Source organism: Pseudoxanthomonas koreensis, assembly GCF_041890415.1.
GTDB lineage: Bacteria > Pseudomonadota > Gammaproteobacteria > Xanthomonadales > Xanthomonadaceae > Pseudoxanthomonas > Pseudoxanthomonas koreensis_A.
The window spans coordinates 449,901-506,729 of the sequence record NZ_CP169056.1; the positions used below are offsets into that span (position 1 = coordinate 449,901).

Consider the following 56,829-nt stretch of genomic DNA (forward strand, 5'->3'; position numbering starts at 1 on the left):
CGCCAGGCCGCACTGGAGGACCGCGAGCAGATCATCGCCGCGCTGGAAGGCGCCGACATGGTGTTCATCACCGCCGGCATGGGCGGCGGCACCGGCACCGGCGCGGCGCCGGTGGTGGCGCAGCTGGCCAAGGAGATGGGCATCCTGACCGTGGCCGTGGTCACCAAGCCGTTCCCGTTCGAGGGCCGCCGGCGCATGCAGGTGGCGCTGAAGGGCATCGAGGAACTGAGCCAGCACTGCGACTCGCTGATCACCATTCCCAACGAGAAGCTGATCACCGTGCTGGGCCGCAACGCGACCATGATCCAGGCCTTCCGTGCCGCCAATGACGTGCTCCAGGGCGCGGTGCAGGGCATCGCCGACCTGATCGTGCGGCCGGGCCTGATCAACGTCGACTTCGCCGACGTGCGCACGGTCATGTCCGAGATGGGCCTGGCCATGATGGGCACCGGCACCGCCCGCGGCGACGACCGCGCCTCGGCCGCCGCCGAGTCGGCGATCCAGAACCCGCTGCTGGATGACGTGAACCTGGCCGGCGCCAACGGCATCCTGGTCAACATCACTGCCGGCCCGGACTTCACCATGGCCGAGTTCGACGAGATCGGCCGCACCGTGGAGGGCTTTGCCTCGGAGGACGCGACCGTGGTGGTCGGCACCGTGCTCGATCCGGAAATGCAGGACGAGGTGCGGGTGACGGTGGTGGCCACCGGCCTGAACCGGGCCACCGTGCGCCAGCCGGTGCGCGGCGACCTGGCCGGCAACGGCCGCAGCGAGTTCGGGCTGCGCGAGCCGGCACGCGCGCCGGTGCGCCTGGTGCGCGACGGCACCACCGGCCTGCCGATCGACGAAGGCTTCAACAACGATCCGGTGTCCGGCGCGGTCAATGGCATGGGCCTGCGTCGCAGCGGCGCAGCCGGTGCAGCGGCGGCCACGGCATCCAGTCCGGCAACCACCCAGGTGGCGGCCGAACTGCCCAACGACTATCTGGATATCCCGGCGTTCCTGCGCCGGCAGGCGGACTGACGGGCTGGCCCGTGACGGTGCCGTGCCGCGCAGGCGGTGCAGCGCGTCCGGGCCGTCCGGAGCACCACGCCGCGGCTTGGCCGATGCCGGTCGCCGCGGCCGCACTACCCGGGGATGCGCCCGCCATGGCGCGTCGTGGTCCCGGTGTCCGCTGTCCATTTGCTGCCGGGCCGCAAGGCCCGGCAGGTTTTCCGCCCGGCGCGGGACAGTCCGCGCGATACCGCCGCCAGCGCTGCACGTGGACCATCGCCGGCAAGCACGGCTCCTGCAACGCGTGCATGGCGACCGCCCGAAAGCCGCACAGGCAAAGCGTTTGCGCGATATCGCTGGGGCATGATTCAGGCACCCCCGTGGTATTCTTGAATCCTTCACGCGACCGCACCGCGTCGCGTCGCACGGTAACCCCATGACCCGGCAGCGCACCCTCAAGAACACCATCCGTGCCACCGGCGTGGGCCTGCACAGCGGCAACAAGGTCTACATGGTGTTGCGTCCGGCACCGGCCGACCATGGCATCGCGTTCCGCCGCACCGACCTGGAGCCGGTGGTGGAAGTGCCCGCCGCAGCCGACCTGGTGACCGAAACCACCTTGTGCACCGGCCTGAGCAATGGCCCGGCCAAGATCCAGACCATCGAACACCTGATGTCGGCCGCCGCCGGCCTGGGCATCGACAACATGATCGTCGAGCTGTCCGCCGCCGAACTGCCGATCATGGACGGCTCGGCCGGTCCGTTCGTGTTCCTGCTGCAGTCGGCCGGCATCGTCGAGCAGGAGGCGCCCAAGCGCTTCATCCGCATCCTCAAGGAGGTGGAGGTGCGCGACGGCGACAAGGTCGCGCGCTTCACCCCGTACGACGGCTACCGGCTGGACTTCACCATCCAGTTCCAGCACCCGATGATCCCGGCCCGGCAGTCGCATCACACCCTGGAGTTCTCCACCGCCGCCTACATCAAGGAGATCTCCCGCGCCCGCACCTTCGGCTTCATGCGCGACCTTGAATACATGCGCGACCTGAACCTGGGCCTGGGCGGCTCGATGGACAACGCCATCGTCCTGGACGAGTTCCGTGTCCTCAACGACGACGGCCTGCGCTACGCCGACGAATTCGTGCGCCACAAGATCCTCGACGCCATCGGCGACCTGTACCTGGTCGGCGGCCCCATCCTCGGCGCCTACGAGGGCTACAAGTCCGGCCACGCGCTCAACAACAAGCTCGCCCGGGCGCTGCTGGCCGATGCCGCCGCCTGGGAAAAGGTGAGCTTTGCCGATGCCGCCGCGCCCGCGCCGCTGGCCTACGGCACCACCGCGCTGGCCTGAGGCATCGCCGGCCCCGGCCCGGCCCGCGCTCCGGCGGTCCCGTATTGCCCGCCCCGTGTCCAACCCGGGAGGGCCACGACCGGCCCCGTGCCCGGCCCCGCGTTCGGCGGGATCCGATGTCCCGGGACAAAATCCGGATCTGTGAGCGGCGACGTCCGCACGGTCGGATTATAACGAATAATTAACTTCCAGCTAACGACGTGATGGCGTTGTGAGGCTAGGATTCACCGCGGGCGACCTGAGGGGGGCGCCCGGGACCGGACGGGTTGTCCGGGTCGGAATCGCCGGGAGCACCCGGCTCCGGCGTCGGCCGATCCCCGGGACGGGGTTCGCGCAAGGAAGCCAGTGCGTCGGCCACGGCTTGCCGGGCAGTCGCAGAGACAGTGGACGTTGTCGTGGTTGTCGCCTGGTGCGGGCGCAACGGCGAAGTGGTGGTCTTGACCACCACTGCAGTGGGTTCCAGCCCGATGGAGCGGGCCGCACCGAGCAGTTCGGCTTCTGCCAGGCGCAACCGCGCCCGCCAGACCGGGGAATCGGTGAGGAAGACGAGTTGTCCGCCATTGACGTTGGCCAACCTGCAGTGGGGGGCCAGTCCGGGCGGCAACAGGGGGCGCAGTTGCTGATCCAGTGCATCGAGCCAGAGGGCTCGGCGCAAGGGGGCGCCGGCGTCGTCCGCAAGCGCGGCTTCGACCGCGGGACGCGGCGTGGCGGGGCGGCGGGCGTTGGGCTTCGAATCGGACATACCTAAAGCATGAGCTACAAATTCATCATAAGAAACCCGCGGGGCGCGCAGGCTGCCGGATGGCAGGGCGGCCTGCAGCAGTGGGCGGCGCAGCGGCCGTGGACGGCACTGGTTGCGGTCCTGACGGTCGGCGTGGGCCTGGGCATCGGCGCCGGCACCGGAATCGGCGCGGCGGCCGCCCAGCGCATGGAATCGCAACTGGCGCAGCAGCAGCGTGAGCTGCAGCAGGTGCGCCAGCAGTCGCAGCAGGAGATCAACGCCCTGGCTGCGCGCCTGGGCGAGCTGCAGGCCCAGGCCAACCGGCTCAATGCCCTGGGCGAGCGCCTGACCCAGGCCGGACAACTGGAGGACGGCGAGTTCGACTTCCAGGGCGCCCCCGGCCAGGGTGGTGGCGAGCTCGCCGGCGACATGCCGCTGGGCGAGCTGGTCGAAGGGCTGGACGAGATCGAACTCAAGTTCGCCCAATCCGGGCAGCAGCTGTCGGTGATGGAGGCGCTGCTGTTCGATCGCCAGCTGGAGATCAACGCGATGCCGTCGCGTGCGCCGGTGCGGCGCAGCTACATCACGTCCAGCTTCGGCGGCCGCGCAGACCCGTTCGGTCGCGGCCGGCAGTTCCACAAGGGTATCGATTTCCACGCCCGGGTCGGCGATCCGGTGATGTCGGTGGCCGACGGCGTGGTCAGCTTCGCCGGCAATCGCAGCGGTTATGGCCACACCATCGAGGTCGACCACGGCAACGGCTATGTCACCCGATATGCGCACAACTCGCGGCTGACCGTGCGCTCCGGCGACCTGGTCCGCGCCGGGCAGCAGGTGGCCAGGGCCGGTTCCAGCGGCCGCTCGACCGGTGCACACGTGCATTTCGAGGTCTGGGAGAACGGGCGCGTGGTCAACCCGCGCAAGTTCCTGGGCAACGGCCAGGCTCCGGTGGCACGCAGCGGCCGCGGCTGAAGCCCGCCCGCGTACCGCGCGCAAGCCCGCCCCCGCAAGGAGGCGGGCTTTCTGCTTTCCGGGCCAGGCATCGGGGTGGCGTGATCGGCCATGGCATGGCTGCGCGTGGCCTTGAGAACGCGTTGGAATGTCCCAAGCTACAATGGCAGATTGCCGCGGACCGGGAGCATTGCGCCCTGTTCCGCTTCCGGAGGCGCGCTGTGGCGGCCCCGGCGTTCATTCCCAACCGGCCCCATCGATGATCAACAAACTGCTTACCCGTGTCTTCGGCAGCCGCAACGAACGGCTCCTGCGCCAACTGGAGCGCATCGTCGCCAGGGTCAATGCCCTGGAACCGGAAATGCAGCAGCTTTCCGATGAGGCGCTCAAGGCCAAGACCGGTGAGTTCCAGCAGCGCATCGCCGCTGGCGAGCCGCTGGACAAGGTGCTGCCGGAAGCCTTCGCCGTGTGCCGCGAGGCCAGCCAGCGGGTGCTGGGCATGCGTCATTACGACGTGCAGCTGATCGGCGGCATGGTCCTGCACCTGGGCAAGATCGCCGAGATGCGCACCGGCGAGGGCAAGACCCTGGTCGGGACCCTGCCGGTCTACCTCAATGCGCTGCAAGGCAAGGGCGTGCACGTGGTCACCGTCAACGACTACCTGGCGCGCCGCGACTCGGCGTGGATGGGCAAGGTGTACACCTGGCTGGGCCTGAGCGTGGGCGTGGTCTACCCGGGCATGGCGCATGCGGACAAGAAGGCCGCCTATGCCGCCGACATCACCTACGGCACCAACAACGAATTCGGCTTCGACTACCTGCGCGACAACATGGCGCTGAGCAAGGCCGACCGTTACCAGCGCGGCCTGCACTACGCCATCGTCGACGAAGTCGACTCGATCCTGATCGACGAGGCTCGCACCCCGCTGATCATCTCCGGCCCCGCAGATGACTCGCCGGAGCTGTACATGCGGGTCAACCGCATCGTGCCGCAGCTGCGCCGCCAGGCCGAGGAAGAGGGCGAGGGCGACTACTGGGTCGACGAGAAGGGCAAGCAGGTGCACCTGTCCGAGGCCGGCATGGAGCACGCCGAGGAGCTGTTGCACGGCGCCGGCATCCTGGGCCGCGACGAGAGCCTGTACGGCGCCAACAACCTGGCCGTCGTGCACCACCTCAACGCCGCGCTGCGCGCGCACGCGCTGTTCCAGCGCGACGTGGACTACATCGTGCGCGATGGCGAGGTGGTGATCGTGGACGAGTTCACCGGCCGCACCCTGGCCGGGCGGCGCTGGTCCGACGGCCTGCACCAGGCGGTGGAGGCCAAGGAGGGCGTGCAGATCCAGCGCGAGAACCAGACCCTGGCTTCGATCACCTTCCAGAACCTGTTCCGCATGTACGGCAAGCTGGCCGGCATGACCGGCACGGCCGACACCGAGGCCTACGAGTTCCAGAGCATCTACGGCCTGGAAGTGGCAGTCATCCCCACCCACAAGCCGGTCCAGCGCCTGGACCATCCCGACCAGGTGTTCCTCAACCGCGAGGCCAAGTTCCGCGCGGTGCAGGCCGACATCCAGGACTGCCACGCGCGTGGCCAGCCGGTGCTGGTGGGCACCACCTCGATCGAGACCTCGGAGATGCTGTCCGACTTCCTCAACAACGCCGGGGTGGCGCACGAGGTGCTCAACGCCAAGCAGCACGAGCGCGAGGCCCAGATCGTGGCCAACGCCGGGCGCCCCGGCGCGGTGACGATCGCCACCAACATGGCCGGCCGCGGCACCGACATCGTCCTGGGCGGCTCGCTGGATACCGAACTGGCCGCGCTGGGCGAGGACGCAAGCGAGGCCGACAAGGCCAGGGCCAAGGCCGAATGGCAGGTGCGCCACGACCAGGTCAAGGCCGCCGGCGGCCTGCACATCATCGGCACCGAGCGCCACGAGAGCCGCCGCATCGACAACCAGCTGCGCGGCCGCTCCGGCCGCCAGGGCGACCCGGGCTCGTCGCGCTTCTACCTGTCGCTGGAAGACAACCTGATGCGCATCTTCGCCTCCGACTGGGTGCAGAAGGCGATGCGCATGATGGGCATGAAGGACGACGACGTCATCGAGGACAAGCTGGTCAGCCGCCAGATCGAGAAGGCGCAGCGCAAGGTCGAGGCGCACAACTTCGACATCCGCAAGAACCTGCTGGAGTTCGACGACGTCAACAACGACCAGCGCAAGGTGATCTACGCCCAGCGCGACGAACTGCTGGAGGCCGATTCGATCCACGACAACATCGAAGGCATCCGCGGCGACGTGGTCAACGAGATGGTGACCCGCTTCGTGCCGCCGGAATCGGTGGACGAGCAGTGGGACCTGGCGGGGCTGGAAGCCACGCTCGAGGGCGAGTACGGCGTGCGCGTGGACCTGCAGCGGCTGGCCAGCGAGAGCGAGGAGCTGGATGCCGAGCAGATCGAACGCCACGTGCAGGACGCGGTGGCCGAGCTGTTCCAGAACAAGGAACAGCAGCTCGGGTCCGAGACCGCGCGCGCGCTGGAGAAGCACATCATGCTCAACGTGCTCGACCAGGGCTGGAAGGAGCATCTGGCGAACATGGACTACCTGCGCCAGGGCATCCACCTGCGCGGCTACGCGCAGAAGCAGCCCAAGCAGGAGTACAAGAAGGAGGCGTTCGAGCTGTTCGCCGCGCTGCTTGAGAACGTCAAGCGCCAGGTGGTGACCCTGCTGGCCCGCGTGCGCATCCGCACCGAGGAGGAGATCGCGGCGCTGGAGGCGCAGGAGCGCGCCCAGGCCGAGGCGCGGCTGCGCCAGGCCCAGTTCCAGCATGCGTCCACCGGCGGCTACGGCACCGAGGACGAGGTGGAACAGATGCAGGGCCGGGTGGGTGCGGCGATGACCGCCGGCCAGGTGGTGCGCGATGCGCCCAAGGTCGGTCGCAACGACGCGTGTCCGTGCGGCAGTGGCAAGAAGTACAAGCACTGCCACGGCCAGCTGGGCTGATGCCGTCGCGTCCCCCGGGCCGGATCGCATGACCTCCGCGCGGCGCTCGATCCACGTGGTGGCGGGGGTCATCGTCGACCTGCGCGGCCGGGTGTTGCTGGCCCGGCGCGGCGAGGGCAGCGACCTGCCCGGGCTGTGGGAATTCCCGGGCGGCAAGCGCGAGCCGGGCGAAACCCCGGAAGACGCGCTGGTGCGCGAGCTGCGGGAAGAACTGGGCATCGAGGCCGAGGTCGGCCCGGTGCTGATCGAAGTCCCGCAGGAGTACCCGGGCAAGCGCCTGCGCCTGGAGGTGCGCCGGGTCCCGCGCTGGAAGGGCACGCCACGCGGGCGCGAGGGCCAGGCCCTGACCTGGGTCGCGCCGGAGCAGTTGTCGCGCTATTCCATGCCCTCGGCCGACCTGCCGGTGATCGGCGCGTTGCGCCAGCCCGACCGCTACCTGGTCACGCCCGAGCCGGGACCGGACCTGGAGGCCTGGTGGTCCGGCCTGGACGCCGCCCTGGCCGACGGGATCAGCCGGGTGCAGGTGCGCGCGCCGGGCCTGGCGCAGGCTGCCCACGACGGCTGGCGTGCACTGGCGAGCGAGGCGGTCAGCCGCTGCCGCGCGGCCGGCGCCCAGGTCCTGCTCAACCGCGACATCGCCCTGGCCAGTGAACTGGGCGTGGGCGTGCACCTGGGCAGCGAGCAACTGGCCGCACAGGTCGAGCGGCCGCTGCCGGCCGCACTGCCGGTGGGTGCCTCGTGCCACACCCTGGCCGAGCTGGAGGCCGCACAGGCGCTGGGTTGCGACTTCGCCGTGCTCGGGCCGCTGCACCCCACCGCCAGCCATCCCGGCGCGCCCGCGCTGGGATGGGAGGGATTCGCGCGCCTGCGCGAGCGTGTCGGGCTGCCGATCTACGCGATCGGCGGGCTCGGCCCGGAGGATGTGGAACAGGCCCGCCGCCAGGGCGCGCAGGGGATCGCCGCGATCCGCGCGCTGTGGCCGACGGTGGGCGCCGATACCGGCACCCCGGCCTAGAAGATGGTCCGCCGCCGCGCGCGGCGTGGTCCGGGGCGCGCCTACGCGGCGGCAGCGAGATCCAGGTAACGCCGGTGCAGGGCGGCCACGGCCGCGTCCAGCAGATCGGCGGGGCCGTCGTTGCGCAGCACGTCGTCGGCGATGGCCAGGCGCGCCTGGCGGGTGGCCTGGGCAGCAAGCATGCGCGTGGCCAGCGCCGCGTCCACGCCGTCGCGCCGCATCAGCCGCGCGTGTTGCAGGTCTTCCGGTGCATCCACCACCAGGATCCGGTCCACCCACGGATAGCCGGCGCGTCCGCCGGCTTCGGCCAGCAGCGGGATGGCGGCGATCGCGTATGGCCCGGGCGCGGCCCGGCACCGGGCTTCCAGGACGGCGCGGATCGCCGGGTGGGTGATCGCCTCCAGCGCGCGCCGGGCATCCGGGTCGGCGAAGACCTGCTCGCGCAGCTGGCGCCGGTCCAGGCTGCCGTCGGGCTGCAGCACCCCGGGACCGAACTGCCGGGCGATGGCGGCCAGGGCCGGCTGGCCGGGGGCCACCACCTCGCGTGCGGCGATGTCGGCATCGGCCACCACGATGCCCAGCGCCTCGAAGCGCCGGGTCACCTCGCTCTTGCCCGAGGCCACGCCGCCAGTGAGGCCGATGATGAAGCCGCTCATGTGCGCCTGCCGCCGGGAGATGCCACCAGTCTAGCGGCGCGGCGGGCGGGCGCCGCCACCGCGCGGCCGCCGTCGTCCACGCAGCGTGATCGATACCGCCCTGCGCGCCGGTATCATCGCCTGCATGCCTACGACCCGGTGTTCGCCATGAAGGACTCCCTGCGCATCGCCCTGGCCCAGTTCGACTTCCCGGTCGGCGCGGTGGAGGACAACGCCGCGCGCATCATCGAGATGATCGGCGAGGCCAGCGACGAATATGGCGCCGACATCGTGGTGTTCCCCGAGCTGGCCATCAGTGGCTACCCGCCGGAGGACCTGCTGCTGCGGCCGGCGTTCCTGGCCCGCTGCGAGGCGGCGCTGCAGCGCATCGCCGCCAGCGTGCCCGCCGACATCGTGGCCATCGTCGGCTGGCCCGAGGCCACCGGCGGCGCGCTGTACAACGCGGCCAGCGTGCTGCGCGATGGCGCCATCGTCTGCACCCGGCGCAAGCACGAGTTGCCCAACTACGCGGTGTTCGACGAGCGCCGCTATTTCGACGTCGATCCGCACGCGGAGCCGTGCGTGTTCGATGTCCACGGCGTCCCGGTCGGGCTGCTGGTGTGCGAGGACCTGTGGTTCACCGAGCCGCTGGCCGACGCGGTGGGCGCCGGCGCGCAACTGGTGCTGGTGCCCAATGCCTCGCCGTTCGAGCGCGGCAAGCACGGCCAGCGCGACGCGCTGCTGGCGCGAGCCTCGCGCGAGTCGGGCGCCGCGCTGGTCTACCTGAACATGGTCGGCGGCCAGGACGCGCTGGTGTTCGATGGCGCCTCGGTGGTGGCCGATGCCAACGGCACCGTGCACCCGACCGCGGCCGCGTTCACCGACCAGTGGCTGGTGCTGGAGTACGACACCGCCGCGCGCAGCTTCATGCCGCTGCAGTGGATGGATGATGGCGACGAAAGCGTGGACGCCCTGGCGTGGCGCGCGGTCACCCGCGGCATCGCCGACTACTGCGCCAAGAACGGCTTCAGCAAGGTCTGGCTGGGCCTGTCGGGCGGCATGGACTCGGCGCTGGCGCTGGCGCTGGCGGTCGACGCCCTGGGCGCGGACAACGTCACCGCCGTGCGGCTGCCTTCGCGCTACACCAGCGGCCTGTCCAACGACCTGGCCGCCGAGCAGTGCGCGGCGCTGGGCGTGCGCCTGGAGACGATATCGATCGAGCCGGCATTCGAGGGCCTGCTGCAGGCGCTGGCGCCGATGTTCGAGGGCCATCCGGCGGATGCGACCGAGGAGAACCTGCAGTCGCGCGCGCGCGGGGCGATCATGATGGCGCTGTCCAACAAGTTTGGCGGGTTGCTGCTGACCACCGGCAACAAGAGCGAGTACGCGGTCGGCTACGCCACCATCTATGGCGACATGTGCGGCGGCTACGCGCCGCTGAAGGACCTCTACAAGACCGAGGTGTACGGCCTGGCCAAGTGGCGCAACACGGTGGGTGGCGCGCCGGTGATCCCGCCGGCGGTGATCGCGCGCCCACCCTCGGCCGAGCTGCGCGAAGACCAGACCGACCAGGATTCGCTGCCGGCCTACGATGTGCTCGACGGCATCCTCTACCGCTACGTGGACCAGGAACAATCGCGCGACGAGATCGTCGCTGCCGGTTACGCGGCCGAGGTGGTGGACCGGGTGCTGCGCCTGGTGCGCACCAGCGAGTGGAAACGGCACCAGGCCGCCCCGGGCCCGAAGGTTTCGCGGCGTGCGTTCGGCCGCGAGCGGCGCTACCCGATCAGCAACCGCTTCGAGGGCTAGTGCCCCCGGCTCAGCGGTTCATCACCGCATTGCGCTGGCCGGTGGGTGATTTCTCGCCGGCAAACGGGTTCAGGCGCCGGATCGCCCACGGATACTTGGGCCAGTCGCCGGTCAGGTACGGATGCTGCGGATCATTGAGCTTGAGCACGCGCACCGCGTCGTCGGACAGGGTCTGCTCGCCCAGTTCCTCGTAGGACGCGGCAAGCGCGGCCACGGCGTCGTTCTGGTAGTCGCTCTGCGGATAGGTTTCCAGGATGTAGGTGGCGCGGCTCACCGCCGACAGCCAGGCACCGCGACGCATGTAGTAGAGCGCGGTGTCCATTTCATGGCGCGAGAACACATTGCGCAGGCGGACCATGCGCGTGCGCGAATCGGCGGCGTAGCGGCTGTTGGGGTAGCGCTGCAGCACGATGTTGAAATCCTCGTAGGCCTGGTGCGGCGAGGACAGGTCGCGCCGGCTCGGGTCCAGCGACCACATCCGGCGCATGAAGATGGCATCGCGGTTGGAGTTGCACAGCCCGCGCAGGTAGTAGAAGTAGGCGATGTTGCGATGGGTCGGGTAGGTGCGGATGAAGCGGTCGATGGTGGAGACCGCCTCGTCGTGCCGGCCGGCCTTGTACTGGGCGTAGGCCGTTTCCATCAGCGCCTGTTCGGTGTACGGGCCGTAGGGGTACTGGGCCACGAGGCGGCGCAGGCTGATCTCGGCCCCGTTCCAGTCGCCGCGCTCCATCTTGTGGTGCGCCTTCTCGTACAGCTCGGCCACCGGCACGCCCTCGTCGGCGTCCTTCTTCTTGGCGTTGCGACCGCAGCCGGTAGCCAGGAATGCAACCGCCAGCAGCAGCAGGGCCAGGCGCAGCGGGGCAGGGACGGTGAAGCGGGTGCGGTGGGCCATCGGCAGACGTGCGGCGTGGAAATGGAAGGGCCGATGATAGCCTAGTGGCCTGTCCGGCGACTGACCCGTAGTGCCGGCGTGTTCCCCGCAGCGACGTTCCCATGCCCCAGCCGTCCCCCGAACCCCGCCTGGCCACCGTTCCCGACGAGGCCGCCGGCCGCCGTCTCGACGTGGTCCTGGCCGATCTGTTTCCCGAGCATTCGCGCTCGCGCCTGGCGGCGTGGGTGAAATCCGGCGATGTCCTGCTGGAGGGCGCCCGGGCGCGCCCGCGCGACCCGGTCCGCGGCGGCGAGACCGTGACCCTGGCGGCGGTGGACGAGGTCCGCATCGAGGCCGAGCCCGAGGACATCCCGCTCGAGGTCCTGTACGAGGACCCGGACCTGCTGGTGCTGGACAAGCCGGTCGGCCTGGTCGTGCACCCCGGCGCGGGCAACCCCGCCGGGACCCTGGTCAATGCGCTGCTGCACCGTGACCCGGCCCTGGCCGGGTTGCCCCGCGCGGGCATCGTCCACCGCCTGGACAAGGACACCAGCGGGGTCATGGTGGTGGCCCGCACCCTGCCCGCGCATACCGCGCTGGTGGCGCAACTGGCCGCGCGCCAGGTCCATCGCCAGTACCTGGCGGTGGTGGTCGGCGCGCTGGTGGCCGGCGGCACCGCCGATGCGCCGATCGACCGCCACCCGCGCGACCGCCTGCGCCAGGCCGTGCGCGAGGACGGGCGCCAGGCCGTCACCCACTTCCGCCTGCGTGAGCGCTTCCGCGCCCATACCGCACTGGAATGCCGCCTGGAAACCGGCCGCACCCATCAGATCCGGGTGCACATGCAGCACCTGCGGCACCCCATCGTCGGGGACCCGCTGTATGGCGGCCCGTTGAAGCTGCCGCGCGGCGCCAGCGAGGCGCTCACCGCCGAGCTGCGTGGCTTCCGCCGCCAGGCGCTGCATGCCGAGGTGCTTGAATTTGCCCATCCACTCAGCGGCGAGCCGATCCGGGTGTCGGCGCCGTTGCCGGCGGACATGCGCGTGCTGCTGCAGGCGCTGCGCGAGGACAGCGCCGCCTGGGAGGAGAGCCAGCGGCGGTGAACGGCAACTGCCACACCGCCGCCATGTCGTGCATCCGCGCAGGCCACACGCCGTGAGTGCCGCCCTGCTGCCCGCGGCCTGGCCCGCATCGCCCCGGGTGCAGGCGTTCACCACCTTGCGCCACGGCGCCGGCGTGTCGGCCGCACCGTTCGACCGGTTCAACCTGGGCATGCGCAATGGTGACGATCCGGCCGCGGCCGCGGCCAACCGGGCCGCACTGGTCGGCCTGGCGGGCTTGCCGGCGCCGCCGCACTGGCTGTGCCAGGTGCATGGCACCGCGGTGCTGCGCTTGGACGCGGCGGCCACCGTCGCCAGTGCGCCGGAACGCGAGCCGGAGGCCGACGCCGCGGTGACCGGCGTGCCCGGCGTGGTCCTGGCAGTGCTCAGCGCCGATTGCCTGCCGGTGGTGCTGGCCGCCGCCGATGGCAGCGAGGCGGGCGTGGCCCATGCCGGCTGGCGCGGCCTGGCTGCCGGCGTGCTGGAGGCGACGGTCGCGGCCATGCGCACTGCGCCGGACCGCTTGCTGGCCTGGCTTGGCCCGGCTGCCGGGCCGCAGGCCTACGAGATCGGCGCCGAGGTGCGCGATGCCTTCGTCGCGCAGGATCCGTCCGCCGCCGCTGCATTCGCCCGCACCCGCCCGGGCCACTGGCACGTGGACCTGTACGCGCTGGCCCGGCGCCGGCTGCATGCGGCCGGGCTTGCGGCCGATGCCATCCACGGCGGCGGGCTGTGCACCATCAGCGATGCGGGGCGCTACTACTCGCATCGGCGCGACCACGTTACCGGGCGCATGGCCACGGTGGCGTGGCTGTCGCCACCGCGCTGAAACCGGTACCGGCGCCGCTTCCGTGGCATCCGCGCACGCGCGTCCGGGCCGGTATGGGCAGCGGTGTTGGTACAGTTGCGCCCGGGTTGCCGAAGGAGCGGGAACGTGACTGCTGCCGTTGCAAGCAAATCGCCGGGTACCGAGCAGGCCGAAGCACGCGTGGTCGCCGAGCTCGTGGCGTCCGGCAAGGTCAAGCCGGCCGACGTGGAGCGCGCCGAAGGCCTGCGTGACGGATCCGGGCTGGGCGTGCTGGGGCTGCTGTCGCGGCTGGGGCTGTTGTCCGAACGCGACCATGCCGAGGCCTGCGCGCAGGCCCTGCAGCTGCCGTTGCTGGCGGCCATCGAGTTCCCCGACGCCTTGCCGCTGGAACGGGCACCGCAGCTGGCCGACCTGCCGCTGCGCTTCCTCCAGCAGTTCCACGCCTGCCCGCTGGACGTGCGCGAGGGCGTGCTGGACGTCCTGCTGGCCGATCCGCATGACCCCTATCCGCTGCAGGCCATCGGCCTGGCCTGCGGCTTGCAGACCCGCGCGGCGGTGGCGTTGCGCTCGGACATCGACACCCTGATCGAGCGCTGGTTCGGCCAGGGGCGCAGCTCCATGGACAGCCTGGTCGAAGCCGCGGCCGACCCGGGCGGGGCGCACGAGGACGACGTCGAACACCTGCGCGACCTGGCCTCCGAAGCACCGGTCATCCGCCTGGTCAACGCGCTGATCCACGAAGCGGTGGAACTGCACGCCTCGGACATCCACCTGGAGCCGTTCGAGAAGTGGCTGAAGGTGCGCTACCGGGTGGACGGCGTGCTGGTGGAAGGCGAAAGCCCGCCGGCGCAGCTGTCGGCGGCGGTGGTCAGCCGGATCAAGATCATGGCGCGCATGAACATCGCCGAGCGCCGCCTGCCGCAGGACGGGCGGATCATGGTGCGGGTGCAGGGCCAGGAGCTGGACCTGCGCGTGAGTACGGTGCCCACCGCGCACGGCGAAAGCGTGGCGCTGCGCTTGCTGGACCGGCGCGCGGCCACCCTGGGCTTCCGCGAGCTGGGCTTCAGCGAAGACCTGCTGCCGGCGCTGGAGAAGATCCTCGCCCAGCCGCATGGCATCGTCCTGGTGACCGGGCCGACCGGCTCGGGCAAGACCACCACGCTGTACGCGGCGCTGGCCCGGCTCAACACCGACGAGGTCAAGATCATCACCGTCGAGGATCCGGTCGAGTACCAGATCGAGGGCATCAACCAGATCCACGCCCGCCCGCAGATCGGGCTGGATTTTGCCAATGCGCTGCGCAGCATCGTGCGCCAGGATCCGGACATCATCATGATCGGCGAGATGCGTGACGTGGAAACCGCGCGCATCGCGATCCAGTCGGCGCTCACCGGCCACCTGGTGCTGTCCACCCTGCATACCAACAACGCCGCCGGCGGCATCGCGCGCCTGCTGGACATGGGCGTGGAGGATTACCTGCTGACCTCCACGGTCAACGCGATCATGGCCCAGCGCCTGGTGCGCCGGATCGAGCCCACCCACGCCCGGCGCAGGCGCGCCACCGCCGAGGAGATCGAGGCGTTCGACCTGCGCCGCCTGCAGCCGACCGGCGACATCGTGCTTACCCAGCCGTGCCCGTCCGCGCTCACCCCCACCGGCTACCTGGGGCGCACCACCATCGCCGAGCTGCTGGTCATGGACGACGGCCTGCGCGGCGCGATCATGCGCCGCGCAGGTGCCGGCGAGATCAACGCGCTGGCGCAGGCCAGCGGCATGCGCACCATGTTCGACGATGGCCTGCGCAAGGCATTGCAGGGCGTGACCACGATCGAGGAAGTCATGCGGGTCACCGAAGGATGATCCGGCAGTCCACGGACCACGCGCGACGGGGGCGGGGCTGATGCCGGTCTTCGATTACAGGGCGATCGATGCCGGCGGCCAGATGCGCCACGGCCGGATGCAGGCGGGCAGCCGGGCCGAACTGGTCACCCGGCTGCAGGAGCAGGGCCAGCTGCCGGTGGACGCGCGCCTGGCGGTGGAGGGCGCGGAACGCAGCAGCCGTTGGCGCCTGCGGCTGCCGGTGCGCGCTTCCGAACGCGGCCTGGCCGGCGATACGCTGGTGCAGTTCACCGTGCAGTTGTCGACCCTGCTTGGCGCAGGCCAGCCGCTGGACCGCGCGCTGTCGGTGCTGATGGAGTTGCCCGGCGATGCCCAGGCACGCGGCGTCATCGCGCAACTGGGCGAGGCGGTCCGCGGCGGCCTGCCGCTGTCGGCCGCCATGGCCGCGCAGGGCGGCACCTTCTCCCGCCTGTACGTGAACATGGTGCGTGCCGGCGAGGCCGGCGGCAGCCTGCCGCAGACACTGGCGCAACTGGCCGCGCACCTGGAACGCAGCAGCGAGCTGCGGGCCCAGGTGGTCAACGCCATGGTGTATCCGCTGATCCTGGTCACGGTGGTGGGGCTGGCATTGCTGTTCCTGCTGGCGGTGGTGCTGCCGCAGTTCTCGGCCATGTACGACAGCCTGGACGTGGAGCTGCCGTGGTTCAGCCGCGCCGTGCTCGCCACCGGGCTGGCGGTGCAGGCACATGGCTGGATCCTGCTGTGCCTGCTCGTCGTGGCGGGCCTGGCCCTGTGGCGGCTGTGGCGGCAACCGGCCATGCGCCACGCGCTGGATGGCTGGCTGCTGCGCCAGCCCCTGTCCGGGCCGCTGGTCGCGCGGGTGGATACCGCGCGCCTGGCCCGCACCCTGGGCACCCTGCTGGGCAACGGCGTGCCCTTGCTGGAGGCGCTGGACATCGCGCGCAACGTGCTCGGCAACCGGGTGCTGGCGCGTGACCTGGACCTGGTCTGCGAGGCGGTGCGCGGCGGCCGCAGCCTGGCCGTGGCGGTGGCCGATGGCGGGCACCTGCCGGTGCTGGCGGTGCACATGATCCGGATCGGCGAGGAATCGGGCGAACTGGCCGCCATGCTCCTGCGCGTGGCCGACACTTTCGAGCGCGAAGCGGCGCGTGCGGTGCAGCGCATGCTGGCCGCGATGGTGCCGATGGTGACCCTGGCCCTGGCACTGGTGGTGGGGCTGGTGATCGTGGCGGTGCTGGTGCCGTTGTACGACATGGCCGGGGCGATCGGATGACTGTCCGGGGCATTCCCCGGTCGTGGAACAACTGAGGGTGACGATGGACAAGCGGATAGCGGGTGGTGCTGGCAGGCGCAATGGCGCACGTCGCAACCAGGCGGGCATGAGCCTGCTGGAGATCATCATCGTGATCGTGCTGATCGGCGGGGTGCTGACCCTGGTCGGCAGCCGCGTGCTGGGCGGCGCGGACCGGGGCAAGGCCAACCTGGCCAGGTCCCAGGTCCAGACCCTGGCAGCCAAGATCGAGAACTACCAGCTGGATACCGGCCGCCTGCCGGCCCGGCTCGAAGACCTGGCAACCGCACCGCCGGGCGTCGGCGGATGGCTGGGGCCGTACGCCAAGGAAAGCGAGTTCGCCGACCCATGGGGGCATCCGGTGATCTACCGCATCCCCGGCGAGGATGGCCGCGGCTTCGACCTGGTCAGCCATGGCAAGGATGGCCAGCCCGGCGGCGCCAGTTACGACGCGGACATCATCTACGAGTGATGTGCCAGCGGCTTGCGCGCAGCATGTGGCCGATCACCAGCGTGCGCAGCGGCGGCTTCTCGTTGCTGGAGATGCTGCTGGTGGTGCTGTTGATCGCATCGGTCAGCGCGCTTGCGGTCGCCTCGCTCGGTGGCGGCATGGATGGCTGGCGCCTGCGCGCGGCGGTGCGTGACGTAGGCAGCGAGCTGCGCCACGCGCGGGCCCGGGCACTGGCCAGCGGCCAGCAGCAGCGCTTCACGATCACCCCGGCCGCGCGTGCCTGGCATGGCATCAACGGGCGCAAGGGCACCGTGCACGAGCGCATCGGCGTCACCTTCACCGGCGCGCGCGCGTTGCAGCCGGACGAAGGCGAGGGCGCCATCGTGTTCTTTGCCGACGGCGCCTCCAGCGGCGGCCGCATCGACCTGGCCATCCGTGATTCGGTGTGGCGCATCGACGTGGCCTGGCTGACCGGCGAGGTGCGCAGCTTCCGGGTGCCGGCCGAGCAGGTGCCGGCCGAGGTTGCGCCATGATCCGCGCACGCGGCTACAGCCTGCTGGAAGTGCTGATCGCCGCAGCGCTGCTGGCGATGGCGATGACCCTGCTGCTGGGCACGCTGGCCCGTTCCAGCGAGCAGGTGCGCCTGGCCGGCGACCGCAGCCGCGCCGGCATCCTGGCGCAATCGCTGCTGTCGGCGCCCGCGCTGGAAGGGCGGCTGCAGCCGGGGCGGCGTGCCGGCACCAGCCCCGACGGCCTGTACCACTGGCAAATGGACATCGAGCCCTACCACGACCGGCACGGAAACGGCGCCGATGCACGTTCCATGCTGCTCAGCATCAACCTGACCGTGTCGTGGGGCGAGGCGCGCGGCCAGCAACTGCGCTGGCGCACATTGCGCTTGGCCGCCGTGGAGCCGCCGGCATGACGGCGCCACGTCGGGTTGCCGGCATGACCCTGCTGGAGTTGCTGCTGGCAATGATCCTGCTGGGCATCGGTGCGACCATCGTGTACGCGGCGATGCGGACCTCGCTCGGGGTCGCCGCGCGTGGCGACCTGGTCAGCCAGCAGCAGGACTGGATGCGCACCACTGCCACGCTGCTGCACCGGCAATTGGTCGCAGCCGAGCCCCTGCCGCTGGTCCAGCCGGGGCCGGGCGACGCGCCGGTGGTGTTCGTCGGCGAGCCGGACCACATGCGCTTCGCCTCGGCCACGCCGGCCTACCTGGGCGCGGGCAGCATCCGCGTGCATGAACTGCGGGTGGTGATGCAACCCACCGGACAGGAATTGCACCTGTGGATGCGGCCGCGGCCGGGCGCGCGCGGCGTGGCACCGGTCGGCCCGGAGCGGCTGGCCGCGATGCTCGGGCCGGTCCGGTTCCGCTACCGCGGCATGGACCCGGAGACCGGGCGCGCCGGTCCCTGGCTGGAACGCTGGACCTCGCCCGAGCAGTTGCCGGTGCAGGTGGCGGTTGAAGTGGCCACCGTCGATGGCCGGCAGTGGCCGCCGCTGCTGGTGGCGCCGGTCCGGGGCGGGCACGGCGTGCAGGGCGGGCGATGATGCGCATCCGTGGCGCGGCCCTGGTGCTGGTGTTGTGGCTGATCGTGCTGCTGGCCGGGCTGGTCGGCGGGTTCGCGTTCGCCGCGCGCGTGGAAGCATTGCAGGGCCGCACCGCCGAACGCGGCGTTCAAGCGCGCGAGCATGCACGGGCCGGCGTGGAGTACGCGGTCTGGCGGCTGCAGGCACGGCCCGATGCGGGGCGCTGGATCGCCGACGGGCGCCGCTATCGCTGGCAGTTCGATGACAGCCGGATCGAACTGCGGATCACCGACGAGCGCGGCAAGGTGGACCTCAACCTCGCCGACCGCGCATTGATCGAAGCCCTGCTGCGGGTGCTGGAGGTGGCGCCGGAACGCGCGGCCCTGCTGGCGCATGCCATCGAGCTGCGTCGCCAGGCTGCCGGCGCCAACGGCGCAGCGGCATCGGCGCCGGGCGCGTACGTGTCCACGGTGGAGTTGCGCGACCTGCCCGGCATGGACCTGCCGCTGTACCGGCGGCTGCGGCCACTGGTGACGGTCCATGGCGTGGCCGGCCGGCCACTGGCGCAGGTTGCCACCGAGCCGGTGCTGCTGGCGATGGGCCTGGATCCGGCGGTGGTGGCGGGCCTGCGCCAGGCCCAGGCAGCGGTACCCGGGCACGCTGCCGGAGGCTCCTATAGAATCGAGAGTCATGTCGTGCCTGCGCAGGGGGCGGAAGCACAGCTGGATGTCGTCGTACGGCTGCTGCCGTCGCCGATTCCGGGCAGCACGTATTCGATTGCGGGTTGGGAAGAGGGAACTGCCAGCCGATGATGGGCACAAGCAGCCATACCATGGCATCGGCACCGGCCAGCCTGCTGTCGGCATGGGGTGCCGCACTGCGTGATTGCATCCCGCCCGGGTGGCGGCAACGCATGGGCGCGGCGCGTGCGCGACTGCTGCTGAGCGTGGATGGCGCCGAGCTGCATGTGGTGGCCGACGTCGATGGCCAGCGACGCACGCTGGGGCGATGGCCGTGGCCGATGGAACCCTCCGCGCTGGTGGCGCGGCTGCAGGGGCGCGCTGCGCGGCTGCCGCGGGTCTGGGTGCTTGCGCCGGAGCAGGTCCTGCGGCGGCCGCTGCAGTTGCCGGTGGCCGCAGGCGCGCGCCTGCGGGCGGTGATGGAATTCGAGATCGAGCGGCAAACCCCCTTCACCGCCGCACAGGCCCTGCATGACGTGCGGCGCCTCGGCGCAAGCGGCAGCCAGCTGGACGTGGAGCTGGTCGCGGTGCCACGCGCGCTGTGGGACTCGGGTGCGCTGGCGCCCTGGCATGGTCATCTGCATGGCATCGACGTGGCCGACGGCAACGGCACCCTGGGCGTCAACCTGCTGCCTGCGGCACTGCGCCGGCGCCCGCGCGATCCGCTGCGGCCGTGGCCATGGCTGTTGCTGCTGCTGGGCATGGCCTGCCTGGCCCTGGCCGGCGCGCAATGGCTGGAGAACCGGCGCGAGGCGCTGGCCGAGCTGCGCGCGCGGGTCGACGCCAGCGCACCGCTTGCGCGCCAGGCAGCGCAGCAGCTGGAGCACGCGCGGTCGCGGATCGCCGGGCTGGCCTTCCTCGAACACAAGCGCCGGCAGCGGGCCGCCACCATCGATGTATGGCGCGAACTGACCCGGCGCCTTCCGGACGCAACCCACCTGGACAGCTGGTCCATCCAGGGCGAGCAGTTGCAGGTGACCGGCAGCAGCAGCGACGCCGCCGCGCTGGTCGGCTTGTTGCAGGATGCGCCGTGGTGGCAGGACCCCGCCCTGACCAGCGTGGTCCGTGACGAGCGCCAGCCGGGGATGGACCGGTTCACCCTCACCGCGACCCTGGGGCCGGTCGGCGCCACTGCGCCAGCCGGCGCCGGTGCGGAGCATGCCGATGTCCGGTAACGCGACCCGGTGGCTGGCGGCCGCTGCGCTGGTGACGGTGCTGGCGCTGGTCCATGTGCTGCTCCTGCACCCGGCCTTCGTCGAGCCGCTGCGCGGCATCGAAGGCGAGATCTCGCAATTGCGCGAGCGCGAAGCACGGATCCAGGCGCAGTTGCAGCACGCGCCGGGCGTGGCGCGCCAATTGAAGGACCTGCAGGCCGGCCTGGCCGCACGTCCCGGACTGATGGCCGAGGCATCGCCGGAACTGGCCACCGCCGCGCTGGTGCACGGGCTCGAGCGCGCGGTGCGGTCGGCCAGCCCCGGCGGGCGCAGTTGCGCGCTGCGCGAGCGCTCACCGCTGCCGGCGACCAGCGTGGACGGCTTCGTCGAGGTCGCGGTGCAGGCACGGCTGCGCTGTGGCGTGGATGAACTGGCCGCGATCCTGCACGTGCTGGAGGGCAGTTCGCCGCGGCTGTTCATCGATGGCCTGTCGGTCCAGGCGTCGCGCCAGCGCGGCGGCTCGGCCGAGAGCGGACTCGGCCTGGATACTTCGTTCCGGCTGGTCGGCTACCTGGCGCCGGCGGCGCCGACGGGAGACGCCGATGAGCGCTGATCCGGTGGTGGTACGCCTGCGCTGGGCTGCAGCCCTCGCGCTGCTGGGCCTGGTGGCCTGGCTGGTGGTGCTGGCCGGGGTCGGCAGCCGGGCGCCCGGATTGCCCGCGGCCGGGCAGGCCGCAGTTCCGGCGTTGCCGGCACTGGATGCCGGCGAAGGCTGGCGCCTGGAGCCTCCGGAAGCCTACGCCGGGATCGCCGCCCGTCCGGTGTTCACGACGGACCGGCAGCCCTCGGCCTTCGTGATGACGATGCCGGCAGGGGGCGGTACCGCCGCAGGCCTGCGCCTGACCGGGGTGGTGATCGGCGATGCGTTCGCGATGGCCACCCTCACCCGAAGCGATGGCAACACCCTCCACCTGCGCGAGGGCGGCGATGCCGTCTCCGGATGGAGGCTGCTGGAGCTGGCATCCGGCATGGCCACGCTGGAGGGGCCGGCCGGGATCCAGACCCTGGTGCTGCAGCCGGTGGACGTACCCGCCGCGGCGGCCCATGCAAGCGCGGGGGATCGCCCGCCAGGTGCCGACGACGGGCCGCGGGCTGGCGCCACCGCCAGCACCGGGCCGGCGCGTTCCAGCGGCGATCCGGGCATGCAATGGAACGCCGGTACCGCCCCGGCCGCCGGGGGTCCCGGTGACAGCGGCGCCGCCGGACCTGGCAGCGTGGCCGCGGCAGGTGCGGTTGGATCCGCTGGCGGGCGCCTGCCGCAGGTGCCGGCCCAGGGCCCGGGGGGCGTACCCGCCATGCCCGGATTGCCGGGCGGGGCGACCATGCCGGATCCATCCATGGCTCCATCGTTCGGCTGGGACGTTCCGGTCAGCATGCCGGGGGTGGTGCAGGAAGAGCTGGCGCGCTCCACCCGCGACCGGATCCAGAGTGAAAGGAACCGCCTGCGGCAACTGCGCGACAGGCGCGATGACGATTAGGGAGCGTGTGGCTTGGATCGGATGAAACAGCGATTGCAGATGTCCCTGCTGGCCCTGTGGCTGGTCGCCGCGGGCGCCCTGGCCACCACCCCCGTGCTGCTGCGCGATGGCGTGCCACGCGATCCGGCCGCGGCGCGGCCGGTTGCCGGCGCGCCGCAGCTGCAGCGGATCGACTTCGAACGCGGCGCCGCCGGGCAGGGGCGCATGGTGTTGCGCTTTGATGCCGCGGACGTGGCCCCCGACCTGCGCAACCAGATCGGCAGCGTGGTGGTGGATGTCCCCGGCGCTCGGGTTCCTTCCTGGCTGACCAAGGTGCGCGAGGTCGAACACCTGGGGACCCCCGTGCACAGGATCCAGGCCCGCGCGATCGCCGGCGGGATCCGCATCGTCCTGCACACCAGCGGTGAAACCGACACCCACGCCTACCAGTCCGGCAGCGACTACGTGCTCGACCTGGTGCCGGCGTCGCCGGTGGCGGCCGACCCCGGCCAGGACGCGCCGGCCGAGGCGGTCATGCGCCATGGCAGTGGCGAGGTCATCAACCGCGCTGCGGCCGCGCGCAGCCGCCGTGCACCTTCGCTCGATGCCGCCGCCAACGGCACGGCATCGTTCAACTTCGAGGGCGAATCGCTGCACGCGGTGGTGAGGGTCATCCTGGGCGAAATGCTGGGGCAGAACTACGTCATCGCACCGGACGTGTCCGGCCGGGTGACCCTGTCCACGCCCCAGCCGCTGGCGCCCGCGCAGGCCATGGGCCTGCTGGAGATGGTGCTGGGCTGGAACAACGCGCGCATGGTCTACAGCGACGGCCGCTACAACATCGTGGCCGCCAACCAGGCCCTGGCCGGCAGCGTGGCGCCCAGCACCGCCCCGCCCGGGTCCGCGCGCGGGTTCGAGGTGCGCATGGTGCCTTTGCGCTTCATCTCGGCCAGCGAGATGAAGAAGGCGCTGCAACCGTACGCACGCCCCGATGCCATCGTCGACGCCGACAACGCCCGCAACATCATCACCGTGGCCGGCACCCGCGCCGAGCTGGAGAACTACCAGCAGACCATCGCGATCTTCGACGTGGACTGGATGGCCAGCATGTCGGTGGGCGTGTTCCCGCTGAGCGGAAGCCGCAGCAGCCGGGTGGTGGCCGACCTGGAGCGGGTGTTCGGCGACCAGGGCGGCTCGCCGCTGGCGGGCATGTTCCGCTTCATGCCGCTGGATGGTGCCAATGCGGTCATGGCCATCACCCCGCAGCCGCAGTACCTGCGCCAGATCGGCGACTGGATCGAGCGCATCGACGGTGCCGGCGAAGGCGTGCGGCTGTACTCGCAGGAACTGCGCTACATCACCGCCCGTGACCTGGCGCGGCGCCTGGCCGAGGTGTTCGGCAGCGGCGCGGACCCCTCCGGGATGGAGGATGCGGGTGCGCCCTTGATGCCGGGGCTGGAGCCGACCACCATCCACGAGCCGGGCGTGGACGGTGCCGGCGGCAGTTTCGCCAGCATCGGCGGCAGCGGCGCGTCCCTGGATCCATCGGGGGCCGGCGGCGTCAGCATGACCCTGCGGGTGGACGGCGATGCAGTGGGCATTTCCGCGGTGGAGGAAAACAATACCTTGCTGGTGCGCGCCAACGCGGCCGCCTGGCGTTCGATCCGCGATGTCATCCACCGCCTGGACGTGATGCCGCTGCAGGTCCACATCGAAGCCCAGGTGGCCGAGGTCACGCTCAGCGGCGAGCTCGACTACGGCGTCAGCTGGTACCTGCGCAACGCCGATGGCGGTACCCCCACGGCCCCCAGCAATGCCGGGCTGCGCAACCTCAGTGCCAGCGGCCTGCTCTACACCTTCGGCGTGGACAACGGCATCGGCATCATCAACGCACTGGACCAGGTGTCCGAGGTGCGCATGCTGCAATCGCCCTCGGTCACGGTGCGCAACAACCACGAGGCCACGTTCACGGTGGGCAGCAAGATCCCGGTGGCGTCGGTGTCGGTCAACACCATCGGTGCGGGCGACACGGTCAGCCAGGTGCAATACCTGGATACCGGCACCATCCTGAAGGTGCGGCCACGCGTGACCCGCGACGGCACGGTGTTCCTGGACATCGTGCAGGAGGTCAGCTCGCCCGGGGCCGAGTCCAACATCAACGGCAACGTGACCATCAACAACCGGCGCCTGAAGACCAACGCCATCATCAACAGCGGCGATACCGTGCTGCTGGCCGGCCTGATCCAGGACAGCCACACCCGCGGCAGTTCCGGCATGCCCGGCCTGAGCCGGCTGCCGGTGGTGGGCGGGCTGTTCGGCAGGCGCACGCGCAGCAGTTCGCGCAGCGAGGTGATCGTGCTGCTCACGCCCACCCTGGTGACCGACCCGGTGCACGCGCGCCAGGTCACCGATGACTACGGGCGCCGGTTCCGTTCGCTGCGGCCATTGCTGGCGCCGGGGGCGAGATAGCGCGGCGCGCATGTGTGAGTGTGGTCACATGCGGAGGCCTTATATGGGTTGAGGGGTTTGCATATATCCGGATTATCGGGATAATCCGGCCCACGATGCACCGAGGGGGCGGTGAAATGGAATATTCACACGCGGCTACGCCGCCGAGGGGATCGCATGGACATAAAGCGGTTGTGTTGGGCCTTGATGGCCGTTTCCGCGCTCACGCTGGGCGCTTGTTCCAAGGGGGGCGGCGACGGTAACAGCCCGCCGCCGCCACCGCCGCAGACCGGGGGAGGCGGCGACAACACCGTCCCGGACCCGCAGCCGGAGCCACCGGCCACACCGGCCTATTCCGATATCCCGCAGACCGATGAAGAGGCGGCCAGGTTCCTGACCCAGGCCAGCTTCGGCGTCACCCGTGCCGATATCCAGCGCCTGCGCCAGGTCGGCTACGCCAAGTGGATCGACGACCAGCTTGACCCGGCGGTGACCCCGGTCACGACCACGCTGGATTATTTCGTGCGTCACGAAGCCAGCGGCATCCACCGGCACCAGTTCGGCTCGCGCGAGCGGGCCATGAACTGGCTGTGGAGCGCGATCAAGGCGCCCGACCAGCTGCGCATGCGCATCGGCCTGGCCCTGAGCGAGATCCTGGTGGTCTCCGAGGTCGATGGAAAGGGCAACCTGGAAACCTTCCGCAACGCCCGCTACCAGGATCTCCTGGCCGAGTCGGCGCACGGGTCGTATCGCGACCTGCTGGAGCAGGTCACCACGTTCCCGGCCATGGGCTACTACCTCAGCCATGCAGGCAACCGCAAGGCGGATCCGGCCGCCAACGTGGCCCCGGACGAGAACTACGCGCGCGAGATCATGCAGCTGTTCTCGATCGGCCTGGTCCAGCTCAACCAGGACGGCACGCCGAAGCTGGATGCAGCAAGCCAGCCGATCCCGACCTACGACCAGGACGTGATCACCGGCATGGCCCGGGTGTTCACCGGCTGGACCTACGCGGGCGTGCGCCGGTTCAACAACCAGGACCACGAGTCCTACGTGCCGATGGAGTGCCACCCGGAGTTCCATGACGACAAGCCGAAGACCATCTTCAACGGCATCGTCATCGACGAGGGCAACGACTGCCGCAAGAGCCTGGCCAGGACGATCGACGCCCTGGCGGCCCACCCGAACACCGCTCCGTTCGTCAGCCGCCAGCTGATCCAGCGGTTCGTCACCAGCAACCCCTCGCCCGCCTACGTCAAGCGCGTGGCCGACGTGTGGAATGCGACGGAAGGCAACATCGGCAAGGTGGTCAAGGCGATCCTGCTGGACAACGAGGCGCGCATCCCCCCGGCAGCCGGTGACGCGGTGTTCGGCAAGGCGCGCGAGCCCCTTGTCAACGTCGCCACCATCTACCGTGCCTTCAACGCGCAGTACGAATTTCCCAATGGCGGCACCGGACGGATCGACTGGGGCTTCTGGGGCGCGGGCACCATGAACGACCACATCGGCCAGGAATCGTTGCGTGCGCCGACGGTGTTCAACTTCTTCGAGCCGGGCCACCGCTTGCCGGGCAACAACGGGGCCGAGGGCATCCAGGCGCCCGAGTTCCAGATCATCAACGAAGCCACCTACATGTCCGGCGTCAACTACTACAGCCGGGTGGCCGATTACGCGAATACGGGCGAGGGCTACGTGGTTCAGGCGCGGCCGGGCCCGACCCTGAACCTGGCGCCGCTGATCCGTCCGGTGGAGGCCGGCGACTACGCCGCGGCCATCGAGGAGTTGAACCTCCTGCTGATGTACGGGCGGATGTCACCGCAGACCAAGGACACCATGAGCGCGATGGCGACCGGCCTGGCCGCCCAGCGCGCTTCGGCGCCATCCATTGCGCACTCGCTGCTGGTGTTGGCAGTCGCTTCCCCTGAATTCGCGATCCAGCGCTGAGGACCGAACCATGAGCAAATCCAATCGTGAAGACCGGCGCACCTTCCTGCGTGCGCTGGCGGGGGTCTGCGCCGGTGGCGCGGCCTATGCCCTGTTGCCGCAGCTCGAAATGGCCGGCCGCGCACTTGCCGCCGAGCCGGGGCTCAACGACTACCGCGCGCTGGTGTGCATCTACCTGCGTGGCGGCAACGACTCGTTCAACATGCTCGTGCCGTACGAGGCGGCCGAGTACGCGATCTACCAGCAGAGCCGTGGCGGCACGTATTCCTCCGCCAACCCCGGTGGCCTGGCGATCGGCCGCGACCAGTTGCTTCCGGTGAGGGAAACCACCGGCAAGCAGTGGGGCCTGCATCCTTCGTGTGCCGGGATGAAGGCGATGTTCGACCGCGGCGAGCTGTCGTTCCTGGCCAACGTCGGTACCCTGGCGGTGCCGCTCAGCAAGGACGAGTTCAACCGCAAGGCCAAGGCCTACCCGGTCGAGCTGTTCTCGCACAACAGCCAGACCACGCAGTGGATGCGTGGCACCTCCAGCCAGATGATCGCCACCGGCTGGGGCGGGCGCGTTGCGGACCAGTTGCGGAGCCTCAACGCCCAGACGCCGTTGCTGCCTCCGGGCATCAGCGTCACCGGCGGCGGCAGCACCTTCCAGACCGGCGCCAGCACCTTGCCCTATGCAATGTTCTCGTCCGGCCCGAGCAGCCTGCACCGTTTCAGCGGCAATGGCCGTCAGGAAACCATTCGCGCCAATGCGCTCAACGAACTGCTGGGCCGCCAGTACGACTCGCTGATGGAGAACCGCCTGGCCCTGATCGGCGAAACCTCGTTGGAGCTGGCCAAGCGCACCTCCCAGTGGCTGCGTCCCGAGAATGGTGGCGATATCCAGACCGTGTTCCCCACCGGCAACCGCCTGGCCGACCAGCTGCGCATGGTCGCGCGCCTGATCAAGGTCGGGCGCAGTTCCGCCGTCGGGCACAAGCGCCAGATCTTCTACGCCGAGCTGGGGGGTTTCGACACCCACCGTGCGCAGATGGACCCGGGCGTCCAGCCGACCCTGTTGCGCCAGTTGTCCGAAGGCCTGCAGGCGTTCCGCGAGGCGCTGGTGGAGCTCAATGCGCTCAACGACGTCACCACGTTCACCATCAGCGACTTCGCGCGCACGCTCAACTCCAATGGCAGTGGTTCGGACCACGGCTGGGGTGGCGTGCAGATGGTGATGGGCGGTTCGCCCGCCCAGGGCGGCAGCCATGCCGGTGGCCGGGTGTGGGGGCAGTACCCCCTGCTCGAACTCAATGGCGAGCAGTCGCTGCAGCGCGGACAGATGGTGCCCACCACGTCGGTCGCGCAGTACGGCGCCACCATGGCCAACTGGCTGGGTGTGTCGCGCAACGACCTCAACACCATCTTCCCCGGACTTTCCGGGTTCTCGCCCACGCTGTTGCCGATCATGGGCTGAGCGACCGGCCGCCGTCCGCGAGGACGGCGGCCATCGCCGATCAGGGGGCCGAAGGTTCCCAGTGGTAGGCGCGGACCACGTTGTCGAGCAACTGCGGCACCACCAGCAGCTTCCGGTCGATCCGGTAGTGGTGGTCGGCCGCGCCCTTGGGCAGGGTGAACAGCAGGGTCGGCTGGCCGTCGGCAGTGAGGTGGAACACGTGGCCGCGGGTCCAGTCGGTGACGGTATAACCGCCGTGGCCGTCGGGCTCGATGCCGTCGATGTGGCCCAGCGGTGCGTCGCCGATCCGGCCGATCGCCTGGTCCGCATAGGCCAGGGTGGAAATGTGGCCTTCCTGTTCGCCCTCGGGCGCAGGGACGCTCCAACTGCCCAGCAGCAGCCGATCGGCCTCGGCGCGCAGGCCGTTGGGGCGGCCGGTGCGGGCCACGTCCAGCGGCGCCCACGGCTCGAACTTCCCGCCTGACAGGCGGAACACGGTGTCCAGGCGGCTGCTGAAGACATAGACGTTGCCATCGGGATCGGCGGTGCAGTCGTTGAACTGGCCGGGGCCGTCGGCGGGCGCATGCCGGGCCAGCACCGTGCCGGCCCCGACATCGATTTCCACCAGCGCATCATCGTCGCCCACGTACAGGCGTCCGTTGGCCAGGGCCAGCCCCTTGGGGTTGTGCAGGCCGGTGGCCCAGTGCAGCTGCGCCACGCGCCCGTGGCCATCGAGCACGCTGATGAAGCCGTCACCCGGCACCGCATCCTCGCCCCAGCTGGCCATGTTGGACACGTAGTAGCGGTCGCGTGCGGCGTCGTAGACCACCGACTCGGGCATGTGCAGGCCGGTGGCCTCCCATACCGGTTCGGGCGGCGTGGCCGCGGCGGTCGCGCCGGCCGGCGCGGCCACGCAGGCCAGCGCCAGGATCGCGGCGCCGACGGTGCGGCGGGTGACGGTGGATACGCTCATGCCGGTCTCCAGGTGGATGCGCGCAGCCGCTGCCGCGCTCAGCGGAAGTTATAGACCAGATTGACCGTGGTCAGGGTGTCGGTCCTGCGGATGCCCGCGGCGGCGTCCACATCGGTGTTGTGGCGTGCCTGCAGGCCGGCCTTGAGCGCGAAGCGTTCGTTCATCGACACCGATATGCCCAGGTCGTTCTGGGCGAAGGTGTTGTCCTTGCCCGACTCCACCAGCAGGGTGTTGGACAGCGTGGTGTTGGCGGTGAGCTGGTGGCGGAAGTCGACCATGCCGCGGACGATCAGGCTGCTCTGCACCTGGCCGGTGTCGGCCTCGCGTGCGCGCCGGTAGCCGGGGCCGGCCTCGGCCAGCAGGCGGGTCCGCTCGGAGCGGATGAAGTGATGGCCATAGCCCAGAGCGACCGTGGCCTGGTAGTCGTAGGAGGAAAAATCATCGCGCTCGTAGCGTGCCGAACCGGACAGGTGGTTGCGCGGGTTGAAGCGCCAGGCGCTGGATCCGGCCAGCTCGTAGCGGTTGGCGCTCAGCGAATAGCGCTCCTCGGAGGTGCCGTCGCCATCGAAATCGCCGCTCACCTCGCCCTTGGCCCGCAGCGCGCTGGCGCTGAGGGAGTGCTTGCGCCGGTCGTCCTCGCGCGCGAAGGCCAGCCGCAGGTTGAGGTTCTCCGAGCGCGAGTTGCCGCGCGCCAGGGCCAGGCCGACTTCGCCGGTGCCGGACCAGCCATCGGGCGCAGTGTCCTGGGCGGTGGCGTCGGGCGCAGGCAGGGCTGCCAGCAGGATGGCGAGGGTGGGCAGGGGGAAGATATTTGCAGGGCGAGGCATGGGGCTTTCCGTATGGCGTGGCGTTGAAAGGCAAGCCGCCGCAGCGGTGCGGCGGCGGCGGATGATCGGTGTTGCGGTGCGGCCGGGCGTGGCCGGCGGCGGGCGTCAGGCCGCTTCCAGTGCGGCCAGGTAATCGCGGCGCCAGGCATGGATGTCGCGCTCGCGCAGGTGCTCCATCATCGCGTGCCAGCGCTCCTTGCGTTCGGCCAGCGGCATGGTGGCGGCGGCGGCGATCGCATCGGCCACGCCGTCCAGGTCGTGCGGGTTGACCATCAGCGCCTGCGGCAGTTCCTGGGCCGCGCCGGCCAGCAGCGACAGCACCAGCACGCCCGGGTCCTCCGGGTCCTGCGAGGCCACGTACTCCTTGGCCACCAGGTTCATGCCGTCGCGCAGCGGGGTCACCAGGCCCACCCGCGCGCTGCGGTAGAAGCCGGTGAGGGTGGCATGCGGGATGTTGCGGTTGACGTAGCGCAGGGGGGTCCAGTCCGGTGCGGCATGGGCGCCATTGATGTGGCCGGCGATCTGCTCCAGCTGGTTGCGCAGTTGCTGGTACTCGCCCACGTCGCCGCGCGACACCGGCGCGATCTGCAGGTAGGTCAGGCTGCCCTTCTGTTCCGGATGGCGCTGCAGGTAGCGCTCGAACCCGTGGAATCGCTCGGGCAGGCCCTTGGAGTAGTCCAGCCGGTCCACGCCGATGGCCAGCATCCGCCGTTCCAGGCTGGCACGCATGTCGCGCAGCGCCGGCTTGGACATGGCCGCAGCGGCCTGGCGCTCGATCAGTGGGGTGTCGATGCTGATGGGGAAGGTGCCGGTGCGGAAGCGGTGCCCGTCCGGTGCCTCCAGCAGCCCCGGCTCGACGATGCGCCCGCCGCCATACAGGCGCACGTAGGACTGGAAGCGGTCGTTGTCGCGCCGGGTCTGGAACCCGAGCAGGTCGTAGGCGTAGAGCGTGGAGAACAGGCGCCGGTGGTCGGGCATGGCCATCAGCAGGTCGGCCGAGGGCACCGGAACGTGCAGGAAGAAACCGATCTTGCAGCCGACGCCGCGCTCGCGCAGCATCGAGGCCAGCGGGATCAGGTGGTAATCGTGGACCCAGACGATGTCGTCGTCGCGCAGCATCGGCGCCAGCTTGTCGGCGAACATCTCGTTGACCCGGTTGTAGCCCAGCCGGGTGGCGCGGTCGTAGTCGACCAGGTCCAGGCGGAAGTGCAGCAGCGGCCACAAGGTGCGGTTGGAGAAGCCGTTGTAGTAGGCATCCAGGTCGGCACGGTCCAGGTCCACGGTGACGTAGCGGATGTCGCCGTCGACGTGTTCGCGGATCTCGCCGCTGGCCCCGCGCACGGTCTTGCCGCTCCAGCCGAACCATACGCCGCCGCGCTCGCCCAGCGCTGCCTGCAGGGCCACGGCCAGGCCGCCGGCGCGGCTTTCGCCCGGGACCGCGACACGATTGGATACAACGACCAGACGACTCATGAGGCCTCCTGCCAGGAACGGGACAGCCGCGTGGCGGCGATGATCAGACCCACGTGCGAGTACGTCTGCGGAAAGTTGCCCCAGCCCTGGCCATCCTCGAACGACATGTCCTCCGAGAGCAGGCCCAGGTGATTGCGGTGCGCCAGCACGCGTTCGAACAGGTCGCGCGCCTGGTCCATGCGCCCGATCGCGGCCAGCGCATCGATGTACCAGAACGTGCAGATGGTGAAGCTGGTCTCCGGGGTGCCGAAGTCGTCCGGGGCCACGTAGCGGAACATGCCGTCGCGGTGGCGCAGCTCACGGCCGATGGCCTCCACCGTGGACACGAAGCGCGGGTCGTTGGCCGCCACGAAGCCCAGGTCGGACAGCAGCAGCAGCGATGCATCCAGGTAGTGGCTTTCGAACGATGCACTGAAATGCCCCACCTCCGGGCGCCAGGCCCGGGTCAGGGTGGCCTGGCGGATGGTGTCGGCGCGCGTGCGCCAGTGGCCGGCGCGTTCGTCCAGGCCCAGGCGCACCGCGATCTTGGCCAGGCGGTCGCACGCGGCCCAGCACATCGCCGCGGTGTAGGTATGTACTTCGGCGCGGCCGCGGAATTCCCACAGGCCCGCGTCGGGCACGTCGTACAGGGCGAAGGCACGCTCGCCCAGCGGCTCCAGCCGGGCGAAGGTGTGCGCATCGCCCGGGTCGACCAGGCGCTGGTCGAAGAACAGCTGGGTCGAGGCCAGGACCACGCTGCCGTACACGTCGTGCTGCTTCTGCACCCAGGCCAGGTTGCCGCGCCGCACCGGGCCCATGCCGCGGTAGCCGGCCAGTGATTCGACCTCGTGCTCGTCCAGCCGGTCCTCGAAGCCGATGCCATACAGCGGCTGCAGGCTGCCGTCGGTGGTGGCGATGTTGAAGATGTAGCGCAGGAACTCCTCCATGCTGCGGGTCGCGCCCAGGCGGTTGAGCGCGCGCACCACGAAGGCGGCGTCGCGCAGCCAGCAGTAGCGGTAATCCCAGTTGCGCGAGGTGCCCGGCGCCTCCGGGATGGAGGTGGTCATGGCCGCGATGATCGCGCCGCTGTCCTCGTACTGGCACAGCTTCAGGGTGATGGCGCTGCGGATCACCGCCTCCTGCCATTCCAGCGGGATGGACAGGTAGCGCACCCACTCGCGCCAGTATTCCTGGGTGCGCCCGGCCGCTTCTTCCACGTAACCGGCGATGGAGCGGTTGAGCGGCTCGTCCGGGCCCAGCACCAGGTGCAGGCGGTGGGTGAGGGTGAACGGCAGGCTGTCGCGGACGAAGCGCACCGGCGCGTCGGTGGTCAGGCGCAGGGTGAAGCCAGGCAGCAGCCAGCGCATGTGGTTGCTGCCCCAGGTGTGCTCGGGCGCGCGCGCGCCCCAGTCGGCCAGCGGCCGCACGAGCAGGCGGATGCGCGGGCTGCCCGACAGCGGCACGATCCGGCGCACGATCGACACCGGGCGGTAGACCCGGCTGTTCTGCTTCCAGCGCGGGGCGAAGTCGAGGATTTCCAGCGAGCCGCCGCGGCTGTCGTGCAGGACCGTGCGCAGCATCGCGGTGTTGGGCAGGTAAGCCTGTTCAGCGTGGCTGAAATCCTCCAGCTCCACGCCGAAATCGCCGCCTTCGTGCACCCGCGGCGACAGCAGCGCACAGAAGGCAGGGTCACCGTCGAAGGCCGGCAGGCAACCCCAGACCACGCGCCCGCGTGCGTCGACCAGGGCGCCGAAGCTGCCATTGCCGATCACGCCCAGTTGCAGGTTTGCCTCGTTTACGTCCATTCCATTCCCGGGTCCGGGGCGGGCGCGCGATGCGCTACCGCTGTTGGTGCGTTGCGTTGGCCATCAGCCAGGCGTGCACCGCGCGGGTACCGGGCAGTGCGTGGGTGGCCGCGCTGGTGGTGCGGCTGCCCACCAGTACGCTCCAGCCGCCGGCGTGGTTGGCCGCGGCAAAGCCGAATTCGTCGGTGAGGTCGTCGCCCACGAATACCGGGGTGCGCCCGGTGAACGGCGCACGCGCCATCATCCGCTCCACCGCGCGGCCCTTGTCGCTGCCCTCGGGCACGAACTCGACCACATGGTCGCCCGGTTGCAGCCGGTAGCCGGGCATGCCCTCCAGGTGCTGGCGGGCGAAGCCGGTCACCGCCTCGGCCGCCTGCGGCACCGCGCGCCAGTGCAGGGCCATGCTCACGCCCTTGTCTTCCACCTGCACGCCCGGATGGTCCAGGGCCAGTTGCGCGGCCTTGCGGTGCAGCGCCTGCAACCGTGCCAGGCTGTCTCCGGCGGCGGCCACCGGCGCATGCGCATCGCCACGCATCTGGTGCCCGTGCAGGCCGGCGGCGGGCAACTGCAACGGCGCAAACAGGGTGTCCAGTTGCTCCAGCGGGCGGCCGCTGACCAGGGCAACCGCGCCGCCGAGGCGGTCGGCGACCTGGCCGACCGCCTCGCGCACCGCCGGCAGCAGGCGCACGGCGGAGGGATCGGTGCTGAAGTCGACCAGGGTGCCGTCCACGTCGAGGAACAACGCGCAGTCGTCATCGAGCAGCGGCGGCGACGGGCGGTGGGGAATCACGTCGGCCATGGGGCCATTCTGCACGAACCTGGCGTGATGGTCAGGTCTGGGCGTCCTGCGGGCACCCGCGCACAGCTGTGCGGTGGCTGCGGGCGCTATGCTTGGCGCCGGTTCCAGGGGGGAATGTCGCGCATGGATCCAACCGTGTTCCAGCAGGTGCTGCGTGCGCCGTTCTTCAACCTGCCCGCCACCGTGCGTGCGCTGCACTCGGTGCGCGGCCACGCCTGTTATGCCGGCAGGGTGCGGGTCGCGCGCGGGCGCAATCTGCTGGCGCGGCTGTGTGCGGCGGTCGCCGGGCTGCCACCGGCAATGGACGATGCACCGCTGCAGGTGGAGTTCAGCGCCGATGCCCGCAGCGAAACCTGGCGGCGAGATTTCGGCGGCCATCCGATGGCCACGCGCCTGCGTTGCCGCAACGGGCTGCTGCAGGAGCGGCTGGGGCCGCTGCAGTTCCGCTTCGCCCTGCACACCGCCGATGGCGCGATCTACTGGAACGCGGTCGGGGTGCGCCTGCTGGGCATCGTGCCGTTGCCTGCGCGGTTGTTAGCCCGGGTGCGCTGCCGCGAACGCGAGCACGAGGGCCGTTATGAGTTCCGGGTCGAGGCCGCGTTGCCGCTGCTGGGTCCGCTGATCCACTACGAGGGTTGGCTGGAGCCAGTGGCGGCCTGAGGCCGGGTCCGCTGCCGTTGCAGGAGCATTCCTCTGCCTACGCGGGCGTGTCTGCCGGGTCGCACAGGAAAGCCAGCTTGCGTTCGCGCGGCAATTGCTTGATCGCCCACTCGGCGCGGGCGGCGGCGGCGCGGTCCGGGAAGGCACGGCTGCCGAGCAGGCGGACCGGCGGGTTGGCGCGGGTGTAGCGCGCGCCCTTGCCGGCGGCATGCGCCAGGTAGCGGGCGTCCACGTCGGTGCTGATGCCGGCGTACCAGGCGCCGTTGCGGCACTGGAGCAGGTACAGGTACCAGGGGCGGGCATCGGGCATGCACGCATTATCCATCCACGCGGGCGCGCCGGCCGTGGCCGTGGCCGCCGCCGCCGCCGTCTCTCCCACGGGCCCCGTGTCCCTTGAAACGTCCCGCCGCAACCTCATCTCGGTAGCATCGCCGGGACCGCCGGCCACTTGCCTTCGAGGATCCTCCAATGCGGATGGACAAGCTCACCTCGCGTTTCCAGCAGGCGCTGGCCGACGCGCAGTCGCTGGCCGTGGGCCGCGACCACAACCTGCTCGAGCCGGTGCACGTGCTCGTGGCCCTGATCGACCAGTCCGGCGGCAGCACCCGCCCGCTGCTGTCCCAGGCCGGGGTCAACGTGCCGCTGCTGCGCGAGCGCCTGGGCGAGGCGCTGGAGAAGCTGCCCAGGGTGTCCGGCCAGGCCGGCAACCTGTCGGTGGGCAACGACCTCACCCGCCTGCTCAACCTCACCGACAAGCTGTCCCAGCAGCACGGCGACCAGTACATCGCCAGCGAATGGTTCGTGCTGGCGGCGCTGGAGGACACCGGTGCCGTCGGCCAGGCGCTCAAGGCCGCCGGCGCGAACAAGGCCGGGGTGCAGGCCGCGATCGACAAGGTCCGCGGCGGGGAGACGGTGCAATCGGAGAGCGCCGAAGACCAGCGCCAGGCGCTGGAGAAGTACACGATCGACCTCACCGCGCGCGCCGAGTCCGGCAAGCTGGACCCGGTGATCGGCCGCGACGAGGAGATCCGCCGCACCATCCAGGTGCTGCAGCGCCGGACCAAGAACAACCCGGTGCTGATCGGCGAGCCGGGCGTGGGCAAGACCGCCATCGTGGAAGGCCTGGCCCAGCGCATCGTCAACAACGAGGTGCCCGAGGGCCTGCGCGGCAAGCGCGTGCTGTCGCTGGACATGGGTGCGCTGATTGCCGGCGCCAAGTTCCGCGGCGAGTTCGAGGAGCGCCTGAAGGGCGTGCTCAACGACCTGTCCCGGAACGAAGGCCAGATCATCCTGTTCATCGACGAACTGCACACCATGGTCGGCGCGGGCAAGGCCGAGGGTTCGATGGACGCGGGCAACATGCTCAAGCCGGCGCTGGCGCGTGGCGAGCTGCACTGCATCGGCGCCACCACCCTGGACGAATACCGCCAGTACATCGAGAAGGATGCCGCGCTGGAGCGGCGCTTCCAGAAGGTGTTCGTGGGCGAGCCCACGGTCGAGGACACCATCGCCATCCTGCGTGGCCTGAAGGAGCGCTACGCCATGCACCATGGCGTGGAGATCACCGACCCGGCGGTGGTGGCCGCGGCCACCCTTTCGCACCGCTACATTGCCGACCGCAAGCTGCCGGACAAGGCCATCGACCTGATGGACGAGGCGGCCTCGCGCATCCGCATGGAGATCGACTCCAAGCCCGAGGAGCTGGACCGCCTGGAGCGGCGCCTGGTGCAGCTGAAGATCCAGCGCGAGATGCTGAAGAAGGAGAAAGACGAGGCCTCGCGCAAGCGCCTGGCCGACCTGGAGGCCGACATCGAGGGGCTGGAGCGTGAGTTCTCCGACCTCAACGAAGTGTGGAAGTCGGAAAAGGCGGTGCTGCAGGGTGCGACCCGGATCAAGGAACAGATCGAACAGGCCCGGCTCGAGCTGGAGGCCGCGCAGCGGCGCCAGGACTACACCCGCATGGGCGAGATCCAGTACGCGACCTTGCCGGCGCTGGAGAAGCAGCTGGCCGCCGCCCAGCAGGTCGAGCAGAAGGAGTTCCGCCTGGTCCAGGACCGGGTGACCGACGAGGAGATCGCGCAGGTGGTCTCGCGCTGGACCGGCATCCCGGTCAACCGCATGCTCGAGGGCGAGCGCGACAAGCTGCTGCGCATGGAGCAGGAGCTGGGCACGCGGGTGATCGGCCAGGCCGAGGCCATCGAGGTGGTGTCCGACGCGGTGCGCCGTTCGCGCGCCGGGCTGTCCGATCCGAACCGGCCGATCGGCTCGTTCCTGTTCCTCGGTCCCACCGGCGTGGGCAAGACCGAACTGTGCAAGGCGCTGGCCGGGTTCCTGTTCGACAGCGACGAGGCCATGGTCCGGATCGACATGAGCGAGTTCATGGAGAAGCATTCGGTGGCGCGGCTGATCGGTGCGCCGCCGGGCTACGTGGGCTACGAGGAGGGCGGCTACCTCACCGAGGCGGTGCGCCGCCGGCCGTACTCGCTGATCCTGCTGGACGAGGTGGAGAAGGCGCATCCGGACGTGTTCAACATCCTGCTGCAGGTGCTGGACGACGGGCGCCTGACCGATGGCCAGGGCCGCACCGTGGACTTCCGCAACACCGTCATCGTGATGACCTCCAACCTGGGCTCCAACCAGATCCAGGAGCTGTCCGGCGACGGCACGCCCGAGGCCTACGTGCAGATGAAGGCAGCAGTGATGGGCGTGGTGCAGGCGCATTTCCGCCCGGAGTTCATCAACCGGCTGGACGACATCGTCGTGTTCCACCCGCTGGACAAGGCGCAGATCAAGGCCATCGCCCGGATCCAGTTGCGCGGCCTGGAGAAGCGCCTGGCCGAGCGCGGCCTGGCGCTGGAGCTGTCCGAGCCGGCGCTGGAGCTGCTGGGCAACGTCGGCTTCGACCCGGTGTACGGTGCGCGCCCGCTCAAGCGCGCGATCCAGGCGCAGGTGGAGAACCCGCTGGCACAGAAGATCCTGTCGGGCGACTTCGGCCACGGCGACACCGTGCGGGTGGACGCCGAGGGCGGCAAGCTGGTGTTCGGCGCCGGCTGACGCGGCCGCATCGGCGCGGGCTGCGGGTGCGCCCGGCGGCGCCCGCACTGCGCGCCGGGCCCGGCTCCGCTGCTGCGCGCCCTGCATCCGCCTGCCGCCGGAGCCGGCGGGCCGGGCGTGCCCCCGGGCTGGCGCTGGGCTATGGTTGGCGGACGCCTTTGCACCGGAGCCCGACGCCATGACCGAACAGAACTGGAAGCCCGAAACCATCGCCGTCCACGGCGGCTACAGCCCCGACCCGACCACCCGCGCGGTGGCCGTGCCGATCTACCAGACCGTGGCCTACGCCTTCGACAACACCCAGCACGGCGCGGACCTGTTCGACCTGAAAGTGCCGGGCAATATCTATACCCGGATCATGAACCCCACCACCGACGTGCTGGAGAAGCGCGTGGCCGCGCTGGAGGGCGGAATCGCGGCGCTGGCGCTGGCGTCCGGGCAGGCCGCGGTCACCTACGCCATCCAGACCATCGCCGAGGCCGGTGACAACATCGTGTCCTCCGGCGCGCTGTATGGCGGCACCTACAACCTGTTTGCGCACACCCTGCCGCAGTTCGGCATCGAGACCCGCTTTGCCGACCATGCCGACCCGCAGTCGTTCGCCAAGCTGATCGACGCGCGCACCAAGGCGGTGTTCGTCGAATCCATCGGCAACCCGCTGGGCAACATCACCGACATCGAGGCGGTGGCCAAGGTCGCCCACGCCCACGGCGTGCCGCTGATCGTGGACAACACCGTGGCCTCGCCGTACCTGCTGCGCCCGATCGACTACGGCGCCGACATCGTGGTCCATTCGCTGACCAAATACCTGGGCGGCCACGGCAACAGCATCGGCGGTGCGATCGTCGATTCGGGCAAGTTCCCGTGGGCCGAGCACAAGGCGCGCTTCGCGCGGCTCAACGAGCCGGACGTGAGCTATCACGGCGTGGTCTACACCGAGGCGCTGGGCCCGGCGGCCTACATCGGCCGTGCGCGGGTGGTGCCGCTGCGCAACACCGGCGCGGCGCTGTCGCCGTTCAATGCGTTCCTGATCCTGCAGGGCATCGAGACCCTGGGCCTGCGCATGGAGCGGATCAACCAGAACACCCTGGCCATCGCCCGCCACCTGCGCAAGCACCCGAAGGTGGCCTGGGTGAACTACGCCGGGCTGGAAGACCACCCCGAGCACGCGCTGGCGCGCAAGTACCTGCCCAAGGGCGCGTCGGGCCTGTTCACCTTCGGCCTGCCCGGCGGGCGCGAGGCCGGCGCGCGCTTCCTCGATGCGCTGCAGCTGTTCACCCGCCTGGTCAACATCGGCGATGCCAAGTCGCTGGCCACCCACCCGGCGTCCACCACCCACCGCCAGCTGTCGCCCGAAGAGCTGAAGAAGGCCGGCGTGAGCGAGGACACCGTGCGCCTGTGCATCGGCATCGAGCACGTGGACGACCTGCTGGCCGACCTGGACCAGGCGCTGGCCGGGGCCTGAGCAGCGCGGAGTTGCCGTGGCCGGCGGGCGCGTCCGCGCGCCGCCGCGCCCGGCCCGTGGTCAGACCGGCGGCAGTTCCATCTCGCGGCCGATGTAGCGGAACGGCGGGGTCGCCATGATCATCTCCGCCAGCGAATGGGCCAGCTCGCGCTCGGCCATCACCGCGCCGTCGGCGCCGTGGGCCAGCAGGTGGCGCACCTCGGCATCGCTGTGCGCGCGCGCCAGCAGGGTCAGCCCCGGGTTGATCGCACGCAGCTTGGCCAGCGCCTCGCCGGCTTCCAGCGGTTGCGGGATCGCCAGCACCGCGATCTTGGCGCGCTCCGGATGCGCTTCGGCCAGCACCCGGTCGGCGGCGGCGCTGCCGCGGATGGCGGGCAGCCCTTCGCGATGCGCACGCTCCACGTGGTCCTTGTTGTCGTCGATCACCAGCACCGGCACGCCGCGATCGCGCAGGATCGCGGCCAGGGTGCTGCCGACCCGGCCGTAGCCGATGACGATGGCGTGGTCATGCAGGTCCAGCGACGGACCCGGTGCCGGTTCCGGCGTGGCCGCAGCCGGCAGCGCCTGCGGGTGGTCCAGCAGCCAGCGGTCGAGCAGGCTGAACACGAACGGATTGAGCAGGATCGAGATCAGCGCGCCGGCCAGTACCAGTGATTGCGCCGTCAAGGGCAGGATCTTCAGGGCCACGCCCAGCCCGGCGATGATGAAGGCGAACTCGCCGATCTGCGCCAGCGAGGCGGAGATGGTCAGGGCGGTGCTCTTGGAATGGCCGAACGCGCGCACGATGAAGAACGCGGCGGCCGACTTGCCGAACATGATGATCAGCACCGTGGCCAGGACCTGCCACGGGTGCTCGACCAGGATCGCCGGGTCGAACAGCATGCCCACCGAGACGAAGAACAGCACGGCGAAGGCGTCGCGCAGCGGCAGCGAATCGTGCGCGGCCTTCTGGCTGAGCTCGGACTCGTTGAGCATCATCCCGGCGAAGAACGCGCCCAGCGCGAACGACACCCCGAACAGCGAGGCCGCGCCGAACGCCACGCCCAGGGCGATGGCCAGCACCGACAGGGTGAACAGCTCGCGCGAGCCGGTGGCGGCGATCTTCTCCAGCACCCACGGGATCACCCGGCGCCCGACCACCAGCATCACCACCACGAACAGGCCCAGCTGCACGAAGGTCCAGCCGATCGAGGCCAGTACGCTGACCAGGGTCGGCTGGCGGCCGGCCTCGGGGCCGAACACGTCGGCGATCACCGGCATCATCACCAGTGCCACCACGCAGGCCAGGTCCTCCACGATCAGCCAGCCGACCGCGATCTTGCCGCGCACGGTTTCCAGCAGGCGGCGCTCCTCCATCGCGCGCAGCAGCACCACGGTGGACGCGGTGGCCAGTGCGAAGCCGAAGATCACGCCGTGCAGCGCAGGCCAGCCCATCAGCGAGGCCACGCCCCAGCCCAGCACGGTCGCCACCAGGATCTGGCCGATGGCGCCGGGGATGGCGATGGTCTTGACCGCCAGCAGGTCCTTGATCGAGAAATGCAGGCCCACCCCGAACATCAGCAGCATCACCCCGATCTCGGCCAGCTGGTGGGCGATCTCCTGGTCGGCGACGAAGCCGGGGGTGAACGGGCCCACGCAGATGCCCGCCAGCAGGTAGCCCACCAGTGGCGACAGGCGCAGGCGGTTGGCAATGGCGCCCAGCACGAAGGCCAGGGCCAGTCCGACCGCGACGATGTCGATCAGGCTGGTGTCGTGCGGCATCAGGAAGAAGGGGCTGGCGCGCGTCGCGCTCGGGAAGGAAGTTTCACCGAAGTGCCCGGATCACGGCAAACAGCCCCGTGTCAGCACTCACCAGCGGTAGGCGATGCGGCCGTACACGTAGGCGCCGTTGAAGCCGGCCGGCGAGTAGTTGCTGTACGGGAACACGCCGTAGGTGCTGTTGAGCTCGTTGACCTGGCGGTCGGGGTAGCTGTCGGTCACGTTGTCGGCGCCCAGGGTCAGGGTCCAGCGTGCATCGGGGCGGAAGCTGGCCGATACGTCCACCACCCACTGGTCGCCATAGGCCTGGTCGCGCGCCGCGCCGGAGGCGTTGCGCACGGTGAAGCCGCCATAGCGGGTGGCATTGACGCCCAGGCTCCAGCGCTCGCCGGTCCAGCTGGCACCGAGGATGCCCTTGTCCTCGGGGAAGCTCTCCTCGATCCGGCCCAGCTCGTCGCGCCCGATCAGCGCGGTGGTGATGCCCAGGTCGGCGAACACCGCCGGGCTGTCGCTGCGCCGGGTGATCTCGGTCTGGTTGTAGCTGTAGCCGGCGGTCAAGGCCAGCGCGCTGGCGGCCAGCGGCACGCTGTAGGTGGCGACCAGGTCCACGCCCTCGGTGGTGGTATCCAGGGCATTGGTGAAGTAGGCGAAGCGGTCCACCGGCGACAGCCCCAGGCCGGTCAGCAGCGCGCGCGCGGCCGCGGTGGAGGCGATGTTGGAGGAATAGACGATGCGGTCGTCGATGTCGATGCGGTAGGCATCGATGGTCAGGTACAGGCGGTCGCCCGGCTGGATCACCAGGCCCAGGCTGTAGGACTGCGAGGTCTCGGCCTGCAGCGGCTGCGCGCCCAGGGCCTGGGCCGCGGCACTGCTGGCCGGGAAGGTGCCGCGCTCGGTGAACACGCCGGCGTCGATGATGCTCGATACCGCCTGGTAGCCCTGCTGGGCCAGCGACGGGGCGCGGAAGCCGGTGGACACGGTGCCGCGCAGCGCCACCGCATCATTGAATGCATAGCGCGCCGACAGCTTGCCGGAGGTTTCACTGCCGAAATCGGAGTAGTCCTCGTAGCGCGCGGCGATGCCGGCCGACAGGCGCTCGGTGAAGTCGCCTTCCAGGCCGGCGTAGGCGGCCCAGTTGTCGCGCTTGGCGTGCACTGCGTTGACGGGGGTGAAACCCGGGAAGCCCTGGGCGCCGCCGTTCTCGTAGGAGCCCGGCTCGCCCGGCGACTGGTTCCACTTCTCCTCGCGGTACTCGCCGCCGAAGGACAGGGTCACCGGATAGGCCAGGCCCCAGTCCAGGGTCTGGGTGAAATCGGCATTGAGGATGTTGTGGGTGTACTCCAGCGCGCCATCGTAGAAGCTGGAGGGGCTGTCCACGCCCAGCGAGTAGTTGACCGTGTTGCGGGTGTGGAAGTCGATGCGGTTGTAGCCGTGGTTGTAGCTCACGTCCCAGCCGAAGCCGCCATCGGTGCTGCCGCGCACCCCGGCCACCAGCGAGCGGTCCTTGAGGTACTGGTTGATCTGCGGCACGTAGCCTTCCGGGTAGAGCTGCGCCAGCAGCGCGCCCTGGCCACTGTGGTTGCGCGAACGGTAGAACGCGAACGAGGTGACGTCGCGGTTGCTGGCCGCCGCGGTGGCATAGCCGCTGACCGCATCGCTGAACTGGAAGCCGGCGTTGGCCGACACCGCCGTGGTCTGCGCCTTGGGGTCGCCGATGATGAAGGCCGCCTCGCCCACGCCCGGGAAGTTGCCGGTGTGCGGTGCGCTGCCCTGGTAGGGGCCGCTGCGGTTGGTCGGGTCCTGCTGGCTGATCTGGCCGGCCAGGTGCAGGCGGCCGCGGCCGTCGCCGAAGCCCACGCCGGCGTCGCCGGACAGCTGGTAACGGGCACCATCACCCTCGGCATGGCGGCCGTGGTCCACGGCCAGGCTGCCGCCTTCGGACGCGCCCTTGAGCACGATGTTGACCACCCCGGCGATGGCATCGGAGCCGTACTGGGCCGAAGCGCCGTCGCGCAGCACTTCCACCCGCTCCACCGCCGACACCGGGATCGCATTGAGGTCCACCGCCGAGGAGCCGCGGCCCATGCTGCCGTTGATGTTGAGCAGGCCCGACAGGTGCCGGCGCTTGCCGTTGACCAGGATCAGCACCTGGTCCGGGGCCAGGCCGCGCAACTGCGCCGGGCGCACGCCGCTGGTGCCGTCGGTCAGCGCCGGGCGCGGGAAGTTGAGCGAGGGCAGGGCACGGGCCAGCGCGGTGGCCAGCTCGCCGGTGCCGGTGGCCTGCAGCGACTCGGCGGTGATGATGTCGATCGGCGACTGCGACTCGGCCACGGTGCGATCGGTGATGCGGGTGCCGGTGACGATCAGGGTGTCGAGCACGGTCGGCGCGCGCTCGGAGGCCTGCGGTGCCTGCGCGTGCGCGGCAGGGGCGAGCAGGGCGGCAATGGCGGCGGCCAGCAGGGAAGGCTTCACGGACATGGGGGGACTCCGTTGTGGAAAGGGGACGCGTAACGTCAAGTATTCGTTAAAATGCCCGAAATGTCGCAGGACGCCTCGACATCTGCTGATTCCCGATTCCTCATAAGCCGGTTTTCCCCCTCATGATCTCTCTGCGCAACTTCGCCCTGCGCCGCGGCGAACGCCTGCTGCTGTCCAATGTCGACCTGGCCCTGCACGCCGGCTACAGGGTGGGCGTGGTCGGGCGCAACGGCACCGGCAAGTCCAGCCTGTTTGCCGCCGTGCGCGGCGAGCTGGAAGCCGATACCGGCGACATCGACCTGCCCGGCAGGCTGCGCATCGCCTCGGTTGCGCAGGAGACGCCCTCGCTGCCGGACCCAGCGCTGGACTTCGTGCTCGGCGGCGACGCGGTGATCGCCGCGGTGCTGCGCGAGGAAGCGCAGGCCAACGCGCGCGAGGACTGGGAGGCGGTGGCCGCCGCCCACCAGAAGCTGGCCGAACTCAACGGCTACGACGCCGAGGCGCGCGCCGGACGCCTGTTGCACGGCCTGGGCTTCGGCGCCGACACCCATCGCCGCCCGGTGTCCTCGTTCTCCGGCGGCTGGCGGGTGCGCCTGAACCTGGCGCGCGCGCTGATGATGCCCTCGGACCTGCTGCTGCTGGACGAGCCCACCAACCACCTGGACCTGGACGCGGTGTACTGGCTGGAGCAGTGGCTGCTGAAGTACCCGGGCACCTTGCTGCTGATCTCGCACGACCGCGAGTTCCTGGACAACGTCGCCACCCATACCCTGCACCTGCACGGCGGCAACGCGAAGCTGTACGTGGGCGGCTATACCGATTTCGAGCGCCAGCGCGCCGAGCAGCTGCGCCAGCAGCAGATCACGCACGAGAAGGAGCAGGCCGAGCGCGCCCACCTGCAGAGCTTCATCGACCGCTTCAAGGCCAAGGCCAGCAAGGCGCGCCAGGCGCAATCGCGGATGAAGCGCCTGGCCAAGCTGGCCGGCACCGAGGCGGTGCGGATGGAGCGCGAGTTCCGGATCGAGTTCGCCCCGCCACAGCGGCTGCCGCATTCGCTGATCCGGCTCGACGAGGCCGATTGCGGCTATGCCGGGGCAGCCACCGACCCGGAATCCGGCGCAGAGGGGCGCAAGGCCGCGTCCGCCGGCCCGGCCGTGATCCTGCACCGGATCGGCTTCGGCCTGGAGGCGGGCGACCGCATCGGCCTGCTTGGCCCCAACGGTGCCGGCAAGACGACGCTGGTGCGCACGCTCGTGGGCGAGTTGGCGCCGCTGGCCGGCACCCGCAGCGCGCACCCGGACCTGCGCATCGGCTATTTCGCCCAGCACACGGTCGAGTCGCTGCACGAGGGCCAGTCGCCGATCGACCACTTCCGCGAGCTCTCGCCCGATTCCCCCACCCAGGTATTCCGCGATTTCCTGGGCAAGTGGAACTTCCCGGGCGACCGCGCCTTCGAGGTCGTGGATGGCTTCTCCGGCGGCGAACGCGCGCGCCTGGCCCTGGCCCTGCTTGCCTGGCAGCAGCCCAACGTGCTGCTGCTGGACGAACCGACCAACCACCTTGACCTGGAAATGCGCGAGGCGCTGGCCGAGGCGCTGGCCGACTTCGACGGCGCGATCGTGATGGTCAGCCACGACCGCCATCTCATCGGCCTGGTCTGCGACACCTTCTGGCGCGTGGCCGACGGGGTGGTGGAGCCGTTCTCCGGCGATCTGGACGACTATGCCGCCTGGCTGCGCACCCGCCCGGCCGCGCAGGGCACCCGCCAGCGCCTGGCCGAGTCGGCCCCGCCGGCGGCGGCCCCCGCCGCGCCATCGAAAGCCGGCCCCAGGAAGCCGCCCAACCCGGTCAAGCTGGCGGCGGCGGAGAAGGCCGTCGGCGAACTGGAAGCCGAAGTGGCCGAGCTGGACCGGCAACTGGCGGCCCCGGCGCTGCTGGCCAACCCGGCCGGCCTGGCCGAGCTGGGTCGCGCCCGTGAAGCGGCGGCGCAGCGCCTGGAGCAGGCCGAGCAGGCCTGGCTGGAACTGCTCGACGACGCCTGAGCCCACGCGCACGGGCCGCTGCAACCGCCGCCCGATGCGTCCGCCGCGAGGCGTCCGCCCGATGGGCCCGGCATCGCGGCCACGCCACGGGCGTCCTCGTGGCCCGGTCGCGCCCCTTGCCGCCCCGCGCATGGACGGCGACCATGCCCCCGCCTTTGCCGATGCATGCCATGAGCCAGGAACTGATCCATCTCGCCCTGATCTTCGCCCTGCTGGTGGTGCCGCGCGCGCTGCAGCGTTTCAGCCTGCCTGCACCGCTGACCTGCCTGGTGTTCGGAATCGGCGCCATGCTGTGGCTGAGCGACGGCGCGCATGATCCGGTGGTGGCACTGCTGTCCACCCTGGGCATCTCCTCGCTGTTCCTGTTCGCCGGCCTGGAAGTGGACGTGCAGGCGCTGCGGCGCGGGCTGCGTCCGCTGCTGGCGCACCTGTTCATCCGTGGCCTGGCCTTGGGCGCGGCAGCCTGGCTGGGGTGGCGTTATGCGGACCTGGGCTGGCAGGCGGCCGCGCTGCTGGCGCTGGCCTTGCTGACCCCTTCCACCGGTTTCATCGTCGATACCCTCGGCCGGCTGGGGCTGGACGAGGAAGAGCGCTTCTGGGTCACCAACAAGGCCATCGCCGGCGAACTGCTGGCGCTGGCGGCCTTGTTCGTGGTGCTGCAGGCCGGCGACATGGTCGGCCTGGCCATCTCATCGGCGGCCCTGGTCGGGCTGATGGTGGGCCTGCCGCTGCTGTTCATCGCGCTGGGCCGATGGGTGGTGCCGCACGCGCCGGGTTCGGAGTTCTCGCTGCTGGTGATGGTCGGGCTGATCGCCGCGTTCGCCACCTTCAACCTGGGCGTGTACTACCTGGTCGGCGCGTTCATCGCCGGCCTCGTGGCGCGGCTGCTGCAACGCAAGATGCCGGCGCTGGCGTCCGGCGAAAACCTGCACGCGCTGCGCCTGTTCGCCAGCTTCTTCGTGCCGTTCTACTTCTTCCACGCCGGCACCGGCGTGCCGGCGGCGGCGCTGAGCTTCGAGGCCATGGTCCTGGGCGCCATCCTCACCGCGGTGGTGGTGCCGCTGCGGATCCTGGAAACCTGGGCGCAGCGCAGGCTGCTGTTCGGCGAGAGCCTGCACAGCAGCCTGCGGGTGTCGCTGGCGTTGACGCCCACGCTGATCTTCACCCTGGTGCTGGCCGCCATCCTGCACGGGCGCTTCGGCATCCCCGACGCGCTGTTCGGCGGCCTGGTGCTGTATGCGGCGTTGACCACGCTGCTGCCGTCGCTGGTGTTCCGCACCCCGTTCGACGTGGACCCAATGCAGGACGCGCCGGCGCCGGCCTGGGCCGTGCCCGCCGCGCCTGCCGCGCCTGCCGCCGCGCCGGTTGCCGATGACGCCGCCCTTGAAGCGCAGGCCCCGCGCCCCCAACTGCATGTACCGCAGGAACCAGTACGCTGAGAACGCCATGCCCATCTATGCTTTCGAGTGCACCAGCTGCGGTCATTCCTTCGACCGGCTGCAGAAGCTCTCCGATCCCGATCCGGACACCTGTCCCGAGTGCCAGGCGCAGGCGATCAAGCGCCAGGTGACCGCGCCGGCGTTCCGGCTTGCCGGCAGCGGCTGGTACGAGACCGACTTCAAGAAGGATGGCGACCGCAAGCGCAACCTGGTCGACGGCGGTGACGGCGCCAAGCCGGCCGACGCAGCCAAGCAGGCCAGTGCTGGCGCCGCGGCGTCCCCCGCTCCGGCCGCCAAGCCCGACAGCACGCCCGCGGCCAAGCCGGCACCGGCCGCGCCCGGCGCCAGCTGAGCGGCGCGCAGGCCAGCCGAGCCCCCGCGATCGCGCCGGTTTGCGCAGGCCGCGCACAGGCGCAGGACAGAACCGCTAAAATCCGGGGCCCGTCGCCCGGTTCCGGGCGTGCGCCCCCTGTCGCGGAGCCTCCATGCGTACCCATTTCTGCGGCCTGATCGACGAATCGTTGATCGGCCAGACCGTCACCCTTTCCGGCTGGACCGACGTGGCCCGCAACCTGGGCGGGGTGTGCTTCATCGACCTGCGCGACCACGAGGGCATCGTCCAGGTCACGGTCGAGCCGGGCAACGAGGCGGTGTTCGCCGTGGCCGCCTCGCTGGGCTACGAGGACGTGCTCCAGGTCGAAGGCGTGGTGCGGGCGCGCGAGGCGGTCAATGCGAAAATCCGCAGCGGCCGGGTGGAGGTGATCGCCACCAGGATCACCGTGCTCAACAAGGCCGCGCCGCTGCCGTTCCACGCGCACGAGAACCCGACCGAAGAAACCCGCCTGCGCTATCGCTACCTGGACCTGCGCCGCCCGCAGATGCAGCGCATGCAGCGCACCCGCACCAGGCTGGTACAGGCGCTGCGCCGGCACCTGGACGCGGACGGCTTCCAGGACATCGAAACTCCGATCCTGACCAAGGCCACGCCCGAGGGCGCGCGCGACTTCCTGGTCCCGGCGCGGATGCACCCCGGCGAGTTCTACGCGCTGCCGCAGAGCCCGCAGCTGTTCAAGCAGATCCTGATGGTGGCCGGCTTCGACCGCTACTACCAGATCGCGCGCTGCTTCCGCGACGAGGCGCTGCGCGCCGATCGCCAGCTGGAGTTCACCCAGCTGGACATGGAGTTCGCCTTCGTCCGCGAGGGCGACGTGCAGGACTACGTCGAAGGGATGATCCGGGCGATCTTCAAGGAGGTCATCGATGTCGAGCTGGATGCGCGGTTCCCGCGCCTGACCTGGGCCGAAGCCATGCGCCGCTATGGCTCGGACAAGCCCGACCTGCGCATCGACCTTGAACTGGTCGACGTGGCCGCGCTGGTGAAGGACAGCCAGTTCGCGGTGTTCACCGGCCCAGCCAATGATCCGGACGGCCGGGTGGCCGCGCTGCGCATCCCCGGTGGCGCGTCATTGAGCCGCAAGCAGATCGACGAGTACGCCGCGCACGCGGCCAAGTACGGCGCCAAGGGCCTGGCCTACATCAAGATCGACGCGGCCGGCGCGGTGTCCTCGCCGATCCTGAAGTTCTTCGAGGAGGATGCGTTCGCCGCGCTGGTCAAGCATGTCGGCGCCGGCAACGGCGACATCGTGTTCTTCGGCGCCGGCGCCTACACCACGGTGTCCGACTTCATGGGCGCGCTGCGGCTGAAGGCCGGCAAGGATTTCAACCTGGTCGCCGACGGCTGGCGCCCGTTGTGGGTGACCGACTTCCCGATGTTCGAGTGGGATGCCGAGGCGCAGCGCTACGTGGCCCTGCACCACCCGTTCACCGCCCCGGCGGTGGACGACATCGCCGACCTGCGCACGCATGCCAGGACCGCGGTGTCGCGCGGTTACGACATGGTGCTCAACGGCAACGAGATCGGCGGTGGTTCGATCCGCATCCATCGCCCGGAGATGCAGAGCGCGGTGTTCGAACTGCTGGGCATCGACGCCGAAGAGGCACGGGCCAAGTTCGGCTTCCTGCTCGATGCGCTCAACTACGGCGCGCCACCGCACGGCGGCATCGCCTTCGGCATCGACCGCATCGCCGCGCTGATGGCCGGCACCGAGTCGATCCGTGACGTCATCGCCTTCCCCAAGACCACCTCCGCGCAGTGCCTGATGACCGGCGCGCCGTCGCCGATCGCCGACGCGCAACTGGCGGAGGTCCACGTGCAGGTCGCTTCACCGCAGGAGCGGTGAAGCTCCCGCGATCGGGCCGGCAGATGGCAATGAGCATCCGGCGCGCTGAACCGGGCGATGCGGCAGTGCTTTCCAGCCTTGCCGCGCGCACCTTCACCGAGACCTTCGGCCACCTGTATCCGCCGCAGGACCTGCAGGATTTCCTGGGCCAGACCTACACGGTGGAACGGCAGGCGCTGATCCTGTCCCATCCCGATTACGCGGTGTGGCTGCTGGAGGAGGACGGGGTCGCGGTCGGCCACGCCGCCGCAGGCCCCTGCGGGCTGCCGCATGCGCAGGTCGCTCCGGGCGACGGCGAGCTCAAGCGCCTGTACCTGCTGGCCAGCCACCAGAACGGTGGCCGCGGCGGCCTGCTGTTCGAGCAGGCCGAGCGCTGGCTGCTGCGCGATGGGCCGCGCACGCTCTGGCTTGGCGTGTGGTCGCAGAACCTGGGCGCGCAGCGCTTCTATGCGCGGCGCGGGTTCGCCAAGGTCGGCACCTACGAGTTCCCGGTCGGCACGGTGCGCGACCTGGAATTCATCCTGCGCCGCCCGGCTGCGGCCCGCTAGCGGCCACCCGGCGCGGGCCGGCCGCGCGCATGGCTGGGACCGTGGCGGCGCCGTCCGGATACGGTCAGGTACGATGGATGCCGGAAAGTTGATCCGGAGTGCGGGCGCGTGGACAGGTTGGCGGTGCTGCTGGAGCGCGGCGAGCTGGCCGCTGGCCTGCTTTCCGGGCTGGCGCATCCGCGGCTGCGCCATGCCATCGTTTCCATGCACCAAGCCCCGGCACGGCCGTGGAGCCTGGCGCACTGGCGGAGGCGGCGGGCATGTCGCGCAGCGCGTTTGCCGGCGCATTCCGCGGCGTGGTCGGGATGACGCTCGGGCAGTACCTGCAGGGCTGGCGAATCGGGCTGGCGCAGCAGGCGCTGCGGCGCGGGCAGCCGCTCAAGGTGGTGGCCACGCACGTCGGCTATGGCAGCGAGTCGGCGCTGTCGCGCGCGTTCAAGGCGCACAGCAGGTTGTCTCCGCGCGCCTGGAAGCGGCAACTGCAAGGGGCGGCCGCTTGAACACCGGTGCCGATCCGGTCGGCCCGACCGAACGGGTGCTGCTCATCCACGGCCTGTGGAACGCGAAATCCTGGCTGGCACCGCTGGGCTGGCGCCTGCGCCGCGCCGGTTTCGAGGTGGAGGGCTTTGGCTACGCCAGCGTGCGCGATGGCGCCGAAGCGGCGATCGAAGCGCTGCTCGCGCGCTTGCGCGGCGCGCCGCCATTGCACCTGGTCGGGCACAGCCTGGGCGGCATGATCGGGCTGGAGGCGCTGCGCCGGGCGCCGGGGCTGCCGGTCAGGCGGATGGTCTGCCTGGGCTCGCCGCTGTGCGGCAGCGGCACTGCGCGCGCACTGGCGCAACGGCCGCGCCTGGGCTGGACCCTGGGGCGCAGCGCACCATTGCTGCGCACCGGCTGCGGCCAATGGGACGGGCGGGTGCCGGTGGGCATGATCGCCGGCGACGTGGCCCGCGGCCTGGGCCACCTGCTGGTGCCGCAGCAGGCGCCCTCCGACGGCAGCGTGGCGGTGGCCGAGACCCGCCTGCCGGGGCTGGCCGGCCATTGCCTGGTGCACGCCAGCCATACCGGGCTGGTGTTTTCGGCCGAGGCCGCGCGGCAGACGGCGGCGTTCCTGCGCCACGGGGCCTTCCTTGCGCCGGGCGCGGAGCCGGCCGGCCCGCGCCCGCTATAATCGCTGCCTGTAGCCAAGCAGTGTGGTGCCCCCATGGGTCGTGGCCCCTCGATCGAAGCACGCAAGAACGCCAGCGACGCCAAGCGCGGCAAGATGTTCACCAAGCTGATCCGCGAGATCGGCGTGTCCGCCCGCGCCGGTGGAGGCGACCCGGCCAACAACCCGCGCCTGCGCGCGGCGATGGACAAGGCGCTGGCCTCGAACATGTCCAAGGACGTGATCGAACGCGCGGTCAAGAAGGCCACCGGCGAACTGGAAGGCGTCGAGTACGAGGAAGTGCGCTACGAGGGCTATGCCCCCGGCGGGGTGGCGGTGATCGTGGACTGCCTCACCGACAACCGCGTGCGCACCGTGGCCGACGTGCGCCACGCCTTCTCCAAGTGTGGCGGCAACATGGGCACCGAGGGCTCGGTGGCGTTCATGTTCAAGCGCCTGGGCGTGCTCGGTTACGAAGGTGGTGACGAGGAGGCGATCACCGAGGCGGCGATCGAGGCCGGTGCCGACGACGTGATCGTGTACCCCGGCGATGCCATCGACGTGGTCACCGCGCCGGAGAACATCGATGCGGTCAAGCAGGCGATGGAGGCCGCCGGCCTGGCGCCCGGCTATGCCGAGGTCACCTACCGCGCCGACAACGACGTGGCGGTGGACGCGGACAACGCGCAGCAGCTGCACAAGCTGCTGGGCATGCTGGAGGACCTGGACGACGTGCAGAACGTCTATTCCAACGCCGACCTCGGCGATGGCGGCTGACATGCGCGCGGCGTCCGGCGCAGTGCTGGCGGGCCTGGCCTGGACGTGTTTGCCGGAGTCCGCGTGAACCTTGCGCGCGTGCCGGCCACGGTCCGCATCCTCGGTATCGACCCGGGGTCGCAACGCACCGGGGTGGGCATCATCGACGTGGACGCTAGCGGACGCGCCCGGCATGTGCATCACCAGCCCCTGGTGCTGCTGGGCGAGGGTGCATTTGCACTGCGCCTGCGCCGGTTGCTGGACGGGCTGGCGCAGTTGATCGACCAGTACGCGCCCGACGAGGTCGCCATCGAGCAGGTGTTCGTGGGCCGCAGTGCCGACTCGGCGCTCAAGCTGGGCCAGGCGCGCGGCGCGGCAATCTGCGCGGTGGTGCTGCGCGACCTTCCGGTGAGCGAGTACGCCGCGCGCGAGGTCAAGCTGGCCGTGGTCGGCACCGGCGGCGCCGACAAGGGCCAGGTCCAGCACATGGTGGCCGCCATGCTCGGCCTGAGCGGCAGGATCCAGGCCGACGCCGCCGACGCCCTGGCCATCGCCCTGACCCACGCCCACGTGCGCGCCACCGCGCAGCGGCTGGGGGTCAGTGCCCGCCAGGCGTGGAGCCGCAAGGCGTGATCATCCGCTATCTGTCATTCCGAAGGAGGCCGTCATGATCGGTCGGCTGCGAGGCACCCTCGCGCACAAGCAGCCACCCTGGCTGGTGGTGGACGTGGGCGGGGTGGGTTATGAGCTGGAGGCGCCGATGAGCACCTTCTACGACCTGCCCGATGTCGGCCGCGAGGTGGCGCTGTTCGTCCACTACGCGCAGAAGGAGGACAGCGTGTCGCTGTACGGCTTCCTGCGCGATGCCGAGCGGCGCCTGTTCCGTGATGTGCAGAAGGTCAGCGGCATTGGCGCGAAGATCGCCCTGGCCATCATGTCCGGTGCCAGCGTGGAAGAGTTCGTGCGCCTGGTGCAGGCCGGCGACATCACCGCGCTCACCCGCATCCCCGGCATCGGCAAGAAGACCGCAGAGCGCATCGTGGTGGAACTGCGCGACCGTACCGCCGATCTGGGGGGCGGAGTTGCGGGCAGCATGCCCGCGGCCGCAGGCGATCCCCAGGCCGACGCGGCCACCGCCCTGCAGCAGCTGGGCTACAAGCCGGCCGAGGCGGTGCGCATGGCGCGCGATGCAACCGCGCCCGGCGACGAGGCGGCCGCCATCATCCGCAAGGCCTTGCAGTCGGCGTTGCGCTGACACCACCACCACGCTCCCCGCCGCACGCTGCGCCCCGCGACGCGCCAGGACCTGCCCCCCATGTCGACCACCCGCCCCCCCGCATCCGAACATGCCGGCCACGGCCACGGCCACGGCCACGGCCCCGCCGGCGCCGGCGGCCTTGCGCTTGTGGTCGGCGCCATCGGCGTGGTGTTCGGCGACATCGGCACCAGCCCGCTGTACACGCTCAAGGAAGCGTTCTCCCCGCACTACGGCCTGACCAGCGACCACGACACGGTGCTGGGCGTGCTGTCGCTGGCGTTCTGGTCGCTGATGATCGTGGTCACGCTCAAGTACGTGACCATCATCATGCGCGCCGACAACGAGGGCGAGGGCGGGATCATGGCGCTGATGGCGCTGGCCCAGCGCACCCTGCGCAACGGCTCGCGGTCGGCCTACGTGGTCGGCATCGCCGGCATCTTCGGTGCCTCGCTGTTCTTCGGCGACGGGGTGATCACCCCGGCCATCTCGGTGCTGGGCGCAATGGAAGGGCTGGAGATCGCCGCGCCCGGGCTGCACAACTTCATCGTGCCGCTCACCGTGGCGGTGCTGCTGCTGGTGTTCATGGCCCAGCGCTTCGGCACCGAGAAGGTGGGCAAGGTGTTCGGGCCGGTGACCACGGTGTGGTTCCTGGCCCTGGCGGCCATCGGCATATGGAACATCGTGCAGTCGCCCGAGGTGCTCAAGGCGTTCAACCCGTGGTGGGCGGCGCTGTTCTTCGCCGAGCACGGCTGGCAGGGGGTGTTCATCCTCGGCGCGGTGGTACTGGCGGTCACCGGCGGCGAGGCGCTGTACGCGGACATGGGCCACTTCGGCGCGCCGCCCATCCGCAATGCCTGGTATTTCTTCGTGCTGCCATGCCTGGTGCTCAACTACCTGGGGCAGGGCGCGCTGGTGCTCGAGCACCCGGAGATGGTGCGCAACCCGTTCTACGAATCGGTGCCCGGCTGGGCGTTGTACCCGATGATCGTGCTGGCCACGATGGCGGCGGTGATCGCCTCGCAGGCGGTGATCACAGGCGCGTTCTCGGTCTCGCGCCAGGCCATGCAGTTGGGCTACATCCCGCGCATGCGCATCCGCCACACCTCGCGCGACACCATCGGCCAGATCTACATCCCCGGCATCAACTGGCTGCTGGCGGTGATGGTGATCGGCCTGGTGCTGGCGTTCCGCAGTTCGTCCAACCTGGCGGTGGCCTACGGCATCTCGGTGTCGGCCACGATGCTGATCGACACCGTGCTGCTGGCCCTGGTGGCGCGCGCGCTGTGGCCGGGCCGGCGTGGCTGGGTGCTGCCGCTGTGCGTGGTGTTCGTGTGCATCGACGTGGCCTTCGTGGTGGCCAATGGCGCCAAGCTGGTGCAGGGCGCATGGTTCCCGGTGGTGCTGGGCATCGTCCTGTTCACCCTGATGCGCACCTGGAGGCGCGGGCGCGAACTGCTGGGCGAGGAGATCCGCAAGGACGGCATCCGCGCCGACACGTTCCTGCCCGGGCTGATGCTCGCCCCGCCGGCGCGCGTGCCCGGCACGGCGGTATTCCTCACCGCCGACCCGACCGTGGTGCCGCACGCGCTGCTGCACAACCTCAAGCACAACAAGGTGCTGCACGAGCGCAACGTGTTCCTGACGGTGGAGACGCTGCCGGTGCCGGTGGCCCCGGCGGAGCAGCGGATGCGCAGCGACCGGATCGGCGAGGATTTCCACCGCATGGTGGTGCGCTTCGGCTTCATGGAGACGCCGGACGTGCCGCTGGCGCTGATGCGCGCCTGCGATGCCGGCGGCATGTCGCTCGACCCGATGGACACCACCTATTTCGCCAGTCGCGAGACCATCGTGGCCAGCGCCAGGCGCGGCATGCCGGTCTGGCGCGACAAGCTGTTCGCGGTGATGCACCGCAACGCCGCGCCGGCCACGGGATTCTTCCGGATCCCGGGCAACCGGCTGGTGGAGCTGGGCTCGCAGGTGGAGATCTGAGGCTGCGCCGGCGACGCCGCGGCCCTGCAGCAGTTACCCTGTCGGGCATCGTCCGCAGCACATGCACCGCACGCCCGTGAACATCGATCCCTCCCGCATCATCGCTGCCGCCGCCACCGGCGAGGACGAGGCCCTGGAAGCCTCGATCCGCCCGCTGCGCCTGGACGAGTACCTCGGCCAGCAACCGGTGCGCGAGCAACTGGGCATCTACATCGAAGCGGCGCGCGGCCGCGGCGAGGCACTGGACCACGTGCTGATCTTCGGCCCGCCGGGGCTGGGCAAGACCACCTTGAGCCATGTCATCGCCAACGAGCTGGGGGTGAACCTGCGGGCGACCTCGGGCCCAGTGATCGAAAAGGCCGGCGACCTGGCCGCGCTGCTGACCAACCTGCAGCCGCACGACGTGCTGTTCATCGACGAGATCCATCGCATGTCGCCGGTGATCGAGGAGGTGCTGTACCCGGCGATGGAGGATTTCCAGATCGACATCATGATCGGCGAGGGCCCGGCCGCGCGTTCGATCAAGCTCGACCTGCCGCCGTTCACCCTGGTCGGCGCCACCACCCGTGCCGGCCTGCTGACCGCGCCGCTGCGCGACCGCTTCGGCATCGTCCAGCGCCTGGAGTTCTACACGCCCGAGGAGTTGACCCGGATCGTGCGCCGTTCGGCGCAGATCCTGGGCATCGACTGCGCGGCCGGTGGCGCCGGCGAGATCGCGCGGCGCGCACGCGGCACCCCGCGCATCGCCAACCGCCTGCTGCGGCGGGTGCGCGACTACGCCCAGGTGCGGGCCGGCGGCAGCATCGACCAGGCCGTGGCCGAGGCGGCCATGGCCATGCTCAAGGTCGACCCGGAAGGTTTCGACGAGCTGGACCGGCGCCTGCTCGACACCATCATCGGCCACTTCGATGGCGGCCCGGTGGGCGTGGAATCGCTGGCCGCCTCGCTGTCGGAAGAGCGCGGCACCCTGGAAGACGTGATCGAGCCCTACCTGATCCAGCAGGGCTACCTGATGCGCACCGCGCGCGGGCGCATGGCCACGCCCAAGGCGTATCGCCACTTCGGCCTCAAAGCCCCCACGCGCGAGCCCGGCGAGTTGTTCTGAGCGCTCCGGCCGCGGCTAGCGCCGGCCGGCTGTGTCGCTGCGTATGCGCACCACCGGAAGCGACGAGTCCGGGTGCGGCGCCACCGCGTGTTCCATGCCGTGCAGCGACGCGCGGACCTGGTCCAGCGCCGGGTCGGCGCCGCGCTGCGGCCGCCAGCTGCCGATCAGGCCCAGATGGGTGGAGAAGTCCAGGGTCTGCGCCGTGCCGATCCACAACGGCACGTCGCCCGGCTGCAGCCGCACCGGGCTTGGCCACAGCCGCAGGGCATGGCGTTGGCCGGGCGTGCGGCCTTCGCGCACCATCAGCAGTGCCTCGGTGCGCGCGTCCAGGGTCGCCGGCAGCACCGGGACCTGCGCAGGCGTTGCATCGGTATCGAACAGGCTCAGCGCCTGTTCCCACCTGGCTTGCGGCTGCACCTGCCAGCCGTCGGCCTGCAGTTGCGCCTGCAGGGTGGCCAGCGGACCGGCGACCTGCACGTCCAGCGGCCAGCGCAACTGGTCGTCGAACTCGTTGCGGCGTGCCGGCAGCGCCTGCCAGTCGCGCTGCCACCACGCGTGCAGGTCCAGGGTCACCGGCGCCGGCGGGGCCGGTTCGAACTTGGCCAGCTTCACCTCGATGTTGCGCGGCGCGTACCACAGCGCGGCCAGCACCAGTGCGCCATAGAACAGCGTCGATACCGGCTTGACCCAGAACGAGCGGTTCACCCGTCGCCGATAGGCGATGCCCAGCACCAGCAGCCACACGATGCCCAGCAGCATCCCGCCGACCACGTCGCTGAGCCAGTGCGCGCCCAGGTACAGGCGGGCAAAACCGATCACCGCCACCGTCAGCCCGGACACCAGGTAGGGCCACACCCGGTCGCGCCCGGGCATCTCGCGTGCGATCAGCACCGCGAAGAACCCCAGCGCGATCGTGGCCATGGTCACCGCGATGGATGGAAAGCCGAAGCCGCTGCTGGCTCCGGGCGGGCGCACCACGTCCACGGTGGCGCCCAGCAGCCAGGTCAGGGTCAGGCCGAAGGCCAGCGCGGCCAGCCAGTGGGCCGCGGCCATCCAGCGCTGGCGCCAGATGAAGTACACCAGCACCAGCGCGCAGGCCGGTGCCAGCACCGGCCAGTCACCCAGCGAGGCAAGTGCCGCCATCGGGTAGTCGGCCAGCGGGTTGCGCAGGGCCTGCATCAGCTCGTGCACGGCCAGGTCCGTGCCCAGCGGCCCGCCATTGCCCAGCACCACCAGCAACAGTGCGAACCAGGCCCAGCCGATGCCCAGCAGCAGGACCGCCAGCAGGGCCAGCGATACCGATTCGCGGTGCTGCGGATCGAACACCGCGATCGAGTACCGGCCCAGCACCGGATGCCGGCGCGACCAGTCCAGCCCTTGCGCCAGCAGCGAGTCGGCGTGGTTGGCGAACC

At 70.5% G+C, this 56,829-nt stretch carries 47 protein-coding genes and 1 pseudogene (2 of these 48 running past the window's edge); 36 read left to right on the top strand and 12 right to left on the bottom strand.

What is annotated here, in order from left to right:
- Both ftsZ and lpxC read left to right on the top strand, forming a co-directional pair.
- Window positions 1-1,023 carry the 3' portion of a cell division protein FtsZ gene (ftsZ, locus tag ACEJ41_RS02070; protein WP_374013143.1) on the top strand. 240 nt of this gene lie to the left of the window's left edge, so 1,023 of the gene's 1,263 nt are visible here — the last part of the coding sequence; the start codon falls outside the window, past its left edge; the stop codon is at window positions 1,021-1,023.
- Window positions 1,024-1,429: 406 nt separating this feature from the next.
- The gene (lpxC, locus tag ACEJ41_RS02075; protein ID WP_374013144.1) at window positions 1,430-2,341 is read left to right on the top strand and encodes a UDP-3-O-acyl-N-acetylglucosamine deacetylase; all 912 of its coding nucleotides are present in this window, start codon (window positions 1,430-1,432) and stop codon (window positions 2,339-2,341) included.
- 217 nt (window positions 2,342-2,558) lie between these two features.
- Here lpxC and ACEJ41_RS02080 read toward each other — a convergent pair whose 3' ends face one another.
- Entirely contained in the window at window positions 2,559-3,083 is a 525-nt protein-coding gene (locus ACEJ41_RS02080; RefSeq protein WP_374013145.1) for a DciA family protein, read from the bottom strand.
- Between the two features lie 9 nt (window positions 3,084-3,092).
- Here ACEJ41_RS02080 and ACEJ41_RS02085 point away from each other — a divergent pair, with 9 nt between their 5' ends.
- The 3 genes from ACEJ41_RS02085 (at window position 3,093) to ACEJ41_RS02095 (ending at window position 8,026) form a co-directional block, all read left to right on the top strand.
- The gene (locus ACEJ41_RS02085) at window positions 3,093-4,034 is read left to right on the top strand and encodes a M23 family metallopeptidase (protein WP_374013146.1); all 942 of its coding nucleotides are present in this window, start codon (window positions 3,093-3,095) and stop codon (window positions 4,032-4,034) included.
- 238 nt (window positions 4,035-4,272) lie between these two features.
- Window positions 4,273-7,011, top strand: coding sequence for a preprotein translocase subunit SecA (secA, locus tag ACEJ41_RS02090; RefSeq protein WP_374013147.1), 2,739 nt, complete (start codon window positions 4,273-4,275; stop codon window positions 7,009-7,011).
- Between the two features lie 28 nt (window positions 7,012-7,039).
- The gene (locus ACEJ41_RS02095) at window positions 7,040-8,026 is read left to right on the top strand and encodes a Nudix family hydrolase (protein ID WP_374013148.1); all 987 of its coding nucleotides are present in this window, start codon (window positions 7,040-7,042) and stop codon (window positions 8,024-8,026) included.
- A gap of 41 nt (window positions 8,027-8,067) precedes the next feature.
- Here the strand turns inward: ACEJ41_RS02095 and coaE are convergent, their stop codons facing one another.
- The gene (coaE, locus tag ACEJ41_RS02100; protein ID WP_374013149.1) at window positions 8,068-8,682 is read right to left on the bottom strand and encodes a dephospho-CoA kinase; all 615 of its coding nucleotides are present in this window, start codon (window positions 8,680-8,682) and stop codon (window positions 8,068-8,070) included.
- Window positions 8,683-8,829: 147 nt separating this feature from the next.
- Here coaE and ACEJ41_RS02105 point away from each other — a divergent pair, with 147 nt between their 5' ends.
- Entirely contained in the window at window positions 8,830-10,470 is a 1,641-nt protein-coding gene (locus ACEJ41_RS02105) for an NAD+ synthase (protein WP_374013150.1), read from the top strand.
- 10 nt (window positions 10,471-10,480) lie between these two features.
- Here the strand turns inward: ACEJ41_RS02105 and ACEJ41_RS02110 are convergent, their stop codons facing one another.
- Window positions 10,481-11,362, bottom strand: coding sequence for an outer membrane protein assembly factor BamD (locus ACEJ41_RS02110; RefSeq protein ID WP_374013151.1), 882 nt, complete (start codon window positions 11,360-11,362; stop codon window positions 10,481-10,483).
- 101 nt (window positions 11,363-11,463) lie between these two features.
- Between ACEJ41_RS02110 and rluD the strand changes: the two genes are divergently transcribed.
- From rluD to ACEJ41_RS02185, 15 genes are all read left to right on the top strand, one after another.
- The gene (rluD, locus tag ACEJ41_RS02115; RefSeq protein ID WP_374013152.1) at window positions 11,464-12,444 is read left to right on the top strand and encodes a 23S rRNA pseudouridine(1911/1915/1917) synthase RluD; all 981 of its coding nucleotides are present in this window, start codon (window positions 11,464-11,466) and stop codon (window positions 12,442-12,444) included.
- 52 nt (window positions 12,445-12,496) lie between these two features.
- Window positions 12,497-13,270, top strand: a complete 774-nt coding sequence (pgeF, locus tag ACEJ41_RS02120; protein WP_374013153.1) for a peptidoglycan editing factor PgeF — start codon at window positions 12,497-12,499, stop codon at window positions 13,268-13,270.
- Between the two features lie 105 nt (window positions 13,271-13,375).
- On the top strand, window positions 13,376-15,109 hold the full coding sequence (gspE, locus tag ACEJ41_RS02125; RefSeq protein ID WP_374013154.1) for a type II secretion system ATPase GspE: 1,734 nt from the start codon (window positions 13,376-13,378) through the stop codon (window positions 15,107-15,109).
- Window positions 15,110-15,149: 40 nt separating this feature from the next.
- Window positions 15,150-16,382, top strand: coding sequence for a type II secretion system F family protein (locus tag ACEJ41_RS02130; protein WP_374013155.1), 1,233 nt, complete (start codon window positions 15,150-15,152; stop codon window positions 16,380-16,382).
- A 43-nt stretch (window positions 16,383-16,425) separates the two neighbouring features.
- Entirely contained in the window at window positions 16,426-16,872 is a 447-nt protein-coding gene (gene gspG / locus ACEJ41_RS02135) for a type II secretion system major pseudopilin GspG (protein WP_374013156.1), read from the top strand.
- A gap of 23 nt (window positions 16,873-16,895) precedes the next feature.
- The gene (locus ACEJ41_RS02140; RefSeq protein ID WP_374013157.1) at window positions 16,896-17,384 is read left to right on the top strand and encodes a Tfp pilus assembly protein FimT/FimU; all 489 of its coding nucleotides are present in this window, start codon (window positions 16,896-16,898) and stop codon (window positions 17,382-17,384) included.
- Window positions 17,381-17,776 carry a prepilin-type N-terminal cleavage/methylation domain-containing protein gene (locus ACEJ41_RS02145; protein WP_374013158.1) on the top strand — a complete coding sequence of 132 codons (396 nt, stop codon included), beginning with the start codon at window positions 17,381-17,383 and terminating at the stop codon, window positions 17,774-17,776. Before ACEJ41_RS02140 ends, ACEJ41_RS02145 begins: the two co-directional genes overlap by 4 nt.
- Entirely contained in the window at window positions 17,773-18,408 is a 636-nt protein-coding gene (locus tag ACEJ41_RS02150; protein WP_374013159.1) for a prepilin-type N-terminal cleavage/methylation domain-containing protein, read from the top strand. The genes ACEJ41_RS02145 and ACEJ41_RS02150 overlap by 4 nt, the downstream gene beginning before the upstream one ends.
- Window positions 18,405-19,199 carry a type II secretion system minor pseudopilin GspK gene (locus ACEJ41_RS02155; protein ID WP_374013160.1) on the top strand — a complete coding sequence of 265 codons (795 nt, stop codon included), beginning with the start codon at window positions 18,405-18,407 and terminating at the stop codon, window positions 19,197-19,199. The genes ACEJ41_RS02150 and ACEJ41_RS02155 overlap by 4 nt, the downstream gene beginning before the upstream one ends.
- A gap of 20 nt (window positions 19,200-19,219) precedes the next feature.
- Window positions 19,220-20,302 carry a PilN domain-containing protein gene (locus ACEJ41_RS02160; RefSeq protein ID WP_374013161.1) on the top strand — a complete coding sequence of 361 codons (1,083 nt, stop codon included), beginning with the start codon at window positions 19,220-19,222 and terminating at the stop codon, window positions 20,300-20,302.
- Window positions 20,292-20,894 (top strand): type II secretion system protein GspM, encoded by a 603-nt coding sequence (gene gspM, locus ACEJ41_RS02165; RefSeq protein WP_374013162.1) that lies wholly within the window; start codon window positions 20,292-20,294, stop codon window positions 20,892-20,894. The genes ACEJ41_RS02160 and gspM overlap by 11 nt, the downstream gene beginning before the upstream one ends.
- Complete coding sequence (locus ACEJ41_RS02170; RefSeq protein ID WP_374013163.1) at window positions 20,884-21,819, top strand: hypothetical protein; 936 nt, start codon at window positions 20,884-20,886, stop codon at window positions 21,817-21,819. Before gspM ends, ACEJ41_RS02170 begins: the two co-directional genes overlap by 11 nt.
- A gap of 204 nt (window positions 21,820-22,023) precedes the next feature.
- Window positions 22,024-24,267 carry a type II secretion system secretin GspD gene (gspD, locus tag ACEJ41_RS02175; protein WP_374014042.1) on the top strand — a complete coding sequence of 748 codons (2,244 nt, stop codon included), beginning with the start codon at window positions 22,024-22,026 and terminating at the stop codon, window positions 24,265-24,267.
- 186 nt (window positions 24,268-24,453) lie between these two features.
- Complete coding sequence (locus ACEJ41_RS02180) at window positions 24,454-26,190, top strand: DUF1800 family protein (protein ID WP_374014043.1); 1,737 nt, start codon at window positions 24,454-24,456, stop codon at window positions 26,188-26,190.
- Between the two features lie 10 nt (window positions 26,191-26,200).
- Window positions 26,201-27,643, top strand: coding sequence for a DUF1501 domain-containing protein (locus ACEJ41_RS02185; protein WP_374013164.1), 1,443 nt, complete (start codon window positions 26,201-26,203; stop codon window positions 27,641-27,643).
- 40 nt (window positions 27,644-27,683) lie between these two features.
- On the opposite strand, the gene ACEJ41_RS02190 is transcribed toward ACEJ41_RS02185, so the two are convergent.
- From ACEJ41_RS02190 to otsB, 5 genes are all read right to left on the bottom strand, one after another.
- The gene (locus ACEJ41_RS02190; RefSeq protein WP_374013165.1) at window positions 27,684-28,595 is read right to left on the bottom strand and encodes an SMP-30/gluconolactonase/LRE family protein; all 912 of its coding nucleotides are present in this window, start codon (window positions 28,593-28,595) and stop codon (window positions 27,684-27,686) included.
- A 38-nt stretch (window positions 28,596-28,633) separates the two neighbouring features.
- A complete protein-coding gene (locus ACEJ41_RS02195) occupies window positions 28,634-29,422 on the bottom strand; it encodes a YdiY family protein (protein WP_374013166.1) in 789 nt (262 codons plus the stop codon).
- Between the two features lie 105 nt (window positions 29,423-29,527).
- Window positions 29,528-30,895 carry an alpha,alpha-trehalose-phosphate synthase (UDP-forming) gene (gene otsA / locus ACEJ41_RS02200; RefSeq protein ID WP_374013167.1) on the bottom strand — a complete coding sequence of 456 codons (1,368 nt, stop codon included), beginning with the start codon at window positions 30,893-30,895 and terminating at the stop codon, window positions 29,528-29,530.
- Window positions 30,892-32,679: a glycoside hydrolase family 15 protein gene (locus tag ACEJ41_RS02205; protein WP_374013168.1), complete on the bottom strand. Its 1,788-nt coding sequence runs from the start codon at window positions 32,677-32,679 to the stop codon at window positions 30,892-30,894. The genes otsA and ACEJ41_RS02205 overlap by 4 nt, the downstream gene beginning before the upstream one ends.
- 34 nt (window positions 32,680-32,713) lie before the next feature.
- Window positions 32,714-33,478 carry a trehalose-phosphatase gene (gene otsB, locus ACEJ41_RS02210; protein WP_374013169.1) on the bottom strand — a complete coding sequence of 255 codons (765 nt, stop codon included), beginning with the start codon at window positions 33,476-33,478 and terminating at the stop codon, window positions 32,714-32,716.
- Window positions 33,479-33,601: 123 nt separating this feature from the next.
- Here otsB and ACEJ41_RS02215 point away from each other — a divergent pair, with 123 nt between their 5' ends.
- Window positions 33,602-34,138, top strand: coding sequence for a DUF4166 domain-containing protein (locus tag ACEJ41_RS02215; RefSeq protein ID WP_374013170.1), 537 nt, complete (start codon window positions 33,602-33,604; stop codon window positions 34,136-34,138).
- A gap of 37 nt (window positions 34,139-34,175) precedes the next feature.
- On the opposite strand, the gene ACEJ41_RS02220 is transcribed toward ACEJ41_RS02215, so the two are convergent.
- Window positions 34,176-34,448 (bottom strand): GIY-YIG nuclease family protein, encoded by a 273-nt coding sequence (locus ACEJ41_RS02220; protein ID WP_374013171.1) that lies wholly within the window; start codon window positions 34,446-34,448, stop codon window positions 34,176-34,178.
- A 158-nt stretch (window positions 34,449-34,606) separates the two neighbouring features.
- Between ACEJ41_RS02220 and clpB the strand changes: the two genes are divergently transcribed.
- Entirely contained in the window at window positions 34,607-37,192 is a 2,586-nt protein-coding gene (gene clpB / locus ACEJ41_RS02225; RefSeq protein ID WP_374013172.1) for an ATP-dependent chaperone ClpB, read from the top strand.
- Window positions 37,193-37,370: 178 nt separating this feature from the next.
- Window positions 37,371-38,657, top strand: coding sequence for an O-acetylhomoserine aminocarboxypropyltransferase/cysteine synthase family protein (locus tag ACEJ41_RS02230; protein WP_374013173.1), 1,287 nt, complete (start codon window positions 37,371-37,373; stop codon window positions 38,655-38,657).
- A gap of 60 nt (window positions 38,658-38,717) precedes the next feature.
- Here ACEJ41_RS02230 and ybaL read toward each other — a convergent pair whose 3' ends face one another.
- Window positions 38,718-40,418, bottom strand: coding sequence for a YbaL family putative K(+) efflux transporter (gene ybaL / locus ACEJ41_RS02235; protein WP_374013174.1), 1,701 nt, complete (start codon window positions 40,416-40,418; stop codon window positions 38,718-38,720).
- 87 nt (window positions 40,419-40,505) lie between these two features.
- Window positions 40,506-42,893, bottom strand: coding sequence for a TonB-dependent receptor plug domain-containing protein (locus ACEJ41_RS02240; protein WP_374013175.1), 2,388 nt, complete (start codon window positions 42,891-42,893; stop codon window positions 40,506-40,508).
- Window positions 42,894-43,015: 122 nt separating this feature from the next.
- Between ACEJ41_RS02240 and ACEJ41_RS02245 the strand changes: the two genes are divergently transcribed.
- The 12 genes and pseudogenes from ACEJ41_RS02245 (at window position 43,016) to ruvB (ending at window position 55,417) form a co-directional block, all read left to right on the top strand.
- A complete protein-coding gene (locus ACEJ41_RS02245; RefSeq protein WP_374013176.1) occupies window positions 43,016-44,935 on the top strand; it encodes an ABC-F family ATP-binding cassette domain-containing protein in 1,920 nt (639 codons plus the stop codon).
- Window positions 44,936-45,105: 170 nt separating this feature from the next.
- Window positions 45,106-46,374 carry a cation:proton antiporter gene (locus ACEJ41_RS02250; RefSeq protein WP_374013177.1) on the top strand — a complete coding sequence of 423 codons (1,269 nt, stop codon included), beginning with the start codon at window positions 45,106-45,108 and terminating at the stop codon, window positions 46,372-46,374.
- A 7-nt stretch (window positions 46,375-46,381) separates the two neighbouring features.
- The gene (locus ACEJ41_RS02255; RefSeq protein ID WP_374013178.1) at window positions 46,382-46,726 is read left to right on the top strand and encodes an FmdB family zinc ribbon protein; all 345 of its coding nucleotides are present in this window, start codon (window positions 46,382-46,384) and stop codon (window positions 46,724-46,726) included.
- A 133-nt stretch (window positions 46,727-46,859) separates the two neighbouring features.
- Window positions 46,860-48,614, top strand: coding sequence for an aspartate--tRNA ligase (gene aspS, locus ACEJ41_RS02260; RefSeq protein WP_374013179.1), 1,755 nt, complete (start codon window positions 46,860-46,862; stop codon window positions 48,612-48,614).
- A 23-nt stretch (window positions 48,615-48,637) separates the two neighbouring features.
- Window positions 48,638-49,162: a GNAT family N-acetyltransferase gene (locus tag ACEJ41_RS02265; protein ID WP_374013180.1), complete on the top strand. Its 525-nt coding sequence runs from the start codon at window positions 48,638-48,640 to the stop codon at window positions 49,160-49,162.
- A 117-nt stretch (window positions 49,163-49,279) separates the two neighbouring features.
- A pseudogene (locus ACEJ41_RS02270) lies at window positions 49,280-49,662 on the top strand (helix-turn-helix domain-containing protein); the annotation flags it as partial.
- Between the two features lie 38 nt (window positions 49,663-49,700).
- Window positions 49,701-50,333, top strand: a complete 633-nt coding sequence (locus tag ACEJ41_RS02275; protein ID WP_374014044.1) for an alpha/beta fold hydrolase — start codon at window positions 49,701-49,703, stop codon at window positions 50,331-50,333.
- A gap of 33 nt (window positions 50,334-50,366) precedes the next feature.
- Complete coding sequence (locus ACEJ41_RS02280; protein WP_374013181.1) at window positions 50,367-51,086, top strand: YebC/PmpR family DNA-binding transcriptional regulator; 720 nt, start codon at window positions 50,367-50,369, stop codon at window positions 51,084-51,086.
- A gap of 63 nt (window positions 51,087-51,149) precedes the next feature.
- Window positions 51,150-51,698 carry a crossover junction endodeoxyribonuclease RuvC gene (gene ruvC / locus ACEJ41_RS02285; protein WP_374013182.1) on the top strand — a complete coding sequence of 183 codons (549 nt, stop codon included), beginning with the start codon at window positions 51,150-51,152 and terminating at the stop codon, window positions 51,696-51,698.
- A 34-nt stretch (window positions 51,699-51,732) separates the two neighbouring features.
- A complete protein-coding gene (gene ruvA / locus ACEJ41_RS02290) occupies window positions 51,733-52,320 on the top strand; it encodes a Holliday junction branch migration protein RuvA (RefSeq protein WP_374013183.1) in 588 nt (195 codons plus the stop codon).
- 60 nt (window positions 52,321-52,380) lie between these two features.
- On the top strand, window positions 52,381-54,312 hold the full coding sequence (locus tag ACEJ41_RS02295; protein ID WP_374013184.1) for a potassium transporter Kup: 1,932 nt from the start codon (window positions 52,381-52,383) through the stop codon (window positions 54,310-54,312).
- Window positions 54,313-54,373: 61 nt separating this feature from the next.
- Window positions 54,374-55,417, top strand: coding sequence for a Holliday junction branch migration DNA helicase RuvB (gene ruvB / locus ACEJ41_RS02300; RefSeq protein WP_374013185.1), 1,044 nt, complete (start codon window positions 54,374-54,376; stop codon window positions 55,415-55,417).
- A 15-nt stretch (window positions 55,418-55,432) separates the two neighbouring features.
- Here the strand turns inward: ruvB and ACEJ41_RS02305 are convergent, their stop codons facing one another.
- A protein-coding gene (locus ACEJ41_RS02305) for a VTT domain-containing protein (protein WP_374013186.1) crosses the window boundary here: on the bottom strand, window positions 55,433-56,829 show its 3' portion. The gene runs 610 nt beyond the window's last position; the window shows 1,397 of its 2,007 coding nt (coding positions 611-2,007); its start codon lies off the right edge, out of view — the gene reads right to left on this strand; it ends in the stop codon at window positions 55,433-55,435.

Coding starts and splice junctions, on each gene's coding strand:
- ACEJ41_RS02195 (WP_374013166.1), bottom strand. CDS start 29,422: ATGCCTCGCCCTGCAAATATCTTCCCCCTGCCCACCCTCGCCATCCTG.
- ACEJ41_RS02085 (WP_374013146.1), top strand. CDS start 3,093: ATGAGCTACAAATTCATCATAAGAAACCCGCGGGGCGCGCAGGCTGCC.
- ACEJ41_RS02255 (WP_374013178.1), top strand. CDS start 46,382: ATGCCCATCTATGCTTTCGAGTGCACCAGCTGCGGTCATTCCTTCGAC.
- ACEJ41_RS02130 (WP_374013155.1), top strand. CDS start 15,150: ATGCCGGTCTTCGATTACAGGGCGATCGATGCCGGCGGCCAGATGCGC.
- ACEJ41_RS02110 (WP_374013151.1), bottom strand. CDS start 11,362: ATGGCCCACCGCACCCGCTTCACCGTCCCTGCCCCGCTGCGCCTGGCC.
- otsB (WP_374013169.1), bottom strand. CDS start 33,478: ATGGCCGACGTGATTCCCCACCGCCCGTCGCCGCCGCTGCTCGATGAC.
- gspM (WP_374013162.1), top strand. CDS start 20,292: ATGTCCGGTAACGCGACCCGGTGGCTGGCGGCCGCTGCGCTGGTGACG.
- otsA (WP_374013167.1), bottom strand. CDS start 30,895: ATGAGTCGTCTGGTCGTTGTATCCAATCGTGTCGCGGTCCCGGGCGAA.
- ruvA (WP_374013183.1), top strand. CDS start 51,733: ATGATCGGTCGGCTGCGAGGCACCCTCGCGCACAAGCAGCCACCCTGG.
- ACEJ41_RS02215 (WP_374013170.1), top strand. CDS start 33,602: ATGGATCCAACCGTGTTCCAGCAGGTGCTGCGTGCGCCGTTCTTCAAC.
- ACEJ41_RS02280 (WP_374013181.1), top strand. CDS start 50,367: ATGGGTCGTGGCCCCTCGATCGAAGCACGCAAGAACGCCAGCGACGCC.
- ACEJ41_RS02190 (WP_374013165.1), bottom strand. CDS start 28,595: ATGAGCGTATCCACCGTCACCCGCCGCACCGTCGGCGCCGCGATCCTG.
- ACEJ41_RS02265 (WP_374013180.1), top strand. CDS start 48,638: ATGGCAATGAGCATCCGGCGCGCTGAACCGGGCGATGCGGCAGTGCTT.
- secA (WP_374013147.1), top strand. CDS start 4,273: ATGATCAACAAACTGCTTACCCGTGTCTTCGGCAGCCGCAACGAACGG.
- ACEJ41_RS02185 (WP_374013164.1), top strand. CDS start 26,201: ATGAGCAAATCCAATCGTGAAGACCGGCGCACCTTCCTGCGTGCGCTG.
- coaE (WP_374013149.1), bottom strand. CDS start 8,682: ATGAGCGGCTTCATCATCGGCCTCACTGGCGGCGTGGCCTCGGGCAAG.
- ACEJ41_RS02095 (WP_374013148.1), top strand. CDS start 7,040: ATGACCTCCGCGCGGCGCTCGATCCACGTGGTGGCGGGGGTCATCGTC.
- ACEJ41_RS02105 (WP_374013150.1), top strand. CDS start 8,830: ATGAAGGACTCCCTGCGCATCGCCCTGGCCCAGTTCGACTTCCCGGTC.
- ybaL (WP_374013174.1), bottom strand. CDS start 40,418: ATGCCGCACGACACCAGCCTGATCGACATCGTCGCGGTCGGACTGGCC.
- gspD (WP_374014042.1), top strand. CDS start 22,024: ATGGTGTTGCGCTTTGATGCCGCGGACGTGGCCCCCGACCTGCGCAAC.
- ACEJ41_RS02240 (WP_374013175.1), bottom strand. CDS start 42,893: ATGTCCGTGAAGCCTTCCCTGCTGGCCGCCGCCATTGCCGCCCTGCTC.
- ACEJ41_RS02250 (WP_374013177.1), top strand. CDS start 45,106: ATGAGCCAGGAACTGATCCATCTCGCCCTGATCTTCGCCCTGCTGGTG.
- ACEJ41_RS02205 (WP_374013168.1), bottom strand. CDS start 32,679: ATGGACGTAAACGAGGCAAACCTGCAACTGGGCGTGATCGGCAATGGC.
- ACEJ41_RS02180 (WP_374014043.1), top strand. CDS start 24,454: ATGGCCGTTTCCGCGCTCACGCTGGGCGCTTGTTCCAAGGGGGGCGGC.
- ACEJ41_RS02245 (WP_374013176.1), top strand. CDS start 43,016: ATGATCTCTCTGCGCAACTTCGCCCTGCGCCGCGGCGAACGCCTGCTG.
- ACEJ41_RS02150 (WP_374013159.1), top strand. CDS start 17,773: ATGACGGCGCCACGTCGGGTTGCCGGCATGACCCTGCTGGAGTTGCTG.
- ACEJ41_RS02145 (WP_374013158.1), top strand. CDS start 17,381: ATGATCCGCGCACGCGGCTACAGCCTGCTGGAAGTGCTGATCGCCGCA.
- ACEJ41_RS02170 (WP_374013163.1), top strand. CDS start 20,884: ATGAGCGCTGATCCGGTGGTGGTACGCCTGCGCTGGGCTGCAGCCCTC.
- gspG (WP_374013156.1), top strand. CDS start 16,426: ATGGACAAGCGGATAGCGGGTGGTGCTGGCAGGCGCAATGGCGCACGT.
- ACEJ41_RS02220 (WP_374013171.1), bottom strand. CDS start 34,448: ATGCCCGATGCCCGCCCCTGGTACCTGTACCTGCTCCAGTGCCGCAAC.
- lpxC (WP_374013144.1), top strand. CDS start 1,430: ATGACCCGGCAGCGCACCCTCAAGAACACCATCCGTGCCACCGGCGTG.
- ACEJ41_RS02140 (WP_374013157.1), top strand. CDS start 16,896: ATGTGGCCGATCACCAGCGTGCGCAGCGGCGGCTTCTCGTTGCTGGAG.
- rluD (WP_374013152.1), top strand. CDS start 11,464: ATGCCCCAGCCGTCCCCCGAACCCCGCCTGGCCACCGTTCCCGACGAG.
- ruvB (WP_374013185.1), top strand. CDS start 54,374: ATGCACCGCACGCCCGTGAACATCGATCCCTCCCGCATCATCGCTGCC.
- clpB (WP_374013172.1), top strand. CDS start 34,607: ATGCGGATGGACAAGCTCACCTCGCGTTTCCAGCAGGCGCTGGCCGAC.
- ACEJ41_RS02155 (WP_374013160.1), top strand. CDS start 18,405: ATGATGCGCATCCGTGGCGCGGCCCTGGTGCTGGTGTTGTGGCTGATC.
- ACEJ41_RS02160 (WP_374013161.1), top strand. CDS start 19,220: ATGGCATCGGCACCGGCCAGCCTGCTGTCGGCATGGGGTGCCGCACTG.
- ACEJ41_RS02230 (WP_374013173.1), top strand. CDS start 37,371: ATGACCGAACAGAACTGGAAGCCCGAAACCATCGCCGTCCACGGCGGC.
- aspS (WP_374013179.1), top strand. CDS start 46,860: ATGCGTACCCATTTCTGCGGCCTGATCGACGAATCGTTGATCGGCCAG.
- ACEJ41_RS02295 (WP_374013184.1), top strand. CDS start 52,381: ATGTCGACCACCCGCCCCCCCGCATCCGAACATGCCGGCCACGGCCAC.
- ACEJ41_RS02080 (WP_374013145.1), bottom strand. CDS start 3,083: ATGTCCGATTCGAAGCCCAACGCCCGCCGCCCCGCCACGCCGCGTCCC.